Source organism: Microbacterium galbinum, from assembly GCF_023091225.1.
GTDB lineage: Bacteria > Actinomycetota > Actinomycetes > Actinomycetales > Microbacteriaceae > Microbacterium > Microbacterium galbinum.
Genome location: NZ_JAHWXM010000002.1, coordinates 508096 through 554077 on the forward strand (window position 1 = coordinate 508096; position 45982 = coordinate 554077).

The following is a 45982-nucleotide window of genomic DNA, read 5'->3' on the forward strand; positions in this document are numbered from 1 at the left end:
AGCGTGAGCCCGTAGGGGTCCATGAGCGCCATGTAGACGCCGCCGATGAGGTTGTTGAAGGTCGAGAAGATGATGAGCGCGAACAGCCCGGGAGCCTGCCGGATCGCGCGCACGCTGCCGCGGAAGTCGACCGCGCTCTGGGCGTCGGGGTCGGCCTGCGGCTCGCTCTCGGGGATGCGGATGAAGAGCAGATGCGCGAAGGTGACCGCCATCGCGGCGATCGCGATCGCGAGGGTCCAGCCCATGCCGAGGAACCCGATCGAGAGCCCCGAGAAGACGCTCGTGACGAGGAAGGCGATGCCCTGCACCGTGCCGACGAGGCCGTTGGCGTTGGCCCGCTTCTCTTCGGGCACGAGCAGGGTGACGGTGGTCGAGAGCGCGATGTTGCGCAGCTGCTCGATCACCCCGCCGAACAGGATCACACCCGAGAACAGCCAGAACCACGGGCCGCCCAGGTCGAGCAGGGCCGCCTCGGGCTGCGACAGGTAGAGCACTCCGGCGACGAGGAAGGCCACGGCCGAGATCACGCTCGAGAGCACCATGACCGCGTGCTTGCGGTGCCGATCGACGATCGTTCCGAACATCATCGCGAAGAACGCGACGAACAGCATGTACGCGCCGCCGATGACGCCGGTCGCGAGCACCGACTGCGTCTCGATGTAGACCCAGAAAGTGAGCGCGAACCAGAGGAAGCTGGTCGTCACGTTGGCGATCAGCGTATTGACGAGGACGTTGAGGAACGCCCGGTTCGCTGCGGTCCGCTGCATGGGTTCGAGGGTACTCAGGACCACCGACATCCGATACGGGTTCGGGCGAATAGGCTGGGTCGGTGACCATTCAGCACGACCCCGCGATCCGGGGCTTCGCCAGTGACAACTACTCCGGCATCCACCCCGAGGTGCTCGCCGCGATCGCGACCGCCAACGACGGCCACCAGGGCGCCTACGGCAGCGACGCGTACACCGCGCGCCTGCAGGAGGTCGTTCGCTCCCACTTCGGCGAGCGCGCCGAGGCCTTCCCCGTCTTCAACGGCACGGGCGCGAACGTCACGGGCCTGCAGTCGATGCTCCCCCGCTGGGGTGCGGTGATCGCGGCCACGACCGCGCACATCAACGTCGACGAGGGCGGTGCCCCCGAGAAGATCGGCGGATTCAAGCTGCTCACGGTGCCCACCGACGACGGCAAGCTCACCCCCGAGCTCATCGACCGCGAAGCCTGGGGCTGGGGCGACGAGCACCGCGCGCAGCCGCTGGTGGTCTCGATCACCCAGTCGACCGAGCTCGGCACCCTCTACACCGCCGACGAGATCCGTACGATCGCCGATCACGCGCACGAGCGCGGCATGAAGCTGCACCTCGACGGCGCTCGCCTCTCGAACGCCGCCGCCGCCCTCGATCTGCCGCTCGCGGCCTTCACCACGGATGCCGGCGTCGACGTGCTCAGCTTCGGCGGCACCAAGAACGGCGCCATGCTCGGCGAGGCCGTCGTGGTGCTGAACCCCGAGGCATCCGACGGGCTGGTCTACTCGCGCAAGTTCAACATGCAGCTCTCGTCGAAGATGCGCTTCGTGTCGGCGCAGTTGATCGCTCTGCTCGAGGGCGACCTGTGGCTGCGCAACGCGCGTCACGCGAACGCCATGGCCGCCCGCCTCCGCGGCGAGATCGAGCAGGGCATCGCATCGGGTTCGATCACCGGCGTCGCCTTCACGCAGCCGACCCAGTCGAACGGCGTGTTCGCGACTCTGCCCGACGGCGTCGCCGACGCGCTGCGCGAATCGTTCCGCTTCTACGACTGGGATGCCGCGCGCAACGAGGTGCGCTGGATGTGCAGCTTCGACACCCACGAGGACGACGTCGACGCGTTCGTCGCCGAGCTCGCGCGCCTCACGGCCTGAGGCCGCGCGGAGCCTCGGCCGGCGCGCTCATCGCTTCGACTTGCGATACCCGGCCTTCACTGCCGCAGCCTCGGTCCGGAAGCACTCCTCGGGCTTCGTCTTCGAGTAGTAGGCACCGGATGGCACGTGATAGATGTGCGAGCTGGCGTTGCCCTTGATCGGCGCCCACGACGGGCAGTCCCACGACGAGACGGGTGTGGTCCGGTTCGGGTACGTCACCGCAGCGGATGCCGTGGACGTCCGCTGCGCCGTGACGTAGCCGCTCTTCGCTCCGGTCACCCGTACTGTGACGCGCTTGCCGACCATGCCCGCCGTCACGGAGAGCGTGGAGCCCGTCGCGTTCGCGATGGCCTTCCCGTCGAGGTACCACGCGTAGGCGATGCGGGTGCCGGCGGTCCAGGCACCGGCGGCGGCGGTGAGGCGGTTTCCCACGACGGCGGAGCCGCTCAGTGTCGGCGTCGGGGCCGCGAGAACCGCGAGCACGGCGGACGTCGGGACGGAACGCTTCGCCGCTGTAGCGAACCCGGCCTTCGTGCCGGTCACGACGACCGTGATGGTCTTGCCCGCTGCTGTCGCCGGGATCTTGAAGGCCGTCGTCGTCGCCTTCGGCACCGCGACCCCACTGACGTACCACTGGTACGTCAGCTTCGCTCCCGCCGTCCAGGTGCCGGCCGCCGCGGTGAGCGTCTGCCCGACGATCGCCGAACCCGAGACCTTGGGCACGGGAGCCGTCATCGGCTGGACGACGGCGGATGTCGCCACCGATGTCCGCGTCGTCACGAGATACGTGGCCTTGCGTCCCACGACCTGCACCGAGATCTTCTTGCCGACCAGCGACGCGGGGACGACGAAGGTCGCCGCGGTGGCCTTCGAGATCGCGACTCCGTTCGCCAGCCACTGATACGTGAGCGCGGCCCCGGACGTCCACGACCCGGTCGATGCGCTGAGCTTCTGCCCGACCGTCGGGGATCCGGTGATCGTCGGCGTCGCCGCCTCCATCAGACGCAGACTCTCGAGCTTCGCAGTGATCCCCGTACGGACGGTCGCTGCTCCCAGAACGATGCGTTCCGCCTGGGCGATTCCCGGTGCGTCGTTCCACCATTCGGACGACGCCCCCGTCACCGCCGATACGAACGCGACACGGTAATCCCCGGCCGGCAGCCCGCCGACGGCGAACGTGCCGGTGTCGGAGACGTAGTCCGCCGAGGTCGCAACTGTGCCCGTCCCGGAACCGGGGTAGACGGCCACGGCGATGCGCCTCCCCCGCAGATCGACACCGGCGGGGACCGTCACCGATCCCGAGACGAGCGCCGACGCGGTGAGAGCCACGTCGTACGCCAGACCCGCCGAGTCCACGACGACGGTCGCAGCGCCGTCCGGAGTCGTCGAGTCGACACCCCAGCGGTCGAAGACCGCACGTCCCCGCGAGACGACGGCGAGCAGGACCTCGCCCACGGGCACCTGCAGGGAATAGCTCCCCGTGTCACCGACCGGGGCCGCCGCGAGCGGTGAGGCCACGTCGGATCCCGGCGAGTACGCGACGACGTACGTGCTCCCACTCGCCAGGGCGACGGCTGCGGGGAACGTTACCGTCCCGGCGACGACGCCCGTCTCGGGAACACCCTCGACGGGTTCCGTCGGCTGAGCCGCGCGCTCGGCCGCGGCGATGGCCGCCCGCGGGAGACGATCCGCGAAGGAGGCGAACGCCGGCTCGGTCGCGGCCACCGTCGCTCCTGCGATCTGGGCCGAAGCTGCGGGCGTTGCCACCGCGATCAGCATCGACGCCAGCATGACAGCGGCGACCGTGACAGCAACGGATCGACCGAAGCGCGGGCGCAGGGGGATCGCCATGGGCATCCTCTCGGAGGGACGGGACGCGATCGAGTATCACGCCGAACACGGCTCTCTCGGAGCAGATCGCCTATGACATAGATACACCGGCAGAGGCCTCGAAGGCCATATGCAGAATGCGATGTGCCGCCGGCGCGCTCAGCGCAGCAGGCCGAGGCTCGCGAGCGCCTGCCGGATGAGCGTGCCGCGGCCGCCCTCCATCTCCGACCAGACCGCGTCTGAGCCGGCGGCCTCGGGCGAGAACCAGGTGACCTCGAGGGCATCCTGACGGGGTTCGCAGGTACCGGTGACCGGCACCACGAAGGCGAGCGACACGGCGTGCTGCCGGTCGTCGTGATAGGCGCTCACGCCGGGGATCGGGAAGTACTCGGCCACCGTGAACGGCAAGGGCTGGGGTGGGAGCAGCGGGAACGCCATCGGACCGAGGTCGTTCTCGACGTGGCGGAACAGCGCGTCGCGGATGGTCTCGCCGAAGCGCACGCGGCCCGAGACGATCGTGCGCGTCATCTCACCCAGGGGCGTCGAGCGGAGCAGGATGCCGATCTCGCTCACCTGGCCGGATCCGTCGGTGCGCACCGGGATCGCCTCGACGTAGAGCATCGGCAGGTGCCGGCGCGCCTCCTCGAGCTCGACGTCGCTCAGCCACCCGGGGTTCGCGTCGGGCGCAGGGGGCTGGGGTGCACCGTCGCCGAAGCCGCCGAGGCCGTCGTCGTCGGGCTCGGGGTCGGGATCAGGTGTGCGCACCGCCATGTGTCCTTTCTACCAGCAGCATCCGACTTCCCCTATGGCCATGCCGTGCCGGGGGCCGGGCCGGTGTCGGCGACCCCTGGCAGGATGGACGGCATGAGCGAGGAGTTGACGATCGACGACGCCGCGACCCGGTGGGTGCCGGGCGACCGCACGGGCAAGCCGCTGCTGGTGCTGCTGCACGGCTACGGCGCCGACGAGCACGACCTCATCGGCCTGGCCCCGTATCTGCCCGCGGACATCGCCGTGGCATCCGTCGCTGCCCCCCTCGCCCCTCCGTTCCCGATGCCGGGCCGGTCCTGGTACCCCATCGAGGGTCTGAACGGTCGTCGGCCCGAAGACGTCACGGTCGCCGCCCGCGCGTTCCTCCGCTGGCTCGACGCCGTCGCCACCGACGCGTCGTCGGTGGCACTCCTCGGCTTCTCGCAGGGCGCGGCCGTCGCCCTCCAGACGCTGCGCCTCGCCCCTGAGCGGCTCGGCGCGGTCGTCGCCCTGAGCGGGTACGCCACCCCGGGCGACCTGCCCGGCGACGAGGCCCTGCGCGACCTGCGTCCGTCGGTGTTCTGGGGCCGCGGATCGGCCGACGACGTGATCCCCGAGGCGCTCATCACGCACACCTCGCTGTGGCTCCCCGACCACTCCACGCTCTCCGGCAGGGTATACACCGGGCTCACGCACAGCATCTCCGAGGAGGAGCTCGGCGACGTGCACCAGTTCCTCGCGCTCTGGCTCGAGGGCATCGCCGGCGAGTGACCCGCGCGGCCCTCGGTCACGGCGCTCCGGCGCGACACGCCCGGGTTGCACGACGGCATCCGCCGGGGGTATCGTCGTCACGTCCTGTCCGCCGTGTCTGGAAGTCCTTTGATCTGATCCGTCGCCGCCGCGCTCCTCTTTCCGCGCGCTGACCCGACGATCGCCGACTCCACCCGGCCGCTCTCCTCCCGCCTTCGACGGCGCCGCGCAGGAGACCCGCCGTGCAGGCCCGGTGTCAGTGCACCCTCGCACTCGACAGGAGACACACCGTGTCAACCCCCACCCTTCACGCATCGGTCACGCTCGACCGCCTCACCTTCGCCTGGCCCGACGGCTCCACCGCCCTCGATTCCGTGTCGGGCGCCTTCGGCGCGGGTCGCACCGGCCTCGTCGGCCGCAACGGCGCCGGAAAGTCCACCCTGCTCCGCCTCATCGCCGGCGAACTCGACCCGACGGCGGGCACGGTGACCACCACCGGTGACGTCGCGTACCTGCCGCAGCAGCTCACGCTCGCCGTCGAACGACGCGTCGCCGACCTGCTCGGGGTCACGGCGGCGCTCGATGCCGTCCGCGCGATCGCGGCCGGCGACGTCGACCCCGCCCACTTCGACGCGGTCGGCGACGACTGGGACATCGAGGCGCGAGCCGCGGCATCCCTCGCCGAGGCCGGTCTCTCGCCCGAGTTCCTCGACCGTCGCGTCGGGGAGCTCTCGGGCGGTGAGGCGGTGCTCGTGGCGATCGCCGGCATCCGTCTGCGGCGCGCCCCGATCACGCTCCTCGACGAACCCACCAACAACCTCGACCGCGACGCCCGCGCGAAGCTCGCCGCGATGGTGACCTCGTGGAAGGGCACGCTCATCGTCGTCAGCCATGACGTCTCGCTGCTCGACAGGATGGACGACACCGCCGAACTGTTCGGCCGCACGCTGAGCGTGTTCGGTGGACCGTACTCCGAATGGCGCGCGTGGCTGGACGCCGAGCAGGATGCCGCGCGACAGGCCGAGCGCGATGCCGCCCAGGTCGTGCGCAAGGAGAAGCGCCAGCGCATCGAGGCCGAGACCAAGCTCGCGCACCGTGCGCGCACGGCCCGCAAGGCCGAGATCGAGAAACGCGTGCCGAAGATCATCGCGCACGGCCGGAAGATGGCCGCGGAGGTGTCGGCCGGCAAGCTTCGCACCGAGGTCGGGGCGAAGGAGGATGCCGCGCGCGCCGCCCTCGACGAGGCGGGGCGCCGCGTGCGCTCCGAGGCGTCGATGAAGATCGAGCTGCCCGACCCGCAGGTCTCGCGCAGCCGCCGCATCGCCACGATCGCCGATGCGGAGAGGTCGTGGGTCGTGCAGGGCCCCGAGCGGGTCGCGCTGATCGGGCGCAACGGTGCAGGCAAGACGACCCTGCTGGAGCGCCTGGTCGCCGGGGCCGCGTCGGAGGACGGACGGGCGGTTGCCGCCGCGCACGTCGATCACATCGGCTACCTGCCGCAGCGGGTCGACGGCCTCGACGGGACGCTCACCGTGTTCGAGAACATCACCGCGGCCGCTCCGCACGTGCCCGAGAAGGAGTTGCGCAATCGGCTCGCACGCTTCCTCATCCGCGGCGCGACGGCCGACCGGCCGGTGGGGGCCCTGTCGGGAGGCGAGCGCTTCCGCGTCGCGCTGGCGACGCTGCTGCTGGCGGATCCCGCGCCGCAGCTCGTGGTGCTCGACGAGCCGACGAACAACCTCGACCTCGACACGGTCGACCAGCTCGTCGACGCGCTGACGGCGTACCGCGGCGCCGTGCTGGTCGTGAGCCACGACGACGCCTTCCTCTCCCGTCTCGCTCTCGATCTCACTCTCGAGATCGACGGCGAGGGGATGCTGCAGGAGGTGTGAGCGGCCGGAGCGCGCTCACTCGAAGGTCACGACGAGCGCGCTCCCGCTGACCTCGACCGTGCCGCTCGTTGACAGCTCGCCCTCGAAGGTCACCGGCTCCGCGGCATCCGCCGGGGCGTAGACGGCCCGGACGGCTCCTCCCCGTGCGACGAACAGCTCGCCGTCGAGCAGCAACTCGACGGTCGGGTACGTGTCGACGGTCCATTCGACCTCGACGGTGCGGGCGTCCAACGGCGCGCTCAACGGGCATCCGTCGACCCGCCAGGTGGTCTGCGTGGCGCACTCGTCGAGATGCGCGTCGACTTGGCGCTGCACCTCCTCCGAGAAGTTCGCGTTCGGGACGACGGCGACCTTCCGCGTTCCGTCCGGCGCGCCGGTGATGACGAGTTCGTCGATATCCGTCTCGTAGAACGTGTCATCGATCGCCGCGACCGGGTACACCGCCGGGTACAGCGCGAGCGGCAGGACCTCGCCCGAATCGACCGTCGGCGTCTCGACACCGCCGAGGAGGAACGCCGGGTCCTCCTCCGTGACGATGAAGCGGTCGGTCAGCGCAGTCCTGACCTGCCACTGCCCGGACTCCTCGTCGCGGGCGAGCGAGAGGGTCGTGTCGTGCCGCTCTCCCGCCAGGGCGAAGGACACGTCCACGCTCGTGACGCTCGCGGCGTCATCGGCGTCTGCGGGGGCATCGACGACGACGTCCCGAATCCGTTCGGTCGCGGCCCCGAGCACCTCGTCGGTCAGCATCGACGGGTCGTCCAGCTTCTCGATCTCCTGCGGCCGGGGTGCCACGAGAGCCGCGGCCGCGGTGGCGTCGCCGTCGGCGATGTGCTGGAGGTATTGCTCGGCGACCTCACCGGCGCTCGGCCCGCGGTTCGCACCGTTCACCGCCACCAGGACACCGGCGATCACCGCCGCGAGGACCGCGGCTCCGACGAACACCCACAGGAGGATCCACGCACCCGCGCGGGTACGGCGCGGCGGCCCGGGGTGCGCGCCGGGATGAGGCGGCGATGGATGCTGCGGCGTGGAATTCTGCGGCGCCGGAACGCCGTGGGCAGGCTGCGGTGCATGCGGATCGGTCATCGTCTCCCCCTGGTCGATCTGCACCCACCGTATCGGTCATGCCGTCAGGGCCGCCTGCTCCGCATCGCCCGCATGTGGGAGATCTCGGGGTCGGCGGCGTGGAGCGCATAGTCGTCGGATTCGCGCGCGACGAGGGCGACACGGCCCTGAGCGTCGTGGTGGAGGCCCCAGCCGTAGCGCTTGCCGAGCGGCGAGGAACGCAGGCAGGGGCGCCCGACGGAGAAGAACAGGGCACGCTCGACGGCGTCGTCGACGGCGATTCCCGCTCGCAGGGCAAACGTCTCGAACACCACGTCGTCCGACGTGCGGCCGTACGGATGCTCGGCGATCAGCCGGTAGTGCAGGGCGGCGATCGTGGGCTTCTCGCTCGCGGGCGGCTCGACCGCGTGATCGGTCGGGCAGTCCTCGGCGACCTCGATGAACGCGTCGTGGTAGTTCGTGGTGTGCGCCATGGATACAGCATGCGCCCCGCCTCCGACAACCGTCGAGCCCATGTCGGTGGCCCGGGCCAAGATGGACGTATGAGTGACGTGCTCGAGCGCTTCACCCCGCCCACGCAGGATTGGTTCCGGGGTGCGTTCCCCGCGCCCACTCCCGCGCAGGCGGGTGCGTGGGAGGCGATCTCGGCGGGCAAACACGCCCTCGTGGTCGCGCCCACGGGCTCGGGCAAGACGCTGTCGGCGTTCCTCTGGGCGATCGACAGCGTCTTCCGCGAGCGCATGGCCGAACCGGATGCACCCGCGAAGAAGAAGGACGACGCCCCGCGCACGCGCATCCTGTACATCTCGCCGCTCAAGGCGCTGGGCGTCGACGTCGAGCGCAATCTGCGCTCCCCGCTCGTCGGCATCGGGCAGTCGGCCCGGCGGCTCGGGGCTCCGTCGCCGACGGTGACCGTCGGTGTCCGCTCGGGCGACACCACCTCGAGCGACCGGCGCAAGCTGGTCTCCGATCCGCCCGACATCCTCATCACCACGCCCGAATCGCTCTACCTCATGCTCACGAGCCGCGCGGGAGAGACGCTGCGCGGCGTGCACACCGTCATCATCGACGAGGTGCACGCGGTCGCCGCCACCAAGCGCGGCGCCCACCTGGCGGTGAGCCTCGAACGCCTCGACGCGCTGCGGTCGTCGTACGGTGCCGAGGCCCCGGCGCAGCGCATCGGCCTCTCGGCGACCGTGCGCCCGATCGACGAGGTCGCCCGCTTCCTCGGCGGTTCCGCGCCCGTCGAGATCGTGGCGCCCCGGGCATCGAAGACCTTCGAGCTGGGCGTCGTCGTGCCGATGGACGACATGACGAATCCGCCGCCGCCTCCGGGCAGCGGTGCCGACTCCCCGACAGCGGATGCCGAGTACACCGAGGTGACGGGATCGGTCTGGCCGCACGTCGAGGAGGCGATCGTCGATCGCATCCTGCAGAACAACTCGACGATCGTGTTCGCGAACTCGCGCCGCCTCGCCGAGCGCCTGACCGGCCGGTTGAACGAGATCTACTCCGAGCGCACCGGTGTCGAGCTGCCCGACCAGACGGTCCCCGCCCAGATGATGGCGCAGGCGGGTGCCACCGCGGGCGCCGATCCCGTGCTGGCCAAGGCGCACCACGGCTCTGTCTCGAAGGAGCAGCGCGCTCTCGTCGAGGAGGAGCTCAAGTCGGGCGTGCTGCGCTGCGTCGTCGCGACGAGCAGCCTCGAACTCGGCATCGACATGGGGGCCGTCGACCTCGTCATCCAGGTCGAGGCTCCACCGTCGGCGGCATCGGGCCTCCAGCGCGTCGGCCGGGCCGGGCACCAGGTCGGCGAGATCAGCCGCGCGGCGCTGTTCCCGAAGCACCGGGGTGACGTGCTGCACACCGCGATCGTGACCGAGCGGATGCTCGCGGGCAAGATCGAGGCCATCCAGGTGCCCCGCAACCCGCTCGACATCCTCGCCCAGCAGACCGTCGCGGCGAGCGCGCTGGGAGCGATCAGCGTCGAGGAGTGGTTCGACACGGTGCGCCGCTCGGCGCCGTTCCAATCGCTCCCGCGGTCGGCGTACGAGGCGACGCTCGATCTGCTCGCCGGGCGCTTCCCGTCCGACGAGTTCGCCGAGCTGCGCCCGCGCCTGGTCTGGGATCGCGACGCCGGCACGCTCACGGGGCGTCCGGGCGCGCAGCGCATCGCGGTCACGAGCGGCGGCACGATCCCCGACCGCGGGCTGTTCGGGGTGTTCGTGGCGGGCGAGTCGACGGGCGCCCGGGTCGGCGAGCTCGACGAGGAGATGGTCTACGAATCACGCGTGGGCGATGTGTTCACGCTCGGCACGACCAGCTGGCGGATCGCCGAGATCACGCACGACCGCGTGAACGTGATCCCCGCGTACGGCCAGCCCGGCAAGGTGCCGTTCTGGCACGGCGACGGCATCGGGCGACCGTTCGAACTGGGCGAGGCCCTCGGCGCGTTCTCGCGCGAGGTGTCGGCGGCGACCCCCGAGAAGGCGGCGCAGCGCCTCATCGACGCCGGGCTCGACGAGCAGGCCCGCGCGAATCTGCTCGCCCACCTCAGCGAGCAGCGCGAGGCCACGGGCACCCTCCCGACCGACCGCACGCTCACGGTCGAGCGCGGCCGCGACGAGGTCGGCGACTGGCGCGTGATCCTGCACTCCCCCTACGGCATGAAGGTGCACGCACCGTGGGCGCTGGCGATCAACGCCCGGGTGCGCGAACGCCTGGGCGTCGAGGGGTCTGCGGTCGCGAGCGACGACGGCATCATCGTGCGCATCCCGGATGCCGAGGCCGAACCGCCCGGCGCCGAGCTGTTCGTCTTCGACCCCGACGAGATCGAGCACCTGGTGACCGAGGAGGTCGGAGGCTCGGCGCTCTTCGCCTCACGCTTCCGCGAGTGCGCGGCTCGTGCGCTGCTCATGCCGCGCACCAACCCCAACCGCCGCACCCCGCTCTGGCAGCAGCGCCAGCGCTCGGCGCAGCTGCTCGAGGTGGCGCGCCGGCATCCGACGTTCCCGGTGATCCTCGAGACGCTCCGCGAAGTGCTGCAGGACGTCTACGACCTGCCCTCGCTGCGGCGGCTCGCGACCTCGATCGCCGATCGGCGCATCCGCCTCGTCGAGACGCAGCCCGCGCAGCCCTCGCCGTTCGCCCGCGACCTGCTCTTCGGCTACGTGGGCGCGTTCATGTACGAGGGCGACTCCCCGCTCGCCGAGCGCCGGGCCGCCGCGCTCTCGGTCGATCCCGCCCTGCTGGGCGAGCTGCTCGGCACCGTCGAGCTGCGCGAGCTGCTCGATCCCGAGGTCATCGTCCAGTCCGAACGCGAAGCGCAGCGCCTCGACCCCGAGCGCCGCGCGCGCGGACTCGAGGGCACGGCCGATCTGCTGCGCCTGCTCGGACCGCTCGACGCCGCCGAGGTCGCCGCGCGGCTCGCGCCGGAGGGCGATCGCGAAGCGGACGCCGATCGCGGACCGGACGACGATCACGAACCGAACGAGGCCGTCGCCGCGGCCCACCTCGACGCGCTCGTGCAGGCCCGGCGCGCCATCCCCGTGACGATCGCCGGGGTGCAGCGCATCGCGGCGATCGAAGACGCCGGGCGCCTCCGCGATGCGCTCGGCGCGGCGCTCCCCACCGGCATCCCGGTCGCGTTCCTCGAGCCGCTCGCCGATCCGCTCGGCGACCTCGTCGCGCGTCACGCGCGCACCCACGGCCCCTTCACGACGGATGCCGTCGCCACCCGCTTCGGCATCGGCGCGGCGGTCGCGCGGCACACGCTCCAGCGGCTCGAGAATGCGGGCCGTCTCACGAGCGGTTACTTCCTGCCCGAGGCATCGGCCCCGGCCACCGGCTCCTCCGGGGCGGCGGGAGCGGGTGCAGGAACCCGGGACGACATCGAGTGGTGCGACACCGAGGTGCTGCGCCGCCTGCGTATGCGGTCGCTGGCTGCCATCCGCGGCAGCGTCGAACCGGTCTCGCCCGAAGCGTACGCGCGCTTCCTGCCCGACTGGCAGCACCTCACCCGCCCGCTCGAGGGCATCGACGGCGTGCTCGCCGTGATCGAGCAGTTCGCCGGGGTGCCCATCCCCGCGAGCGCCTGGGAGTCGTTGGTGCTGCCCTCCCGTGTGCGGGACTACACCCCGGGCATGCTCGACGAACTCACCTCCTCGGGAGAGGTCATCTGGTCGGGGCACGGCACTCTCCCCGGACGCGACGGATGGGTGTCGCTGCACCCCGCCGATCTCGCGCCGTTCACCCTTCCCGAGCCCGACGCGGAGATCGCGACCGACTCGCTCGAAGCCCGTCTGCTCGGGGCTCTCGGCGGGCCGGGTGCACGCGACGACGCCGCGACCCCCGGGGCCGGCGGGAGCATCGGGGTGGCCGGTGGGATCGGCGGTGCGTACTTCGCGGCGCAGCTCAAGGAGATGACCGGTGCCGAGAACGAGCAGTCGGTGCTCGAGGCGCTGTGGTCGCTCACCTGGTCGGGGCACGTCACCAACGACACGTTCGCTCCGATCCGCTCGCTCCTCGGGGGCGGGTCGCAGGCGCACCGGGTGACCCGCCGCGCCCCGCGCACGCGCACGTACCGTGGCGTCTCCCTGGGACGCACCCCCGCGCGCCCCACCGCGATCGGCGGACGCTGGTCGCTCCTCCCCGCCGCCGAGACCGACCCCGCCCGCCGTGCGACCGTGACCGCCGGGCTCCTGCTCGACCGCTACGGCGTCGTGACGCGCGGTGCCGTGCAGGCCGAGGGCGTACCGGGCGGGTTCGCCCAGGCGTACCGGGTGCTCGCCGGCTTCGAGGAGGCCGGGCACTGCCGCCGCGGCTACGTGATCGAGAAGCTGGGGGCGGCGCAGTTCGCGGCATCCGCCACCGTCGACCGCCTGCGCACGTTCGCGGGTCTCGCCGACCCGCCGCCCCGCAAGGCCGTCACCCTCGCCGCGACCGACCCAGCGAACCCCTACGGGGCGGCCCTCGGCTGGCCGCGCCGCGACGGCGTCTCGCACCGCCCCGGGCGCAAGGCCGGCGGGCTCGTGGTCATCGTCGACGGCGCGCTCGTGCTGTACCTCGAGCGCGGCGGGCGCACGGTTCTGTCCTTCACCGACGACGCCGAGGTGCTGCGCGCCGCCGCCGCCGACCTCGCCGCCACCGCCCGCGCTCGACGGCTCGACACTCTCACCGTCGAGAAGATCGACGGAGAGGGCGTCTACGGCACCCCGCTCGCTCTCGCCCTGCAGGATGCCGGGTTCGTCGCGACACCGCGCGGTTTCACGCTCCGCAAGGCGGTGTGACCCGCACCCGCCTCTGCCCGCCCGCCACCGCCCGCTCATCCGCCCCCCTCTACTGTGAGAGTCATGATCCGAGAGTTCGTCACCGGCGTCCGCCTTCTGCTGCGCGGGTTCTCCGTATGGCGCACCCGCCCCGGACTCATGGCGCTGGGGCTCGTGCCGGCGGTCATCGCCCTCGTGCTGCTCATCGCCGCGATCCTCCCGCTGGTGCTGGGCATGGGGTCGATCACGGCGTGGGCCACGCCCTTCGCCGACGGCTGGGTCGAGCCCTGGCGGTCGTTGTTCCGCACCGCGGTCGGGTTCGTCATCGTCGCCGCCGCCGTCTTCCTCGCGAGCGCCGTGTTCACGGCCCTGACCCTCACCATCGGCGATCCCTTCTATCAGCGCATCTGGCACGCGGTCGAGGTCGACCTCGGCGATCCGCCGCCGACCGACGGCGGCAGTTTCTGGACGACGATCGGCGAGGGCCTGCGCCTCGTGGTGCTGGGCGTGCTCATCGCGATCGTGGTGCTGATCGCCGGCCTCCTGCCCCTCGTGGGCGGTTTCGTCGGCCCCGTGCTCGGCGTGGTCCTCTCGGGACGCCTCCTCGCACGCGAACTCACCGGGCGCGCGTTCGACGCCCGAGACCTCACCCCCGCCGACCGCGCCGCTCTGTTCGCGGGCAGCCGAGCGCGCGTGCTCGGCTTCGGCGTCGCCACCCAGCTCTGCTTCCTCGTGCCCGGCGGTGCCGTCGCGGTCATGCCCGCCGCCGTCGCCGGTTCGACGATGCTCAGCCGCAGCATGCAGGAACGCAGCCGCAGCATGCAGGAACGCAGCCGCAGCATGCAGGAACGCAGCCGCAGCATGCAAGAACGCAGCCGCAGCATGCAGGAACGCAGCCGCAGCATGCATAACCACGACGTTGCCGCGCCGAGCGCTCCCCCGCCCCCGCCCCCGGCCGGACCCCGCTGATGCCCGAGGGAGATACCGTCTTCCGCACGGCGCGGCGGCTCGACGAGGCGTTGGCCGGTGGCACCGTGACGCGATTCGACCTGCGGGTGCCGCGCTTCGCGACCGCCGATCTCACGGGCCAGACGGTGCACGGAGCGGCACCTCGGGGCAAGCATCTGCTCCTGCGCATCGGCGAGAGCACGCTGCATTCCCATCTGCGCATGGACGGTGCGTGGTTCGTCTACCGACCGGGTGAGAAGTGGCGGCATCCGGCGTTCAAGGTCCGCGCGATCGTCGGCACGGCCGAGCGCGAAGCGGTCGGCGTCGACATCGCCGAGATCGAGTTGGTGCCCACCCGCGACGAAGACGATCTCGTGGGCTACCTCGGCCCCGATCCGCTCTCCGCCGACTGGAATCCCGCAGAGGCGGCCCGGCGCATCTCGGCCGATGCGCGCAGCATCCACGTCGCCCTGCTCGACCAGCGCAACGTGGCGGGCTTCGGCAACGAGTACGCCGCGGAACTCCTGTTCCTGCGGGGAATCCTGCCGACCACGCCGGCCGCGGAGGTCGACGCCGCGGCCCTACTCGACCTCGGCACGCGCACAATCCGCGCCAACCGCGACCGCCGCAACCGCACGTTCACCGGGATCGATCGGCCGGGCCAGGCCACCTGGGTCTACGGCCGCGCGGGGCGACCGTGCCGACGGTGCGGAACGCTCATCCGACGGGGCGAACAGGGCGCGGATCCGACGCGTGAGCGCATCACCTTCTGGTGCCCCGTGTGCCAGCGCTGACCGGTTCCATACCGGGGAATGAATCCCGTAGGCGCGTGGTTATTGATAGCACTGGGGAAAACCCCGGAGCACGGGAGGAATCGTGGGCAAGAACTACGTCGACATCGAGAACGACCGAGGCGACACGCTGCGCTACCGCAAGCACGCCAACGGCCGAGGACTCGTCGCGCACGGCGCGAAGGTGCACCCGAAGGCGCACATCGAAGCCGGCGCCTACATCGAACCCGGCGCACGCATCGGCGCCGGAGCCACCATCGCGCGCGGCGCGTGGATCGAACCGGATGCCGTGATCGGCGACGGAGCGCACATCGAGGCGCACGCGCACATCGGAGAGGGCGCGGCCGTCGGCGATGGCGCGCACATCGGCGTCCGCACCGAGATCGGCGCGGGCGCACGCATCGTGCGCGGCGCACGCATCGGTGACGACGAGACGGTCGCGGCCGGTCTCACCGTCGCGACGAACCGCAAGGGCCTCTGGCTCGCCGCCTGACGCACCACTGACCACCGCGGCACCCGACCGCGCGGTCGCCGGATACCCTTGATCGCATGGCGACTCAGGGACGGCGACCGCAGCGGCGCCCGCAGAAGACGACGAAGCCGCCGCAGCAGAAGCGCCGCCCCGGCCAGCCGAAGCAGGCGAAGAAGGTCGTCTTCGATGCCCCGGCCTCCGTTCCGGAGGAGCCGCGCACCTTCCGCCTCGGCGTCGTACCCGGCGCGACGCCGGGCAAGTGGATCGATGCCTGGAAGCAGCGCATGCCGCATGTCCCGCTCGAGGTCGTGCCGGTCGAGGTTGCCGATCAGGATGCCGCGATCGACGGGCTCGACGCCGCCCTCGTGCGCCTGCCGCTCGGGGCGGACACCGTCGACACGCTGCACGTCATCCCGCTGTACGACGAGGTTCCCGTGGTCGTCGCATCGATCGAGTCGCACCTGCTCGCCGCCGACCAACTCCGACTCGAAGATCTCGCCGGCGAAGTGCTCATCGCGCTGACCGACGACACCCTGCCCGCGATCGACGCACCGGGTGCCCTCGCGCCGCGTTTCGCGCCCCTGTCCACCGCCGAGGCCATCGTCACCGCGGCGACCGGTACCGGCGCCGTGGTCGTGCCCATGTCGCTCGCGCGCCTGCACCACCGCAAGGACGCCGACTACCGCCCGCTCGTCGACGGCCCGACCTCGACCGTCGCCCTCGCCTGGGTGCGCGAGCGCACGACGCCCGACGTCGAGACGTTCGTCGGCATCGTCCGCGGCCGCACGGCACAGTCGTCGCGGTGAGCGCAGTCGTCGCGGTGAGCGCCGTCGTCACGGTGAGTCACCGCCGACCGGCCGGCCGCCGCGCCCTCGTTAGAATCTTCTGATGTCCTCGCTTCTCTACGTCTGCGTGCGACCCGAGATCGGGGCCGCGGATGCCGAGCACGCCTCGTTCCGGCGCGCGCTCGGCGTGGACGTCGTCGATCGCCTCGATCTTCTCGACGAGCCCCTCGACGAGAAGCGTCTGCAGGGCTACCGCGGGATCGTCGTCGGCGGTTCGCCGTTCAACGTCTCCGACACCGTGAAGTCCGCCGTGCAGCTGCGGGTCGAGGCCGACCTCGAGCGCATCGCCCGCCGCGCGATCGCGGCCGAGACCGCCGTGTTCTTCACCTGCTTCAGCATCGGCGTCGTCACCCGCCTGCTCGGCGGCGAGGTCGCCACCTCGACTCCGGAATCGGCGAGCGCGACCGTGATCCGCACGACGGATGCCGGAGCCGCCGACCCCGTGTTCGGTCCGAGCGCACCCGCGCTCACCGTCTTCACCGCGCACAAGGAAAGCGCCGCCGCGCTCCCGCCGGGGGCCGAACTGCTCGCGACGAACGACTCCTGCCCGGTGCAGGCGTACCGCGTGGGCACGCACCTGTACGCCGCGCAGTTCCACCCGGAGCCCACGCCGCGCGACTTCGCCGACCGCATGACGTTCTACCGCACGACCGGGTACTTCGATCCGGCGGAGTTCGATCGCGTACAGGGGCAGGTACTGGCGGCATCAGTCACCGAGGGCGCCGAGCTGCTGCGCCGCTTCGCCGAGACGTTCGCCTGAGCCGAGCGTCCGTGGCGTCCGCCCGCGACCACTGGACGCGCGCGACTAGCTCGCCCCGCGCAGCAGTTCGACGCGCTCCCGCAGGTATGCCTCGAGCGGCATGAAGCCCCCGGCGGCGCTCCATCGCACCGAGGGGATGCCGTCGACCAGCGCGAGCGGCCCGGAGGCTCCCCCGGCATCCACCGCGTCGACGTCGATCACGCTCCACCCGACGTGCACGACCTCGCCCTCGTCGAAGCCGCCCTTGAGGGCTTCGGCACGGCGCTCGGCGCGTTCGCGCGCCGACTCGGCCGTGTAGCCGCGGCGACCGGGGTCGGCAGCGCGGAGCACCTCGGCGGTCGCGAGCGCGTGCGTGTCGGTGAGCAGCAGCACGCCCAGGTGCCAGGCCTCGCCGACGCGCACGATCCGCTTGCCCCGCCAACGGGAGTCGCGCTCCTCGCCGAGCCCCTCCTTCGGGGCGCCCGCGAGGTCGGCGACCGCGCGGGTCAGCAGGTCGGAAGCGGTCGGATGCATCCCTCCAGGCTAGCGAGCGGTGGCTCGTGACGGGCGCGATTCGCCGGGAGGGCCGCTCGCACGGCAGAATCGATGCACACCCCGAGGAGACGCCATGTCACAGCCCGATACCGCTCGCCTTCTGATCGCGTGCGACGACCAGCCCGGCATCGTCGCGGCCGTCGCCAACGTGCTGGCCGAGCACGGAGCGAACATCATCTCGCTCGATCAGCACTCGACGGACTCCGAGGGCGGGCGCTTCTTCCAGCGCACCGTCATCCACCTGCCGGGCCTCGCCGCTGCCCGCCCTGCGCTCGAGGCGAGCATCGCGCAGGTCGCCGAGCGCTTCTCGATGGAGTGGTCGCTGCACGACGTCTCCCGCCGCAAGCGCGTCGCGATCTTCGTGTCGAAGTACGACCACTGCCTCATGGAGCTGCTGTGGCGCACGCAGCGTGGTCAGCTCGACATCGACATCACGATGGTCATCTCGAACCACCCCGACCTCGCCGAGTCGGTGCGATCGTTCGGTGTGCCGTTCGTGCACATCCCCTCGGGCGACAAGGGAGCCATGGAGTCCCGTCAGCTCGAACTGCTGCAGGGCAACGTCGATCTGGTGGTGCTCGCACGCTACATGCAGATCCTCACCGACGACTTCATCGAGCGCATCGGCGCCCCGGTCATCAACATCCACCACTCGTTCCTGCCGGCCTTCATCGGCGCGAACCCTTACGCACGGGCGAAGGATCGCGGCGTGAAGCTCATCGGTGCGACGGCGCACTACGCCACGGCCGACCTCGACGAGGGGCCGATCATCGAGCAGGACGTCACGCGCGTGACGCACGGCGAGTCCGCCGCCGACCTGCAGAGCCGCGGCGCCGAGGTCGAGCGTCTCGTGCTCGCCCGCGCGGTGCAGTGGCACGCCGAGGACCGCGTGATCGTGCACGGCCGCTCAACCGTCATCCTCTAGACAGACAGCTCGCCGGCAGGCGTCACCCCCGCGGAACGCCCGCGCGGAGTTCGGCGAACACCTCGCCCGCCGTCTCGAGGTGCACGAGCGGTGCGGCCTGCCCCATCCACAGCGACTGCAGCTCGCCGAACCCCTGCTCCCCCGCAGCCGCGCGGAACTTCCCGGTCAGCCAGTTCTGCATCGGGAACGGCGCGATGGTGCCGCTCGCCTCGATCGCGCGCACGGCTCGATTGCGGGCGCCGCGCGCGAGTCGTCCGCTCATCGCGCGGGTGAGCACGGTCTCGTCGGCGGCCGTCGCGTGGATCGCCGCCCGGTGCGCGGCGGTGACCGCCGACTCGTCGGTCGCGAGGAACGCGGTGCCCACCTGCACCCCGCTCGCCCCCAGCGCGAAGGCCGCGGCCACTCCGCGACGATCGGCGATGCCGCCGGCGGCGATGACGGGCACCGAGACCGCGTCGACGACCTGCGGCACGAGCGCGAACGTGCCGACGAGGGATTCCTCGGCGGGCCGCAGGAACGACACCCGGTGGCCCGCCGCCTCCATGCCGGTCGCGACGATCGCGTCGACACCGCCCGCCTCCAGCGCTACGGCCTCGGCGACCGTCGTGGCGGTTCCGACGACGCGGATGCCGCGGCGGTGCGCTTCGTCGACCACCTCGGCGCCGGGCACACCGAAGACCACGCTGAGCACGGCGGGGGCGACCTCCCAGATCGCGTCGAGCTGCTCGTCGAGCGGGGCGAGGTACCGGTCCGGTCGAGCCGGCGTCTCGATGCCGACCGCGTCGTAGAACGGCTGCAGCGCCTGGGCGAAGATCATGTGCTGGGCGTTCGGCTCGACCTCGTCGCCCGTGGGCAGCCAGACGTTGAGTGCGAAGGGTCGGCTGGTGGCCGCGCGGAGCTCGGCTCCGACGGCGCGGATGCGGTCGCCGTCGTAGCCGTAGAGACCGAACGACCCGAGCCCGCCCGCCTCGCTGACCGCCGCGGCGAGCGCGACCGACGACAGCCCGCCGAACGGCCCCTGCACGATGGGATGCTCGACACCGACAAGCTCACGAAGGCCACGCAGATCACTCATGCTCCGAGCCTATTCCCGCCCTCGCGCCCAGGGCCCGGTGCTACCCTCGCAGCATGGGCGAGTGGATCGAGCGGATGCTGAGCGTGCTGCTCGCGACCCTCGGTCTCGTCGCGATGCCGGATGCCGCCGCCCTCGGTGTGGCCATCGCCGTCATCGCCGTGACCGCCCTCGTGCTGGCCGTCGCGCTGAGCATCCGCACGACCGTCGACGCCCGCGCCCCGCATCCGTGGCGCGCGATCGATGCGTCCGCGCTGCTCGCGCAGAGCGATCCCGATGCGGCCGGTCACCCGCGTCCGCGAGCGCCGGGAGTCGCGATCCCCGCGTAGTCCTCCGCCCGGGAACGGGAGGGACCACGCGGCTTTCGCCGACCCCTCCCGACCTCATGAACGGACACTCCGATGGATCTCTTCGCTTTCCCGCCCCTCGCCGCCCTCCTCGACGCCGCCTACGGCGCCCTCGCCGGGCTCTCCACCCTGCTCGAACCCCTCGCCGGGGCATCCGCCGCCGCTCTGGCGGTCGTGCTCGTCACCCTGCTCGTGCGCTCCCTGCTCATCCCGGTCGGCTTCTCGACCGCCAAGGCCGAGCAGACGCGCACCCGCCTCGCCCCGAAGCTGCGCGACCTGCAGCGCCGCCACAAGAAGAATCCCGAGCGGCTCCAGAAGGAGATGCTCGCGCTCTACCGCGACGAGAAGACCTCACCGTTCGCGGGCATGCTCCCGGTGCTCGCGCAGGCCCCGGTCGTCGGCATCCTGTACACGCTGTTCATCCGCCCGGAGATCGCCGGGCACCCGAACGACCTGCTCACCCACGACCTGTTCGGGGCACCGCTGGGGACGAGCCTCGTCTCCGCGGTGTTCGGGGGCACGGCGACGCCTGCGACGTTCCTCGTGTTCGGGGCGCTGCTGCTCGTGATCATCGCGACCGCGGAGGTCACGCGCCGCGTGTTCCGCCCCGCTCCCGTCGACGACGACTCGTCGATGGGCGCGGCGATGAACTCCCCCGCGATGCAGCGCGTGTTCGGGTCGCTCCACTACCTGACGGCCGTGTTCGCGGTGTTCGTGCCGCTCGCCGCGGCGCTGTACCTGACGGTCACGGTCGTGTGGACGCTCGTCCAGCGGATGCTGCTGCGTCGCCGTTACCCGCTCGCGACCACCGGCACGGCGGACGCGGCAGCGCCGGTCAGTCGGGCAGGGGTATCGGCGCGGTGAACACCCCGGTCTCGGGATCGTTCCGGCGATCGGAGCCGGGAACCGCGCCCGGCTCGGTCGTGGAATCGGATGCGGACGCGGCGTCGTCCGCCCGCCGACGCGCGCGCCGGATGCCGAGGGTGGTCCCGATGCTCGCGGCGACGACGAGGGCGATCGCGAGGAGGCGCAGAGGCGACGCGTCCTGACCGAGGATGAGCCACCCCGCCAGCGTCGCGAAGGCGGGCTCCAGGCTCAACAGCACCCCGAACACCCGTTGCGGCAGACGGCGCAGCGCCGCGAGTTCGAAGCTGTAGGGGATCACCGACGACAGCACGGCGGTGATCCCCGCCAGCAGCAGGAGCTGCGGGTCGGCGGCGACGACGGTCGCGGTGGGGATGCCGACCGGGAGCAGCAGCACGGCGGCGACGACGAGCCCCATCGCGAGCCCGCCGCTGCCCGGGATCACCGCCCCGACCTTCGCGCTGGTGCGGATGTACATGGCCCAGAATCCGGCGGCGATGAGGATGAACACCACGCCGAGCGGATCGAGCGGTTCGGCGCCGACGACACCGTCGACGAAGAGCAGACCCATGCCGATCACCGCGACGCCGACCCAGACGGCATCCGGAAGCCTGCGGGTGAGCACGGCCGCCAGCACGAGGGGGCCGAGGAACTCGATCGCGACGGCGGGTCCCAGGGGGATGCGGTCGATCGCGGCGTAGAAGAAGCCGTTCATCGCGGCCAGCGAGAGCCCGAACAGCAGCGCCGCGGCCCACTGCTGTCGCGTCCAGCGCCGGGGGCGCGGGCGCACGATGACGAGCAGGAGGAGGGCGGCGATCGCCACGCGCAGCGACGTCACACCCCAGGGGCCGAGCACCGGGAAGAGCTGTGCCGCGACGGCCGCCCCGAAGGGCAGCGACAGGCAGGAACCGATGACGAGGGCGACGCCCGTCAGGGTCCGGGACGACGCGGATTTCTGCACTCCTCCAGCGTAGCTCCGCGCCGCCCCGCGCGATCTCAGAGGTGCTTGCCCCCGGTGACCGGCAGCACGATGCCCGAGGTGTACGACGACTCCGCGGACGCGAGGTACACGTACGCCCCCGCGAGCTCCGCCGGCTGCCCGGCGCGACCCAGCGGGGTGTCCTGGCCGAAGGTCGCGAGGCGCTCCTCGTCCCAGCCGGTGGCGGGGATCAGCGGCGTCCAGATCGGCCCCGGCGCGACGGCGTTCACCCGGATGCCGCGGGGACCCGCCTCTTCGGCGAGAGCCTGCACGAACGCGACCTGCGCGGCCTTCGTCATCGCGTAGTCGATGAGTCCGGGCGAGGGGTTGTACGCCTGGACCGAGGCGGTCACGATGATGCTCGCCCCCGGCTCGAGCTCGGGGAAGGCGGCGCGGGCGGTTAGCAGCATCCCCTCCAGGTTCGTCTCGAACACTCGGCGCATGCGATCGGGGTCGATCGACTCGAACCCGTCGATGTCGTGCTGATACCCGGCGTTGAGCACGAGCACGTCGAGACCGCCCAGCGCCTCGCGGGTGTGCGACACGATCGCGGCGGCGAACTCGTCGTTGCGGAGGTCTCCGGCGAGGCTCACGCCGGTGCGCCCCGCGTCGCGGATCAGCCGAACCGTATCGTCGGCATCCGCCTGCTCCTCCGGCAGATGCGCGATCGCGACATCGGCGCCCTCGCGGGCGAACGCGATCGCCGCCGCGCGGCCGATGCCCGAATCGCCGCCGGTGATCAGGGCTCGCCGTCCGTCGAGCCGGCCGTGGCCGACGTAGCTCGCCTCTCCGTGATCGGGGGTCGGCAGGGTCAGCCCGGTGAGGCCCGGCTGGTCCTGTTGCTGCGCCGGGAAGCCCTCTTCGCGGTGCGCGTGTCGGGGGTCGGTCGTGGAGTCGGTCATCTCGTCACCTGGGTTCCGTATCGTCGGTCTCGGTGCGCAGAAGTCTGGTTGCGCGAGATACCGACGATGCCGTCACGGCCCACCCGATTCCAGGGGGTTGACAGGCGGATGCTCCGACGAGGGGCCGCGCTCAGCTCTAGGGCGCCGCCGGGATCTCGGTCGTCGTCGGCGCCTCACCGTTCTCGGCCGGCTCGGGCACGAGGTACAGACCGCTGGGAGCGTTGGCCGTGAAGGCGAGTGCTTCGATCCACGCGCGGTTGATCGACGGCTGGCGGCTGCCGAAGTACTTGAAGACCAGCGAGCTCGCCGGCTGGATCCACACGGTCGTGCGGCCGCCGCCGACGCTCGCGTCTTCGCGCCAGCTGAACGGGAACGGCTCGCCCCGGCGCAGCTTCGCGGTGATGACGAGTTGCAGGTGCGTGAGCGCCCGGTCCTCGATCTCGGTCTTGACTCCGCCTTCGTAGACGAACTTCCCCATCAGGTGCTCCTCGGTGCGATGCTTCGGTTCTCCGACCCGGCCGTCGGGATCACCCCATGAGAATAAGCGTATGCCCTCATCGTTCCCGCGCGGAACCCGGGTCCACGTGACACCCCGGCCAGGCGAAGTCAAGCCCCTGCGACGGCGACGGCCGAGACCCTAGAGTCGAGTCCCATTACCTGCCGAGGAGGCGATGACGGATGACCGATTCAGGCACCGAGGGCTACACCCCCACCACGACCCACGCCGAGTGGGGCGCGGGCGAACCGAAGCTGCGAATCTCGCGAGACGACGAGCGCACCGAGTTCCTCCTCGACGTCGACGTCGTGCGCATCGGCTCGGCGGCGGGCAACGAACTCCGTCTCGCCGACACGGATCCCGTGCACGCCACGATCACCCATGACCAGCGCGACGAGTACGTGCTCGAGCTGCACGGCGAGGGCGAGCGCAACGCGAGCGACAACGCCGACGGCACCCACTCCGCTCCGAGCACGGAGACCCTGCGCACGGGTGCGCGGTTCACCGCCGGACCGTGGACGTTCGTGTACCACCGCGAGGAGTTCGCCGACCACGGCCGCCCGTTCGGCGGGCGGAAGGGCGGCGAGTACGACGACCAGCCGCTGCAGCCGCCGCGACCCGACTACGCGCACGACGAAGCAGCCGAGGGCCCCGACGACGAGGCCGCGCCCGACGGTCCCGCACCGGAGACGCCGGGTCCGGATTCAGCGGCCCGGTAGCAACCCGACGCGTAGCGGCGCTCCCGGGGCGGATGCCTCGGCGAGCGCTTCGTCGATAGCGGCGAGCGGCCGCACGGCTCCGACGGCGTCCGCGAAGGGGTAGGCGCGTCCCCGCCCGGCGAGGAACGCCACCGCCTCGGCCAGGTCGATGCCCGTGTAGTTATGCACACCGGCGACCGTGACGAGGCGACGCACGATACTCTCGGCGTCGAGCGGCACCCGGTCGGCGGGGAACACGCTGCCGACGAGCACGACGATCCCGCCGACGGCGACCCCGTCGAGCGCTTCGGCGACCGCGTGACCGGATGCCTCGATCACGATGTCGGGTTCGGGGCCGCCTGCGGCATCGAGGGGTAGCGCACCGCCCTTCGTCTCGCTCCGCTCGCTCACGGACCGGCTTCCGCGTGGTGCCAGCCATTCCTGCGCGCGGGCGCGACGCGCGTCGTTCGGGTCGAGCACCTCGACGAGCGCCCCCTGCTCGGCGGCGATCGCGGCGGCGGACAGCCCGACGAGGCCGGCTCCGTGGATGCGCACCCGTGCGCCGTCCAGATCGCGATGCCGGGCTGCACGGGCGACGGCTGCCCAGGCGGTCGCGGTCGCGCACGACGCGGGAGCGAGCACGGATGCCGGGAGCGTCTCGGGCACCCGCACGATCGTCGTTCCCTCGCGCAGCTGCATGTGGCTGCCGAAGGCTCCGGTCAGCTCCCCGTGCGCACCGATGCGGTCGTGCCCGTACTTCGCGAGCGTGCGGCACTTCTGAGGCATGCCGCACAGGCACCGGTCGCAGCTCGCGCACGACACCGTGATCGACCAGACCACCCGGTCGCCGATGCGCAGCGGTGCTCCGTCGGTCGCGGTCGCCCCGGCGTCGCCGAGCGCGATGACCCGGCCGACGCTCTCGTGCCCGAGCACCAGCGGCACCGGGGCGGGTCGATGCCCCTGCACGGTGTGCACGTCGGATCCGCAGATGGTCGACAGCTCGACCGCGACCAGCACGTCGCCGTCGGAGAGGGCGACACCCGGCACGGCGATCGTCTCGTGGGGCTGTCCTTCGCCGACGAACACCATCGCGGTGGCCGCCGGTCGCAGCGCCACGTCGCGTCGATGCCCGGGTGGGCGGGTCAGCATCGTTCCCATGACGTCACATCCTCAGGAGCTTGTGACCAGCGGCAGCAGGCTGCGCTCGGCGAGGGTCGCGCGCAGGCCGGTGACATCAGGGAGCACGGCATCCGCTCCGGCTTCGTCGAGCGCTCGACGGTCGTGCGCGCCCGAGAGCACGCCAGCCACGAAGCCCGCACCCGCCCGGATCCCCGACTCGACGTCGCTGACCGTGTCGCCGGCGACCGCCACGGCGGCGACCGACGACGCGCCCGCGCGCAGAAGCGCCGTGAGCACGAGGTCGGGAGCGGGACGCCCGCGACCGGCGTCGACCGGCGAGAGGGCGAGATCGACGAGGTCACCCCAGCCGAGTCCGTCGATCAGGGCGTCCCGGGTGACCGGGGCGAAGCCCGTCGTGAGCACGACCCGCAGGCCGGCGTCCTTCAGCCCGCGGATCGCCTCGGCGGCCCCGGGGATCTCGCTGACCCCCTGCTCGCGCACGATCTCGGCGTAGGCGTCTTCGAATGCGGCGGTCGCCCGCTCGGCGGCGGCGACATCGCCCCCTGCGAGATGCGTGAAGACGTCGATCTTCGACTGCCCCATCGTGACGCGCACGTGATCGAGGGCCTCGGCCCACGGCATCCGATCGGCGACACCGGTGCGTTCGGCGGCGCGCTGGAACGCCTGCTCGACGACGCCGTCGTCGAGCACGGTGGTTCCGGCCATGTCGAGCACGACGAGCTCGATGGGCACGGTCCGGGCGAGCGGCACGGGGGAATCGAGCGGAGTGTTCATGGGGTTCCTTCCATTGCGGGGGTCCACCCGAAGGCGGCGGTGAGGTTCTCTTCGGCGAGGCCCAATCCGGTCGTCATGCCGATGCCGGTCGTGGCGGCGAGCACGAGGACGCCGGCATCGCCGCGCTCGACGAGGAAGTCGCCGGCGGCCTTGGCGTAGACGCCCTGCCAGCGTTCGAGCACGCGCGGCGTCGGCATGTCGAACAGCGCGGCGGCTTCGTCGAGGAACGCCGTGAATGCCGCCTCGGGTTGGAACGGGGCGGGTGTCGTGGCCGTCGCGTGGGAGTCGCCGATGATCAGCGTGCCGTCGGGCAGCTGCGTGTACATCTGGTTGAGGTCGAGGGCGGCGAGGTCGGGGCGCTCGGCGTGCAGGCGCCCGCGCAGGCGCGCGCCCTCCGGCGTGCCCGCGAATCGGCCGTACCGCACGAGCGACCAGCCGGTGAGCAACGGGGCCGAGAGCGGATGCCGCAGCGTCACCGCGGCCCGCATCATGTCGAGTGCGCACCGCTCGATCCCGCTCCGCTCGGCGATCTCGGGGAGGAGCTGGTCGATGTCGTGGTTGACGGCGACGACGACGTGCGCAGCGGTGAGCGTGCCCCGCGTCGTCTCGACGCGCTCCCCCGCGACGGCGGTGACCGCGGTGCGGAAGCGGAAGTCCACCCCGAGCCGCGCGAGGTGGCGGACGATCGCGGCCGCCGCACTGCGCGGATCCGTCTGCAGGTCGGTCTCGATGAGCGCGCCGCCGATGACAGCCTGGGCGCGCAGCGGCGCGAGCCGCAGCAGTTCTTCGGCGTCGAGCATCCGCATCCCGCCGTCACGGGCCGCAGCCTCGAGCACCGCGATCTCGTCGTCATGACGCGCGGCGACGAGCGTGCCGGACTCCCGCAGCCAGAACCCGGCGTCGCGCGCGAGGCGCACCCACAGCGGGCGCGAGGCATCCGCGTACCGACGCGCCTCTCCGGCCTGGGCGCCGATGCAGAGGTGCCCGAAGTTGCGGATCGTGGCGCCGGCGGGAGCATCCGTCCGATCGACGACGACGACGCGCAGCCCGCGACGCGCTGCGGCGTAGGCGGCACCGAGGCCGACGATCCCCGAGCCGACGACGACGAGGTCGGCGGTGTCGGTGCGCCCGCTCACCTGAACACCGCTCACTTGAACACCTTGCGCATCCACATCGCGAGCCCCTCCACGACGAGCACCGTGACGAGGATCATCAGCACGATCGCCGTGACCGTCTCGTAACGCGATCCCTGGCTGGCGTTGAGCAGGTAGTAGCCCACGCCGCCACCGCCGACGATGCCGAGGATCGTCGCCGCGCGGATGTTGGTGTCGAGCATGTAGAAGCTGTGCCCGATGAGCGCCTGCATGCCCTGCGGCACGGTGGCCGAGCTGTAGGTCTGCAGGCGCGTGGCACCGACGGCGCGCAGCGCACGCTCGGGGCCGCGGTCGACCTCTTCGAAGGAGTCGGCGATGAGCTTGCCGAGCAGACCGATGCCGCCGATCGCGAGCGCGATCACACCGGCCTGCGGTCCGAGGCCCGTGATGACGACGAGCACGATCGCGAGGATCAGCTCGGGGACACCGCGGATGCCGACGAGCAGGAACCGGGCGGTGGCGCGCACTCCCCCGTTCGGGGCGACGTTGCTCGCGGCGAGCGAGCCGAGCAGCAGCGACGGGAGCAGGGTGAGCACGGTCGCGGCGAGCGCGATCGCGACCGTGTCTCGCATGGCCTCGATCATGGACGCCGCGTCGTAGTTGCCGAACGACGGCGGCCAGAACTTCGCGGCCGTCTCGGGGAGTTTCGCCCAGAACGTGAGGAAGTCGGTCCAGCTGATGTCGCTGACGACTACGCTGCCGAGCACCACGAGCACGGCCACGATGCCGGCGGCGGTGTTGCGCACGCGCTGGCGGGTCCAGGGGCGGCGCACCGCGGTCTGCGGGCTGGTCGCCCACGCCGGGCGGGCGCCGGCGGCGCTTTCGCCGGCCGTGGCGGAGGGCGAGAGTCGCGGATGCACGATCCGGTCCATCCACGAGCGGGTGTGCTTCTCGTGGCCGAGCATCGCGCCGCGCACCAGGCTCGAGACGATCTCCATCGCGATGCAGAGCACGAAGATCACGAGGGCGATGCCGAGGCCCTTGCCGTAGTTGAGCGCCTTGAACGCGTACGACATCTCGAGGCCGAGACCTGCGACGCCGACGTACCCGAGCACGACACTGCCGCGCAGGTTGATGTCGTTGCGGTGCAGCACCGTCGCGACCCAGCTCGGCAGCACCTGCGGCAGGACGCCCGCGGTGAACTCCTGCAGCTTCGAGCCTCCCGCGGCGCGGATCGCGAGGCGCGGCCCCTCGTCGATCTGCTCGATCGCATCGGCGAACATCTTCGAGATCATGCCGATCGAGTGGATGCCGATGGCGAGGATGCCGGGGAGCGTGCCGAGCGAGAACATCAGCACGAACGCCATCGCGAGCACCACGTCGGGCAGCGCACGGGTGAGCACGCCCACGAAACGGGCGGCGGCGCGCCAGCCGTTGCCGGGGGTCGTGTTCGAGGCGGCGAGGTAGGCGATCGGCACCGAGAGCGCCGCGGCGAGCAGGGTGCCGACCAGCACGAGTCCGACCGTGAGCGCGACGAGCCAGAGCAGGTCGCCGGGCTCGGGGAACGTGAGTCCGCCGACCCGCGCCAGGAAGTTCTCGGCGTTGCCCCAGCTCTCCACCATCGCCGGGATCGAGATGCCGACCTCGCCGACGGCGAGCACGCCGAGCACGACGAGCGCGAGCAGGGTGAGTCCGGCCGCTATCCGTTCGGGCGAGATCGGATGCTTCGGCGCGCGCTCCGCGACCGAGGCGCCCACGGTGCCCGCCGGTCGATCGGCGAAGAGCGTCATGAGGCGGCCACCTGAGTCGCGGCATCCGCCAGCTCCATCGCCACGGCGGTGATCTCGGCGGTCGACGTCGCGACGCGGCCGTAGATCTCCATGACCTCCGCCTTGGTGAGGTCGGTGGTGGGGGTGTCGAGCACGATCTCGCCGTGGCGCAGCCCCACGATGCGGTCGGCCCACGAGATGGCGAGGTCGACCTGGTGCAGGCTGCAGACCACCGTGAGCCCCTCGTCGGCGGCGATCTCGCGGATCAGCGCCATGACCTGGTCGCTCGACTCGGGGTCGAGCGAGGCGACGGGCTCGTCGGCGAGGAGGATGTCGGGCTTCTGCATGAGGGCGCGGGCGATCGCCACGCGCTGCTGCTGTCCGCCGGACAGCGTGTCGCTGCGCTGATAGGCGCGGTCGAGGATGCCGACGCGGTCGAGGTGCTCGAGTGCACGCAGCTTCGCGGCCTTCGAGTAGCCCCACAGCCCCAGACGCGGACCGCGGATGCCGGAGAGCGAACCCGTGAGCACGTTCTCGAGCACCGTGAGCGATGGCACCAGCTCGAACTGCTGGAAGATGAAGCCGACCCGGCTGCGCAGCGTGCGCAGCGCCCGGCCGCGCAGCGCCGGAACCTGCGAGCCGAGCACCTCGACCGAGCCGGCGGTCGGGGTCTCGAGGCCGTCGAGGTGGCGCAGGAGCGTCGACTTGCCCGAGCCGGAGAGGCCCAGCAGCACGACGATCTCGCCGCGGGAGACCTGGAGGGAAGCATCCTTCAGTGCGGTGGTCGACCCGAAGGTCTTCGTCACGCCGTCGAGGCGGATCAGGGCGTCGGTCGTGGTCATGGCGTGGCTCCTGCGGGATCGGGCGGGGTAAGGCGGGGTCGTGCGCGGGGTCGTGCGCGGGGTCGTGCGCGGGGTCGTGCGCGGGCTCGTGGATGTGGGAGTGCTCGTGGATATGGGAGTGCTCGTGGATGTGGGAGTGGAGCCGATCGGGACGGTGGGCGTCCCGATCGGCTCCGGAAGGGTCAGCAGACCTGGGTCAGGCCTTGCACTGCTCCGCTTCCGTCTCTTCGCAGATGTCGCGGATGAGGTCGTAGTACGCGTCGTCGACCGGCTTCGTGGCGTAGAAGACGCTGCGGAACTCGTCGGTGTCGGCGCTGTCGATGCCCGCGGCGATGATGTCGTCGATCGTGATCTCACCGAGACCGTCGATGAGCTCCTGCGCGACGTCGTCCGGGAGGGTCGAGGAGTACACCAGCGGGGCGCCGGGCACCATCGTCTCGTCGACGACCTTCACGGCATCCGACTTCTCGACCTCGGAGTCCTCGGCGAACCCGACCTCGCACTCGACGCCTTCGCCGACCTTCTGGACGCTGACATCGTGCTTGCCCGCGAAGACCGGGGTGATGTCGCTCTTCGGGTCGATGCCCGCCTCGAGCAGGTTGTACGAGGGGAAGAGGTAGCCGGACGTCGACGACGGGTCGACGAAGCAGACCTTCTTACCGGCGAAGTCCTCGATGCTGTCGATGTCGCTGTCGGCGGGGACGATCGCCTGCGAGAAGTAACCGGGCTCCTGACCCTCGGCAGTGACGATCGAGGAGATCGGGGTGAGCTTCGCACCGTTGTTGGTGGCGGTCACGTAGGTGAAGCCGGAGAACGAGGCGACGTCGACCTTGCCGGCGACGGCGGCCTCGATGAGCGCGGCGTAGTCGGTGGACTCGTGGTACTCGACGGTCTTGCCGGTGATCTCGGCGATGTAGTCCATGAGCGGCTGGTAGTTCGTCTCGGTGTCGACCGAGTCGGGAACGACGCCGAAGACGAGGGTGTTCTCGTCGACCGCGAAACCGGAGGCGGAAGACGCCGACGCGTCGGTGTCGGAGCCGGTCGCCTCGGCGGTGCCGGAACAGGCGGCGAGACCGAGGGCGAGGAACGCGACACCCGCGAGAGCGGGGAGAGCACGGAGCTTCATGAGGACCTTTCAGAGGTGGGAGGGGTGATCCACAGACGACTCTCTCAGGCCGAGCAACGAGAAATGTACCTAACTCGGGAGAGTTCAACGGTCGTTTACCCGCGCGTTCCCGGGCGGACTCCTGCGCGATCGCAGGGCTGGACTTCATCACCCGGACAAGTAATATGCCTATGTGGCTGAAGCTGTCTATACCCAGATCGCCGACGATCTGCGCGCGCAGATCACGTCCGGCATCCTGCGCCCCGGCGACGACGTTCCCACCGAGGCCGAACTGGCCGAGCGGTGGCGCACTTCGCGCGGCCCGATCCGCAACGCCCTCGCCGCCCTGCGCGGCGAGGGGCTGATCGAGACGGGACGCGGCCGCCCCGCGCGGGTCGTCGCACGCAAGGCCAGCCAGGCCGTCGACGTGTCGGTGCCGTTCACACGGTGGGCGCGCGACCTGGGCGTCGAGCCCGGCGCCGAGACCCAGGAAGTGAGCCTGCGACGAGCCGGCGACCACGCCGCGGCGCTCGGCGTCGAGCCGGAGGACACCATCGTCAGCGTCGTGCGCCTGCGGCTGCTCGACGGCCGGCCCACGATGCTCGAGCGGCTGTTCTACACCGAGGCTGCCGGTCGTCGGCTGTTCGACGTCGATCTCGACGAAGTCTCGATCACGGAATACCTGGGGTCGCAGGGGCATACGATCGTGGGGCTGCAGCACGTGATCGACGCGGTCGCGGCGGACGAGCAGGATGCCGCGCTGCTGCAGGTACCGCAGGGCACACCGATCCTGCGGCTGAGCCGCACCTCGCGCGATGCGGACGGGCGCATCTTCGAAGCGTCCGAGGATCGGTACCTCAGCGAGGTCGTGCGCTTCACGGTCGCCGCCTCGGGCATCTCGACCGACGGGCACTTCATGCGCGCGGTCGGAGCCTGACGCCCCCCTAGGCTGGGAGCGGTACCGCGACGAACGGGGAGGGTTCGGATGGGCATGAGGGCTGCATACACACTGATCGATGAGGGCACGCTCGATCGGTTGGTGTCGCTGTCGCCCGAGGTTCTGCTGTCGACGCTCGAGGAGCTCGAAGAGGCGGGGGCGCCGACGGTCTACGTCGACAAGATGTGGGATGGCCTGCACTTCCTGCTCACCGGGGTGTCGGCATCCGCTCCGCGCGAGGACGACCCGCTGAGCGAGGCCGTCGTGGGCGTGCACGCGTTCGGCGGCGAGGACTTCGTCGGCTGCACCGAGAACGACGAGCTCGATCCGATCATCGAAGCCCTCGACGCGGTCGACCTCGACGAGGCGCTCGCGCGGGTGGACTTCGCCGCGTTCGCCTCGGCGCGCGTCTACCCGAACATCTGGACCGACGACCCCGCGCAGCTGCGGGCCGAGCTGACGGATGCCTTCACCGAGCTGCGGCGCGTGCACCAGCAGGCCGCCGACGCCGAGAGCCATCTGGTGATCAGCATCTACTGATGCATACCGCCGGGCCCGGCTGGCCACGGCGCTCGTGGCAGTGCTCGTGGCGGTGCGCGTCGCCGATATCGTCGCGGCGCGCGGTGCATGTCGCGGAACATGCCGCGGCGCGCGGTGCATGTCGCGGAACGTGCCGCTCATGGCACCACTCAGGAACCGGTCACGGACGGGCGGGGAACGCCGCCGATAGCGGTGCCCGATCTCGGTGCCCGATCGCGGTCGCCACACTGCGTTCATGCGCGCATCGGTGGTCGTGCTCGCCGTTTCGCGGCAGCGGCAGCGGCAGCGGTGGCGGCGGTGGTGGTGCGGGGTGCGGGTCGGGGTGTTCGCCATTTCTGGTGGGGGTCCCACCAGGCGGGTCCGCGGACGTGGGGTGTGCCGTTGTGCATGCGGATGGTCCAGCCGGAGGTGTCGAGGGTGCGGTGGTGGTGCCAGCAGAGGGTGACGCCGTTGTCGGTGGTGGTGGGTCCGCCGCGGGAGTGTTCAGTGACGTGGTGGATCTCGCACCAGGCGGCGGGGACGTGGCAGCCGGGGATGAGGCACTCGCGGTCACGGAGCGTGATCGCGCGGCGTTGGTGGACGGTGAATACCCGGTCGGTGGTGTCGATGCCGATGATGCGACCGGTGGGGTCGGAGGTGACGCGTTGGATGCTCCCGCCGCACGCTGTGTGCCGGGCGGTGGCGAGGGAGACCGGGGTGTCGGTGCCGTCGACGTGCGCCCACCCGCGGCCGGTCGCGTAGTCCTCCGCGGTCACGGAGACGACGAGGGTCGGGGCGGCACCGCCGAGGGAGGGCATGTCACTGTGGCGGGCGGCGATCCCGAGGACGGCGGCGAGGGCATCGTGTTGCTTCTGCGCCCGGGACCGCCCATCGACCATCCCACCAGGGTCGCCCGAGGGCAGGGCACCGTCGGGCGGGAAAACCGCACCGTCGAGAGGGCAGAGGGTGTCGTCGAGAGGGCCGTGCGTCTCGCCGTTCAGCGCATGCTCATCCGTGTCGAACCTTGCCTCGTCGGCGGAGGGGACGAACCGCACCCCACTGGCCATGCCCACAGCAGGCTGCGGTGCCGCCGGGATGGGTGGTCCGTCGACTTTCGGGTTCAGGTACGCATCCCAGATGCGCTGCAACTGCCCCGCCGTCTCGGGCAGCAGTGACCCGCGGATCGGTATCACCCCGTCCTTCACCCGGCCGAGCACGATCCCGCGGGCGCGCATCGCGCGCTCTTCGGCAGGTTCCGCACCGTCGGGGTCGAGGTACGTCACGATCACGCGTGACAGCAGCTTGAGATCCTCCGGCGTCGCGGGCGGGCCCGCTTCGAGACGACGCTCGGCATCGGCATCGGCGTACCCATCGGCATCCAGCTCACTGTCACCGTCCGCACTCCCGCTACCGCCACCATCCACGGCGATGAGCCCCCGCGCGTACTCCGCCAACTCGACATCCGCCCTCAACCGGTCCGCCGCACCGATCCGCGGCCCCGCCTGCTCCACGGGGCCGGTCGCGGCCAATAGCCCCGCGACCCCGACGGCCCCGTCCAGCAGCGCTTCCCGCAGGGCCGGCCATCGGGCGGGCAGCATCGCCCCGGAGGAGAAGTCCACCTCCCGCCGGACGACCTTCCCGGCTTTTACCACCCGTGCCGCCCCGGCCGCGTCCGTGCGGAGCACGCGTTGGACGAGTTCGTTCATCGTCCGGCATCCGAACAGGCCGCAGAACGCCAATTCTCCCGATCCGGCCGGGCGTTGATCGACCGATCCGACCGTCTCGACGATGACCGCATCCACCCGGCGGGCGAGCTCGCCAGCGGCGCGGAGGACCTGCATCTTCTCGGCATCCGACAGCCCCGCCAGCGCGTCTGCGCGCAGCACCGCGGCCAGGTCGGCGGCGACCCGGTCCAGGAGTTCGGCGGTGCTGTTCATACGTCCCAGTCCACCAGTAGCCACCGACATTCCGAAACGAAAACCCCAGGCCAAAGGAGATATCGACGCGATCGGTGGAGAACTCGGGGCAACACGGCAGCGGTGCAGAACGAGTGCACACGGGCGGGACCCTTCGACAGGCTCAGGGACCCAGCAGCGACAGGGACGAGGCCCTTCGTCTCGCTGCGCTCGCTCAGGAACCGGGTGTGAGAGGGGTGGGGCCCTTCGACAAAATCCAGGGACCCAACTGAGGGGACAAGCACCACCTCACACCGCGAGCAGCACGATCCCCGCGACCACGACCGCCGACGCGCCCACTCGCCACCACGGGCGCGATTCGCGCAGCACCAGCACCCCGAACAGACTCACGATCACCACGCTCACCTCGCGCAGCGGCGCGACGAGTGCGACCGGCGCGATCTGGATCGCCGTCAGCACGAGGATGTACGACAGCGGCGACAGCACCCCGAACGCCACGATGCGCCGCCACTGGGTTCGTCCGAGCATCCGCACCGCCGCCCACTGTCCGCGCACGCCGACGGCCAGAGAGTAGAACGGCACCTGCAGCAGGGTCGTTCCGACCATGAACGCCACCGGCGAGAGACCCCAGGTGCGCACGGCGTGGGCGTCCCAGATCGTGTAGATCGCGATCGCGACACCGGTGAGAACCCCGAACACCAGACCCGGGTCGATCCGACGACCCGCATCGCCACGTCCCCCGCGGTCGACGAGACCGATCGCGACCACGCCCGCGATCACCGCGGCCACTCCGACCAGCGCCAGCACCGATGGGCGCTCTCCGAGCAGCAGAACCGCGATGATCACCGAGAGGAACGGCCCCGTGCCCCGGGCCGTGGCGTAGACGGTCGAGAGGTTTCCCTCCTGGTAGCCGCGCTGCAGCACGAACATGTAACCGACGTGCAGTACCGCCGAAACCCCGACGCCCAGCAGGAACGAGCCGAGATCGGATGCCCCGATCCCGCCCGTGAACGGGATCGCTCCGGCCCAGACCACCGTGCTGCCGACCGCTCCCCACCACAGGAACGGCATGCCGGCGCGGCTGATGCCGTGGGCGATGATGTTCCACGCGGCGTGCGAGAGTGCGGCGCCGATGACGAGCGCGAAGGCGAGAGCGGACATACGGGAACCCTTCCGGCCGCCGCGGGCGCGACGAACAGGGCTCCTCCGGGCTTTTGTCCTGTCAGATGACGGCTCGCCTGCGGAGGCGAGCCGTGGCGCCGCTCGGACCAGTCGGGCGAACCCCGGAACCCTAGGCGCTATCGAGGTGCACCCTACTCCCCCGAGGTGAACGATCGAGCACGACACCATCCGCGGGTACGCTCGAAGGACGCCCGTCTGCAGGAAGGCCCTCCATGCCCGTCACTCCGGTCGCCCTCGCCCACGCCGAGGACCTCGCCGACTTCGTCGCCGCCTCCCCCTCGAGCTATCACGCCGCGACCGAGATCGCCCGCCGCCTCGAGGACTCGGGCTTCACGCGCCTGAACGAGGAGGATGCCTGGCCCGCACAGCCCGGCGGTCGCTTCGTCGTGGTGCGCGACGGCGCGACGATCGCCTGGGTGGTGCCGACGGATGCCTCGCCCACCACACCCGTGCACGTCTTCGGCGCGCATACGGATTCCCCCGGTTTCAAGCTCAAGCCGCAGCCGACAACCGGTACCCGCGGCTGGCTGCAGGCCGCCGTCGAGGTGTACGGCGGACCTCTCCTGAACTCCTGGCTCGACCGTGAGCTGCGGCTCGCCGGGCGCCTGGCGCTGACCGGCGGCCGCGTCGTGCTCGCCGACACCGGCGCGCTGCTGCGCCTGCCGCAGTTGGCCATCCACCTCGACCGCACCGCGAACAGCGGGCTCGCTCTCGACAAGCAGGTGGAGACGCAGCCGGTCTGGGGTCTCGGCGACCCGAGCGAGGCCAACGTGCTCGGCGAGCTCGCGGCATCCGCCGGTGTCGACGCCGCCGATATCCGCGGCTACGACGTCGTGATCGCCGACACCGCTCGCGGCGCCGTGTTCGGCAAGGACGACGCCTTCTTCGCCTCGGGTCGCCTCGACGACCTCGCCTCGGTGCACGCGGGCGTCGTCGCCCTCGCCGCGCACGAGACCGAGGCGGGCGCCCCGATCGCGGTGCTCGCGGCCTTCGATCACGAGGAGCTCGGCTCGAACTCGCGCTCCGGCGCCGCCGGCCCCTTCCTCGAAGACATCCTGGGGCGCATCTCCGACGGGCTGGGGGCGGATGCCTCGGAGCGCCGACGCGCCTTCGCGTCGTCATGGTGCCTGTCGAGCGACGTCGGCCACTCGGTGCACCCGAACTACGTCGGCAAGCACGACCCCGTCGTGCAGCCGGTGCTCGGATCGGGTCCGATCCTCAAGCTCAACGCCAACCAGCGCTACGCGACGGATGCTCTCGGCGCCGCCGCCTGGCACGCCTGGTGCGAGCGGGCCGGCGTGCCGACGCAGGAGTTCGTGTCGAACAACGGGGTGCCGTGCGGCTCGACGATCGGACCGATCACGGCGACCCGCCTCGGCATCCGCACGGTCGACGTCGGCATCCCGATCCTGTCGATGCACTCCGCGCGCGAGCTCGCCGGCGTCTCCGACCTCCACGATCTCGCCCGCACCGCCGAGGCGTTCTTCCGGTCCTGACCGGGTCCTGACCCGGGTCTCGACCCCGTCCTGACCCCTGCCCTGATCCGGCGTCGTTCGTCGCATTCGCCCCGATGTCGGCGCACGGTGCCAGGATGAGGGGATGACGCAGAACCCGCCCGGCCTCATCGAGCGCGCCGGCATCGAGATCATCCCCGAGTCCGAGCGCACCGCGAAGCCGCGCGACCTGTTCTGGCCGTGGTTCGCGGCGAACGTGTCGGTCTTCGGCATGTCGTACGGATCGTTCGTGCTCGGCTTCGGCATCTCGTTCTGGCAGGCGACGATCGTCTCGGTCGTGGGCATCGTGGTGTCGTTCCTGCTGTGCGGGCTCATCGCGATCGCCGGCAAGCGCGGATCGGCGCCGACCATGGTGCTCTCGCGCGCGGCGTTCGGGGTGCACGGGCAGAAGGTACCCGGCATCGTGTCGTGGCTGACGTCGATCGGCTGGGAGACGTTCCTCGCCATCATGGCCGTGCTCGCGACCGCCACCGTCATCACGCAGCTCGGCGGCGACGGCGACAGCATCGCCGTCAAGATCACGGCGACCGTCATCGTCGCGGCGCTCATCGTGGGCGCCTCGGTGCTCGGCTACCACGCCATCATGAAGATGCAGTCGGTGCTCACCTGGCTCACCGGCGCCGTGACGATCCTCTACGTGATCCTCGCCGCGCCCAGCATCGATCTCGAGGCGGTGCTCGCGCGTCCGGACGGCGGCATCGGACAGGTGATCGGCGCCCTCGTCATGGTGATGACCGGTTTCGGACTCGGCTGGATCAACATCGCCGCCGACTGGTCGCGCTACCAGAAGCGCACGGCATCCGACGGGGCGATCGTCGCGTGGAACACGATCGGCGGATCGGTCGCTCCCGTGATCCTGGTGGTGTTCGGTCTGCTGCTCGCGGGGTCCAACGACGATCTCTTCGCCGCCGTGCAGGCCGACCCGATCGGCGCCCTCGCGACCATCCTCCCGCTGTGGGTGCTCGTGCCGTTCCTGCTCACCGCCGTGCTCGCCCTCGTCTCGGGCGCGGTGCTCGGCATCTACTCCTCGGGCCTCACACTGCTCAGCCTCGGCATCCGCATCCCCCGCCCCTCCGCCGCCGCGATCGACGGCGTCATCCTGACGATCGGCACCATCTTCGTCGTGTTCTTCGCGACCGACTTCCTCGGCCCGTTCCAGAGCTTCCTCATCACGCTGGGTGTTCCGCTGGCGTCGTGGGCGGGCATCCTCATCGCCGACATCCTGCGCCGCCGCAAGGACTACGACGAGAAAGCGCTGTTCGACGCGAAGGGTCGCTATGGCTCCTGGGACTGGATCTCGATCGGCACGATGGTCGTCACGAGCGTGATCGGGTGGGGGCTCGTCCTCAACGGCTTCGCCGAAGATGCCCCGTGGAACAACTGGCAGGGCTACCTGCTCTTCCTCGTCGGGGGCACCGAGGGCGACTTCGCGTACGCGAACCTCGGCGTCTTCTTCGCGCTCGTGCTCTCGTTCCTCGTGACGTACATCGCGCGTGCGGGCAAGATCCGGCGGCAGGAGGCGTGAGCGCCTCGGCGGGCGCGACGCCGCCGGCGGAAACCGGAACGGCGGCACCCGAGACCGAGCAGTCGTGGTTGATCGTGGTCGATCCGCAGGCGATCTTCGCGGCACCGGATTCCGCCTGGGGTTCGCCGTTCTTCGCCGAGGCGATGCCCCGTATCCGGGCTCTCGCGGAATCCTTCGGCGAGCGCGTGCTCGTGACGCGATGGATGCCGACGGCCGATCGCGCGACCTCGTGGGGTGACTACTTCGCCGCCTGGCCGTTCGCCGATCAGCCGCCGACCGACCCGTTGTTCGCTCTCGTACCCGAAGCCTCCACCCTGTCGCCGCTGCCGACGCTCGACCTGCCGACGTTCGGCAAGTGGGGCGCCGACATCGAGCGGATCGTCGGACGCGGCGCGCACATCGTGCTGGCCGGCGTCTCCACGGACTGCTGCGTGATCTCGACGGCGCTGGCCGCCGCGGATGCCGGGGCCCACGTCACCGTCGCGGCCGATGCCTGCGCGGGGTCGACCGCCGAGAACCACGCCGCCGCCGTTCAGGTGATGGGCCTCTACCCGCCGCAGATCACCATCAGCGACACGGCGACGGTGCTCGCGGGGCGCTGAACCCGGAACGCCGACACCGGAACGCCGACACTTGAACGCCGATGGCGGAGCTTTGAGCCCGAGATCAGGAGCTCCGTCAGGCGGATGCCCGCACGGCTGCCGCGATGTCGGCCGGTGATCCGCGCCAGGGGGCTCCGTGCCCGGGAAGCACCCACGAAGCCGAGACCCCGGCGAGCCGATCGAGGGAGGCGAGCGCCTCGGCCGGCTCATCCGTGAACGGGGCGGGCTGCGCACCGACCTGCCCGGTGAGCACGTGCCGGGTGGTGAGCGCGTCGCCGACGAAGACGGCCTCGACGAGAGGAACGTGCACGGCGATGCTGCCGGGCGAGTGACCCGGCATCCCGATCACGACGGGCGAGCCGGGCAGGTCGAGCACGTCTCCGTCGCCGACCTCGCGCACCTCCGCGACGTGGTGCGTGCGGAAGGCGTTCTTGCGCAGCCCGTAGCCGACGAAGCCGAGCATCGGCCCGACCCGCGCCGGCCCCATCGCGGTCTTCGGCTTCTCGCCCGTGCGCACGCGGTGCGCATCGGCGGCATGGATGAACACGGGCACCCCGCCCTCGCGCCGCAGTCGTTCGGCGAAGCCGATGTGGTCGCTGTCGCCGTGGGTGAGCACGACGCCGCGGATGTCGCTGAGCGGGCGCCCGATCTCGGCGAGAGTGCGCTGCAGATCGCGCCAGTGTCCGGGGAGTCCGGCATCGACGAGCGTGATGCCCTCGGGCGTCTCGATCAGGTAGGAGGCGACGATGTCGTTGCCGAGGCGGTGGAGGTGCGGGGCGAGCAGCATGGCGGGGTCCTTTCTGGACGGGTGCGATCGACGGACGATTGCGAAGGCTACGATACGTAGCTATCATGGCTACTGTCAATAGCCATGAAGGAGGCGCCCGTGCCGGCACCCGAACGCACCTCGACCGAGGCCATCGTCGCCGCCGGTCGCGCGATCCTCGAGGAATCGGGGCCGGCGAGCCTCACGATGCAGGCCGTCGCCACCCGCGTCGGCGTGCGCGCCCCCTCGCTCTACAAGCGCGTGCGCGATCGCGATGCCCTCCTCACCGCGGTGGCCGAGGCCGCGATCGACGAGCTCGGCTCGCGTCTCGCCGACTCCGGCGCCGCCACCGACACCGACAACTCAGGTACCGACCTCACGAAGCTCGCCGAGGTCTACCGCGCCTTCGCGCACGAGCACCCCGAGAGCTTCCGGCTGATGTTCACGGCATCCGCTCCCGTCGACGCGCTGCACCGCGCGTCGGAGCCCGTGCTGCGCGCTGCCGCCGCGCTCGTCGGCGAGGCGGATGCCCTCGACGCCGCGCGCCTGTTCACCGCCTGGGCGACGGGATTCCTGCAGATGGAGCTGTCGGGGGCGTTCCGGCTCGGCGGCGACGTCGGCCAGGCCTTCGACTACGGGCTGCGCAGGCTCCTCGCAGGGCTGGCCGCCTGACCGCCTGAAAGCCTGACGCCCGGAAAGCCCGCAGGCCCGACCGCCCGCAGCGACGGCTCAGACCGCGACGCCGTCCTTCCACACGCGGGCCACAAGCGGCACGCCGGGGCGATACGCGAGGTGGATGCGGGTCGGCGCGTCGAGCAGCACGAGGTCGGCCCGCGCCCCCGGAGCGATGATCCCGATGTCGTCGCGGCGCAACGCCCGGGCGCCGCCCGCCGTCGCCGCCCACACGGCCTCCGCCGGGGTCATGCCCATGTCGCGCACGGCCACCGCGATGCAGAACGGCATCGACGACGTGAAGCTCGATCCGGGGTTGGTGTCGCACGCGAGCGCGACCGTGACGCCGGCATCGATGAGGCGGCGCGCATCGGGATACGGCTGGCGGGTCGAGAACTCGACGCCCGGCAGCAGAGTGAGCACGGTGTCGGATGCCGCGAGCAGCGCGACGTCCTCGTCGGTCAGGTAGGTGCCGTGGTCGACGGATGCCGCGCCCAGCTCGACCGCGAGCGCGACGCCCTCCCCCGGTCCGAGCTGGCTGGCGTGCACCCGCGGCGCCAAGCCCCGGGCGATCCCGGCCTCGAGCACGCGGCGCGACTGCGCGACGGTGAAGGCCCCGGTCTCGCAGAACACGTCGATCCACCGCGCGTGCGGGGCGCAGGCGTCGAGCATGGGGCCGATCACAAGGTCGACGTACTCGTCGCCGCGGTCGGCGTACTCGGCCGGCACGACGTGCGCGCCGAGGAAGGTCACCTCGGGCGTGACCTCGGCGGCGAGACGCACGAGACGCTCCTCGTCGGCGACGCTCAGCCCGTACCCGCTCTTGATCTCGACGGTCGTCGTGCCCTGCGCGAGCATCTCGTCGAGGAACCCGCGCACTCGCGCACGCAGCTCGTCGTCGGTCGCCGCGCGGGTGGCCGCCACGGTCGATCGGATGCCGCCGGCCGCGTACTTGCGTCCCGCCATCCGCTCCTCGAACTCGACGGCCCGGTCACCCCCGAACACCAGGTGGCTGTGGCTGTCGACGAACCCGGGGATCACCGCCCGCCCCGCGGCATCCACGATCTCATCGGCGGGCGGGGCATCCGCCGCTGCCCCCACCCACGCGATCCGGTCGCCGTCGATGAGGACGGCCGCCTCGTGCAGCGTGCCCACGGAATCGCCGCTGTCCGGGGTCCCTGAGCCCGCCGACGGGCCCGCCCCCGGAGCGTTCGTCGTCAACTCGCCGATGTTCGTGAGGAGCGTCGTCATGGCGTCAGCCTTTCAGATTCGAGAAGCGCAGCTCAGAGCATCGGGATGTTCAGGCCGCGCTCGCGCGCCACCTCACGGGCGTGTTCGTAGCCCGCGTCCACGTGCCGCATCACACCGGTGCCGGGGTCGTTGGTGAGCACGCGCTCGAGCTTCTGCGCGGCGAGATCGGTGCCGTCGGCGACCGTCACCTGACCGGCGTGGAGCGAACGACCGATACCGACGCCTCCGCCGTGGTGGAGCGACACCCACGAGGCACCCGAGGAGGTGTTCAGCAGCGCGTTGAGCAGGGGCCAGTCGGCGATCGCATCGGAGCCGTCCTTCATCGCCTCGGTCTCGCGGTAGGGAGAGGCCACGGAGCCCGAGTCGAGGTGGTCGCGCCCGATCACGATGGGCGCCGAGAGCTCGCCCGAGGCGACCATCTCGTTGAACCGCAGCCCGGCGAGGTGGCGCTCCTTGTATCCGAGCCAGCAGATGCGGGCGGGCAGCCCTTCGAAGTGCACCTTCTCGCCGGCCTTCTCGAGCCAGCGGTGCAGCGCGGTGTCGTCGGGGAACAGCTCGGCGATCGCCCGATCGGTCTTGGCGATGTCCTCGGGGTCGCCCGAGAGCGCCGCCCAGCGGAAGGGTCCGCGCCCCTCCTCGAACTGCGGGCGGATGTAGGCCGGCACGAATCCCGGGAACGCGAACGCGCGGTCGAAACCGCCGAGTTCCGCCTCCCGACGGATCGAGTTGCCGTAGTCGAAGACCGCGGCACCGGCGTCCTGGAACGCGACCATCGCGGCGACGTGCGCCGCCATCGACTCCCGCGAGCGCCGCGTGAACTCCTCGGCATCGCGCTCGGCCTCCGCCTTCCACTCGGCCACGTCGACGCCGACGGGCAGGTATGCGAGCGGGTCGTGCGCGCTGGTCTGATCCGTCACGATGTCGATCGGCACACCACGGCGGTGCAGCTCGGGGAACACCTCGGCGGCGTTGCCCACGACACCCACCGAGAGCGCCTCCCCGGCATCCTTCGCCGCGAGGACGCGGGCCACGGCGGCGTCGAGATCGGTCGTGTACTCGTCGAGGTACCCGTGCTCGACGCGGCGGGCGAGGCGCGACTCGTCGACGTCGACGATCAGCACCACGCCGTCGTTCATCGTCACCGCGAGGGGCTGCGCGCCGCCCATGCCGCCGGCACCGCCGGTGAGGGTGAGGGTGCCGCGCAGCGAGTCGCGGCCGAGCGAGCGGGCCACGGCCGCGAACGTCTCGTAGGTCCCCTGCAGGATGCCCTGCGTGCCGATGTAGATCCACGAGCCGGCCGTCATCTGGCCGTACATGAGCAGACCCAGTTCCTCGAGCCGGCGGAACTCGGGCCACGTCGCCCAGTCGCCCACGAGGTTCGAGTTGGCGATGAGCACGCGCGGCGCCCACTCGTGCGTGCGGAAGACCCCCACCGGCTTGCCCGACTGCACGAGCAGCGTCTCGTCGGGCTCGAGCTCGTCGAGGGTGCGCACGATCGCGTCGTACGCCTCCCAGCTGCGGGCGGCGCGGCCCGTGCCGCCGTAGACGACCAGGCTCTCGGGGTGCTCCGCCACCTCGGGGTCGAGGTTGTTCATCAGCATCCGCTTGGCGGCTTCGGCGCCCCAGCTCTTGGCGGTGCGCTGATTGCCGCGTGCCGCGCGCACGGTGCGCGTCGTGTCGGTGAGGGTGGGCTTCTGGTCAGTCATTCGCGTGCTCCTGTGCGATGCGGGCGACGGCGCCGGACTGCACGAGCGCGGTCACGGCCTCCATGTCGGGAGAGAGGAATCGGTCGGGCCCGGGGCCGGCGGCGACCGTGCGCACGAGGTCGCGCACGGCACCGGTGGCAGGTGCGGCCTGCAGGGGGGCGCGCAGATCAAGGGCGCGGGCACCGGTGAGGATCTCGATCGCGAGCACCCGACCGAGGCCGTCGATGGCGCGGCGCAGCTTGCGTGCGGCCGCCCAGCCCATCGAGACGTGGTCCTCCTGCATCGCCGACGAGGGGATCGAATCGACGGATGCCGGAACCGCGAGCCGCTTCAGCTCCGACACGATGCCGGCCGCGGCATACTGCGCGATCATGAGGCCCGAGTCGACGCCGACCTCATCGGCGAGGAACGGCGGAAGACCGTGGTTGCGCGCCGGATCCAGCGCCCGGTCGGTGCGCCGCTCCGACACCGAGGCGACGTCGGCGACCGAGATCGCGAGGAAGTCGAGCACGGCGGCGACCGGCGCCCCGTGGAAGTTGCCGTTCGACTCGATCCGCCCGTCGACCGTGATGACCGGGTTGTCGATGACGCTGGCGAGCTCACGGCCGGCGATCGTCGCCGCGTAGCCCGCGGTGTCGCGCGCGGCACCGTGCACCTGCGGCGAGCAGCGCAGCGAGTACGCGTCCTGCACCCGGCCGTCCTCCGGACCCTTGTGGCTGTGCACGATGGGCGAGTCACGGAGGAACGCGCGCAGGTGCGACGCCGAGACGCCCTGTCCCGTCTGCGGACGCAGCGCCATGAGATCGGCGGCGAAGACGGCATCCGTGCCCAACTGCGACTCGATCGACATGGCCGCGGCGATGTCGGCGGTGAGGAGCAGACCCTCGAGGTCGTGGAGCGCGAGCACCAGCATCCCGAGCATCCCGTCGGTGCCGTTGATGAGGGCGAGTCCCTCCTTCTCGACGAGGGTCACCGGCTCAATGCCGGCGGCCGCCAGCGCCTCGGATGCCGGGACCAGCGCACCGTCGGGGGTGCGCACGTCGCCCTCGCCCATCGCCGCCAGTGCGATGTGGGCGAGCGGGGCGAGATCGCCCGAGCAGCCGAGCGATCCGTACTCGCGCACGACCGGGACGATCCCCGCGTTGAGCAGCGCGGCGTAGGTCTCGACGACGACGGGGCGCACGCCGGTGCGGCCCGAGGCGAGCGTCTGCAGTCGCAACAGCTGGAGGCCGCGCACGACCTCGGCTTCGACCTCGGCACCCGTTCCCGCCGCGTGCGAGCGGATGAGGCTGGCCTGCAGCTGCAGACGACGGTCGGGAGCGATGAACGTGGTGGCGAGTGCGCCGAACCCGGTCGAGACACCGTAGTGCGGGTGCGGGTCGGCAGCCAGCCCGTCGATCACGGCGCGGGTCTCGGCGACGCGAGCGAGCGCGTCGGGGGAGATCACGACGGGGGCGCCATGGCGGGCGACGGCGACGACATCGGCGGGAGCCAGCGGGGCGGCGCCGACGAGCACGGGGGCGAGTTCACTCATGTCTCGATTCCACACCCGAGGGGTCGCCCGCGACAGCGGATCATGACATCCTGTGTCTGTGATGCCAGACAGTTCGGATGCCGTGGCCGACGCTCCCCTGCAGGTGCCGGCGGCCGAGCACACGCTGCGGATCCTCCGGTATCTGGCTGGGCGGCCCGCGCCGGTCGCCGCATCGGCGATCGCACGCGAACTCGCGCTCCCGCGGTCGACCGTCTACCACCTGCTCCGCACCCTGGCGCTGCACGGCTTCGTGGTGCACCTGCGCGAGGACCGTCGCTGGGGCCTCGGCACCTCCGCGTTCGAGCTCGCCGGCGGCTACGCCCGACAGCAGCCGCTCGCCCGGCTGGGGCGTCCGCTCGTGGCAGCCCTCTCGGACCGCCTGGGCGAGAGCGCGCACCTCGCCGTGATGAGCGGGGGCGACGTGCTCTACATCGTCGAAGAGCGCGCGCCGCGGCGGCCGGCACTCGTCACGGACGTCGGCGTGCGGCTGCCCGCGCATCTCACCGCGAGCGGGCGGGCCATGCTGGCCGCGCTCCCCCGCGAGCAGGTGCGCGCGCTGTATCCGAGCGCCTCGGCTTTCCCCGACCGCACCGGCGTCGGACCGCGGAACCCCCGCGAGCTCCGCGAGGTGCTCCGCGACGTGCGCACGCGCGGATATGCGACCGAAGACAGCGAGGTCGCCGACGGCCTGCGCTCCGTCGGCGCCGTGGTGCGCGATCACAACGGGTGGCCGGTGGCCGCGGTCGCCGTCACCTGGGCAGGAAACGACGTCACGGAGACGCAATTGTCGGATGCGGTACGCAGCACCGCCTCGGTGCTCGAGGCGCGTCTTGCGCACTGATCACGTGAGCATGGTGCACGTGCGCGCGTGATCGCGTGTACGTGCCCGTAAAACGAAAAAGAGCCACCCAGCGTTGGGTGGCTCTTTTTCTTAAAAGAAGTCCGGCGGTGTCCTACTCTCCCACAGGGTCCCCCCTGCAGTACCATCGGCGCTGTGAGGCTTAGCTTCCGGGTTCGGAATGTAACCGGGCGTTTCCCTCACGCTATGGCCGC

42 protein-coding genes and 1 rRNA gene (1 of these 43 cut by a window edge) are annotated in these 45982 nt (G+C 71.4%); 20 read left to right on the top strand and 23 right to left on the bottom strand.

The features are described from left to right. On the bottom strand, positions 1 to 767 hold the 5' portion of the coding sequence (locus KZC52_RS16565; protein ID WP_247625223.1) for an MFS transporter. It extends 625 nt beyond the left edge of the window; only the first 767 of its 1392 coding nucleotides appear in the window; its start codon is at positions 765 to 767; its stop codon lies beyond the left edge, outside the window. 62 nt (positions 768 to 829) lie between these two features. Between KZC52_RS16565 and KZC52_RS16570 the strand changes: the two genes are divergently transcribed. Then, a complete protein-coding gene (locus KZC52_RS16570) occupies positions 830 to 1894 on the top strand; it encodes a threonine aldolase family protein (RefSeq protein ID WP_247625224.1) in 1065 nt (354 codons plus the stop codon). Positions 1895 to 1921: 27 nt separating this feature from the next. Here KZC52_RS16570 and KZC52_RS16575 read toward each other — a convergent pair whose 3' ends face one another. Next, on the bottom strand, positions 1922 to 3745 hold the full coding sequence (locus tag KZC52_RS16575) for a sunset domain-containing protein (protein ID WP_247625225.1): 1824 nt from the start codon (positions 3743 to 3745) through the stop codon (positions 1922 to 1924). A 138-nt stretch (positions 3746 to 3883) separates the two neighbouring features. After that, positions 3884 to 4495, bottom strand: coding sequence for a DUF4916 domain-containing protein (locus KZC52_RS16580; RefSeq protein WP_247625226.1), 612 nt, complete (start codon positions 4493 to 4495; stop codon positions 3884 to 3886). 93 nt (positions 4496 to 4588) lie between these two features. Here KZC52_RS16580 and KZC52_RS16585 point away from each other — a divergent pair, with 93 nt between their 5' ends. Beyond that, positions 4589 to 5245, top strand: a complete 657-nt coding sequence (locus KZC52_RS16585) for an alpha/beta hydrolase (protein WP_247625227.1) — start codon at positions 4589 to 4591, stop codon at positions 5243 to 5245. 269 nt (positions 5246 to 5514) lie between these two features. Next, positions 5515 to 7116 carry an ABC-F family ATP-binding cassette domain-containing protein gene (locus tag KZC52_RS16590; RefSeq protein WP_247625228.1) on the top strand — a complete coding sequence of 534 codons (1602 nt, stop codon included), beginning with the start codon at positions 5515 to 5517 and terminating at the stop codon, positions 7114 to 7116. A gap of 15 nt (positions 7117 to 7131) precedes the next feature. On the opposite strand, the gene KZC52_RS16595 is transcribed toward KZC52_RS16590, so the two are convergent. Together KZC52_RS16595 and KZC52_RS16600 are read right to left on the bottom strand one after the other, a co-directional pair. Next, positions 7132 to 8202 (bottom strand): hypothetical protein, encoded by a 1071-nt coding sequence (locus KZC52_RS16595; protein ID WP_247625229.1) that lies wholly within the window; start codon positions 8200 to 8202, stop codon positions 7132 to 7134. A gap of 44 nt (positions 8203 to 8246) precedes the next feature. Next, positions 8247 to 8654 (bottom strand): DUF6157 family protein, encoded by a 408-nt coding sequence (locus KZC52_RS16600; protein WP_247625230.1) that lies wholly within the window; start codon positions 8652 to 8654, stop codon positions 8247 to 8249. Between the two features lie 69 nt (positions 8655 to 8723). On the opposite strand from KZC52_RS16600, the gene KZC52_RS16605 reads away from it, so the two are divergent. From KZC52_RS16605 to KZC52_RS16630, 6 genes are all read left to right on the top strand, one after another. Next, positions 8724 to 13469, top strand: a complete 4746-nt coding sequence (locus KZC52_RS16605) for an ATP-dependent helicase (protein WP_247625231.1) — start codon at positions 8724 to 8726, stop codon at positions 13467 to 13469. A 63-nt stretch (positions 13470 to 13532) separates the two neighbouring features. Continuing rightward, positions 13533 to 14417 (top strand): EI24 domain-containing protein, encoded by an 885-nt coding sequence (locus KZC52_RS16610; RefSeq protein ID WP_247625232.1) that lies wholly within the window; start codon positions 13533 to 13535, stop codon positions 14415 to 14417. Further along, positions 14417 to 15190, top strand: a complete 774-nt coding sequence (locus KZC52_RS16615) for a DNA-formamidopyrimidine glycosylase family protein (protein ID WP_247625233.1) — start codon at positions 14417 to 14419, stop codon at positions 15188 to 15190. Before KZC52_RS16610 ends, KZC52_RS16615 begins: the two co-directional genes overlap by 1 nt. An 82-nt stretch (positions 15191 to 15272) precedes the next feature. Further along, positions 15273 to 15680, top strand: coding sequence for a DapH/DapD/GlmU-related protein (locus KZC52_RS16620; RefSeq protein ID WP_247625234.1), 408 nt, complete (start codon positions 15273 to 15275; stop codon positions 15678 to 15680). Between the two features lie 56 nt (positions 15681 to 15736). Continuing rightward, positions 15737 to 16465, top strand: a complete 729-nt coding sequence (locus KZC52_RS16625) for a LysR substrate-binding domain-containing protein (RefSeq protein WP_247625235.1) — start codon at positions 15737 to 15739, stop codon at positions 16463 to 16465. Positions 16466 to 16547: 82 nt separating this feature from the next. Then, a complete protein-coding gene (locus tag KZC52_RS16630) occupies positions 16548 to 17264 on the top strand; it encodes a glutamine amidotransferase-related protein (RefSeq protein WP_247625236.1) in 717 nt (238 codons plus the stop codon). A 45-nt stretch (positions 17265 to 17309) separates the two neighbouring features. Here KZC52_RS16630 and KZC52_RS16635 read toward each other — a convergent pair whose 3' ends face one another. Beyond that, positions 17310 to 17777: a glutaminase gene (locus KZC52_RS16635; RefSeq protein WP_247625237.1), complete on the bottom strand. Its 468-nt coding sequence runs from the start codon at positions 17775 to 17777 to the stop codon at positions 17310 to 17312. Between the two features lie 94 nt (positions 17778 to 17871). Between KZC52_RS16635 and purU the strand changes: the two genes are divergently transcribed. Continuing rightward, positions 17872 to 18723 (top strand): formyltetrahydrofolate deformylase, encoded by an 852-nt coding sequence (purU, locus tag KZC52_RS16640; RefSeq protein ID WP_247625238.1) that lies wholly within the window; start codon positions 17872 to 17874, stop codon positions 18721 to 18723. A gap of 22 nt (positions 18724 to 18745) precedes the next feature. Here purU and KZC52_RS16645 read toward each other — a convergent pair whose 3' ends face one another. Next, positions 18746 to 19798, bottom strand: a complete 1053-nt coding sequence (locus KZC52_RS16645; RefSeq protein WP_247625239.1) for an NAD(P)H-dependent flavin oxidoreductase — start codon at positions 19796 to 19798, stop codon at positions 18746 to 18748. 53 nt (positions 19799 to 19851) lie between these two features. On the opposite strand from KZC52_RS16645, the gene KZC52_RS16650 reads away from it, so the two are divergent. Further along, positions 19852 to 20124 carry a DUF6412 domain-containing protein gene (locus KZC52_RS16650; protein WP_247625240.1) on the top strand — a complete coding sequence of 91 codons (273 nt, stop codon included), beginning with the start codon at positions 19852 to 19854 and terminating at the stop codon, positions 20122 to 20124. 72 nt (positions 20125 to 20196) lie between these two features. Beyond that, positions 20197 to 21006 carry a YidC/Oxa1 family membrane protein insertase gene (locus tag KZC52_RS16655; protein ID WP_247625241.1) on the top strand — a complete coding sequence of 270 codons (810 nt, stop codon included), beginning with the start codon at positions 20197 to 20199 and terminating at the stop codon, positions 21004 to 21006. On the opposite strand, the gene KZC52_RS16660 is transcribed toward KZC52_RS16655, so the two are convergent. The 3 genes from KZC52_RS16660 to KZC52_RS16670 all read right to left on the bottom strand — a co-directional run bounded on the left by KZC52_RS16660 (position 20978) and on the right by KZC52_RS16670 (position 23365). Continuing rightward, positions 20978 to 21967, bottom strand: coding sequence for an EamA family transporter (locus tag KZC52_RS16660; RefSeq protein ID WP_247625242.1), 990 nt, complete (start codon positions 21965 to 21967; stop codon positions 20978 to 20980). The genes KZC52_RS16655 and KZC52_RS16660 overlap by 29 nt on opposite strands. Before the next feature lie 35 nt (positions 21968 to 22002). Beyond that, positions 22003 to 22887, bottom strand: a complete 885-nt coding sequence (locus tag KZC52_RS16665; RefSeq protein WP_247625243.1) for an SDR family oxidoreductase — start codon at positions 22885 to 22887, stop codon at positions 22003 to 22005. Positions 22888 to 23023: 136 nt separating this feature from the next. After that, positions 23024 to 23365 (bottom strand): DUF7882 family protein, encoded by a 342-nt coding sequence (locus KZC52_RS16670; RefSeq protein ID WP_247625244.1) that lies wholly within the window; start codon positions 23363 to 23365, stop codon positions 23024 to 23026. Positions 23366 to 23565: 200 nt separating this feature from the next. On the opposite strand from KZC52_RS16670, the gene KZC52_RS16675 reads away from it, so the two are divergent. Next, on the top strand, positions 23566 to 24102 hold the full coding sequence (locus KZC52_RS16675; protein WP_247625245.1) for an FHA domain-containing protein: 537 nt from the start codon (positions 23566 to 23568) through the stop codon (positions 24100 to 24102). Here the strand turns inward: KZC52_RS16675 and KZC52_RS16680 are convergent. The 6 genes from KZC52_RS16680 to KZC52_RS16705 form a co-directional block, all read right to left on the bottom strand. After that, a complete protein-coding gene (locus KZC52_RS16680; RefSeq protein ID WP_247625246.1) occupies positions 24088 to 25239 on the bottom strand; it encodes an alcohol dehydrogenase catalytic domain-containing protein in 1152 nt (383 codons plus the stop codon). The two genes, KZC52_RS16675 and KZC52_RS16680, sit on opposite strands and share 15 nt — an antisense overlap. Positions 25240 to 25251: 12 nt before the next feature. Further along, positions 25252 to 25995 (bottom strand): HAD family hydrolase, encoded by a 744-nt coding sequence (locus tag KZC52_RS16685; RefSeq protein ID WP_247625247.1) that lies wholly within the window; start codon positions 25993 to 25995, stop codon positions 25252 to 25254. Next, positions 25992 to 27146, bottom strand: coding sequence for a TIGR03364 family FAD-dependent oxidoreductase (locus KZC52_RS16690; protein WP_247625248.1), 1155 nt, complete (start codon positions 27144 to 27146; stop codon positions 25992 to 25994). Before KZC52_RS16690 ends, KZC52_RS16685 begins: the two co-directional genes overlap by 4 nt. Then, positions 27143 to 28879: a phosphonate ABC transporter, permease protein PhnE gene (phnE, locus tag KZC52_RS16695; RefSeq protein ID WP_247625249.1), complete on the bottom strand. Its 1737-nt coding sequence runs from the start codon at positions 28877 to 28879 to the stop codon at positions 27143 to 27145. The genes KZC52_RS16690 and phnE overlap by 4 nt, the downstream gene beginning before the upstream one ends. After that, the gene (phnC, locus tag KZC52_RS16700; RefSeq protein WP_247625250.1) at positions 28876 to 29700 is read right to left on the bottom strand and encodes a phosphonate ABC transporter ATP-binding protein; all 825 of its coding nucleotides are present in this window, start codon (positions 29698 to 29700) and stop codon (positions 28876 to 28878) included. Before phnC ends, phnE begins: the two co-directional genes overlap by 4 nt. A gap of 196 nt (positions 29701 to 29896) precedes the next feature. Then, the gene (locus tag KZC52_RS16705; RefSeq protein WP_247625251.1) at positions 29897 to 30826 is read right to left on the bottom strand and encodes a phosphate/phosphite/phosphonate ABC transporter substrate-binding protein; all 930 of its coding nucleotides are present in this window, start codon (positions 30824 to 30826) and stop codon (positions 29897 to 29899) included. 172 nt (positions 30827 to 30998) lie between these two features. On the opposite strand from KZC52_RS16705, the gene KZC52_RS17630 reads away from it, so the two are divergent. Both KZC52_RS17630 and KZC52_RS16715 read left to right on the top strand, forming a co-directional pair. Then, positions 30999 to 31742 (top strand): GntR family transcriptional regulator, encoded by a 744-nt coding sequence (locus tag KZC52_RS17630; protein WP_247625252.1) that lies wholly within the window; start codon positions 30999 to 31001, stop codon positions 31740 to 31742. A 54-nt stretch (positions 31743 to 31796) separates the two neighbouring features. After that, positions 31797 to 32282 (top strand): YfbM family protein, encoded by a 486-nt coding sequence (locus KZC52_RS16715; RefSeq protein ID WP_247625253.1) that lies wholly within the window; start codon positions 31797 to 31799, stop codon positions 32280 to 32282. 233 nt (positions 32283 to 32515) lie between these two features. Here the strand turns inward: KZC52_RS16715 and KZC52_RS16720 are convergent, their stop codons facing one another. Beyond that, on the bottom strand, positions 32516 to 34198 hold the full coding sequence (locus KZC52_RS16720) for an HNH endonuclease signature motif containing protein (RefSeq protein WP_247625254.1): 1683 nt from the start codon (positions 34196 to 34198) through the stop codon (positions 32516 to 32518). A gap of 267 nt (positions 34199 to 34465) precedes the next feature. Then, entirely contained in the window at positions 34466 to 35338 is an 873-nt protein-coding gene (locus KZC52_RS16725; protein WP_247625255.1) for an EamA family transporter, read from the bottom strand. Positions 35339 to 35571: 233 nt separating this feature from the next. On the opposite strand from KZC52_RS16725, the gene KZC52_RS16730 reads away from it, so the two are divergent. The 3 genes from KZC52_RS16730 (at position 35572) to KZC52_RS16740 (ending at position 39000) form a co-directional block, all read left to right on the top strand. Next, on the top strand, positions 35572 to 36855 hold the full coding sequence (locus KZC52_RS16730; RefSeq protein WP_247625256.1) for a M18 family aminopeptidase: 1284 nt from the start codon (positions 35572 to 35574) through the stop codon (positions 36853 to 36855). A gap of 103 nt (positions 36856 to 36958) precedes the next feature. Further along, positions 36959 to 38398 (top strand): purine-cytosine permease family protein, encoded by a 1440-nt coding sequence (locus tag KZC52_RS16735; RefSeq protein ID WP_247625257.1) that lies wholly within the window; start codon positions 36959 to 36961, stop codon positions 38396 to 38398. Next, positions 38395 to 39000, top strand: a complete 606-nt coding sequence (locus KZC52_RS16740) for a cysteine hydrolase family protein (protein ID WP_372491590.1) — start codon at positions 38395 to 38397, stop codon at positions 38998 to 39000. The genes KZC52_RS16735 and KZC52_RS16740 overlap by 4 nt, the downstream gene beginning before the upstream one ends. Positions 39001 to 39076: 76 nt before the next feature. Here KZC52_RS16740 and KZC52_RS16745 read toward each other — a convergent pair whose 3' ends face one another. Next, a complete protein-coding gene (locus KZC52_RS16745; protein WP_247625258.1) occupies positions 39077 to 39787 on the bottom strand; it encodes an MBL fold metallo-hydrolase in 711 nt (236 codons plus the stop codon). Positions 39788 to 39886: 99 nt separating this feature from the next. Here KZC52_RS16745 and KZC52_RS16750 point away from each other — a divergent pair, with 99 nt between their 5' ends. Further along, a complete protein-coding gene (locus KZC52_RS16750) occupies positions 39887 to 40438 on the top strand; it encodes a TetR/AcrR family transcriptional regulator (RefSeq protein ID WP_247625259.1) in 552 nt (183 codons plus the stop codon). 57 nt (positions 40439 to 40495) lie between these two features. Here the strand turns inward: KZC52_RS16750 and hutI are convergent, their stop codons facing one another. From hutI to hutH, 3 genes are read right to left on the bottom strand one after another with little or no spacing between them, the layout of a single operon-like run. Beyond that, entirely contained in the window at positions 40496 to 41689 is a 1194-nt protein-coding gene (hutI, locus tag KZC52_RS16755) for an imidazolonepropionase (RefSeq protein ID WP_247625260.1), read from the bottom strand. A 32-nt stretch (positions 41690 to 41721) separates the two neighbouring features. Then, positions 41722 to 43395 (bottom strand): urocanate hydratase, encoded by a 1674-nt coding sequence (gene hutU, locus KZC52_RS16760; RefSeq protein ID WP_247625261.1) that lies wholly within the window; start codon positions 43393 to 43395, stop codon positions 41722 to 41724. Next, positions 43388 to 44929, bottom strand: a complete 1542-nt coding sequence (gene hutH / locus KZC52_RS16765) for a histidine ammonia-lyase (RefSeq protein WP_247625262.1) — start codon at positions 44927 to 44929, stop codon at positions 43388 to 43390. Before hutH ends, hutU begins: the two co-directional genes overlap by 8 nt. 61 nt (positions 44930 to 44990) lie before the next feature. Here hutH and KZC52_RS16770 point away from each other — a divergent pair, with 61 nt between their 5' ends. Next, complete coding sequence (locus KZC52_RS16770) at positions 44991 to 45770, top strand: IclR family transcriptional regulator (protein ID WP_247625263.1); 780 nt, start codon at positions 44991 to 44993, stop codon at positions 45768 to 45770. A gap of 99 nt (positions 45771 to 45869) precedes the next feature. On the opposite strand, the gene rrf is transcribed toward KZC52_RS16770, so the two are convergent. Beyond that, positions 45870 to 45982 (bottom strand): 5S ribosomal RNA (gene rrf / locus KZC52_RS16775); the annotation flags it as partial.

What these genes read in the sequence shown, in the direction of transcription:
- KZC52_RS16745 (WP_247625258.1), bottom strand. Translation starts at nt 39,787, where the DNA reads ATGCTGCTCGCCCCGCACCTCCACCGCCTCGGCAACGACATCGTCGCC.
- KZC52_RS16585 (WP_247625227.1), top strand. Translation starts at nt 4,589, where the DNA reads ATGAGCGAGGAGTTGACGATCGACGACGCCGCGACCCGGTGGGTGCCG.
- KZC52_RS16600 (WP_247625230.1), bottom strand. Translation starts at nt 8,654, where the DNA reads ATGGCGCACACCACGAACTACCACGACGCGTTCATCGAGGTCGCCGAG.
- KZC52_RS16675 (WP_247625245.1), top strand. Translation starts at nt 23,566, where the DNA reads ATGACCGATTCAGGCACCGAGGGCTACACCCCCACCACGACCCACGCC.
- KZC52_RS16630 (WP_247625236.1), top strand. Translation starts at nt 16,548, where the DNA reads ATGTCCTCGCTTCTCTACGTCTGCGTGCGACCCGAGATCGGGGCCGCG.
- hutH (WP_247625262.1), bottom strand. Translation starts at nt 44,929, where the DNA reads ATGAGTGAACTCGCCCCCGTGCTCGTCGGCGCCGCCCCGCTGGCTCCC.
- KZC52_RS16725 (WP_247625255.1), bottom strand. Translation starts at nt 35,338, where the DNA reads ATGTCCGCTCTCGCCTTCGCGCTCGTCATCGGCGCCGCACTCTCGCAC.
- KZC52_RS16735 (WP_247625257.1), top strand. Translation starts at nt 36,959, where the DNA reads ATGACGCAGAACCCGCCCGGCCTCATCGAGCGCGCCGGCATCGAGATC.
- KZC52_RS16650 (WP_247625240.1), top strand. Translation starts at nt 19,852, where the DNA reads ATGGGCGAGTGGATCGAGCGGATGCTGAGCGTGCTGCTCGCGACCCTC.
- KZC52_RS16605 (WP_247625231.1), top strand. Translation starts at nt 8,724, where the DNA reads ATGAGTGACGTGCTCGAGCGCTTCACCCCGCCCACGCAGGATTGGTTC.
- KZC52_RS16705 (WP_247625251.1), bottom strand. Translation starts at nt 30,826, where the DNA reads ATGAAGCTCCGTGCTCTCCCCGCTCTCGCGGGTGTCGCGTTCCTCGCC.
- KZC52_RS16715 (WP_247625253.1), top strand. Translation starts at nt 31,797, where the DNA reads ATGAGGGCTGCATACACACTGATCGATGAGGGCACGCTCGATCGGTTG.
- KZC52_RS16665 (WP_247625243.1), bottom strand. Translation starts at nt 22,887, where the DNA reads ATGACCGACTCCACGACCGACCCCCGACACGCGCACCGCGAAGAGGGC.
- KZC52_RS16575 (WP_247625225.1), bottom strand. Translation starts at nt 3,745, where the DNA reads ATGGCGATCCCCCTGCGCCCGCGCTTCGGTCGATCCGTTGCTGTCACG.
- KZC52_RS16720 (WP_247625254.1), bottom strand. Translation starts at nt 34,198, where the DNA reads ATGAACAGCACCGCCGAACTCCTGGACCGGGTCGCCGCCGACCTGGCC.
- KZC52_RS16610 (WP_247625232.1), top strand. Translation starts at nt 13,533, where the DNA reads ATGATCCGAGAGTTCGTCACCGGCGTCCGCCTTCTGCTGCGCGGGTTC.
- purU (WP_247625238.1), top strand. Translation starts at nt 17,872, where the DNA reads ATGTCACAGCCCGATACCGCTCGCCTTCTGATCGCGTGCGACGACCAG.
- KZC52_RS16770 (WP_247625263.1), top strand. Translation starts at nt 44,991, where the DNA reads ATGCCAGACAGTTCGGATGCCGTGGCCGACGCTCCCCTGCAGGTGCCG.
- KZC52_RS16580 (WP_247625226.1), bottom strand. Translation starts at nt 4,495, where the DNA reads ATGGCGGTGCGCACACCTGATCCCGACCCCGAGCCCGACGACGACGGC.
- hutU (WP_247625261.1), bottom strand. Translation starts at nt 43,395, where the DNA reads ATGACTGACCAGAAGCCCACCCTCACCGACACGACGCGCACCGTGCGC.
- KZC52_RS16680 (WP_247625246.1), bottom strand. Translation starts at nt 25,239, where the DNA reads ATGGGAACGATGCTGACCCGCCCACCCGGGCATCGACGCGACGTGGCG.
- KZC52_RS16730 (WP_247625256.1), top strand. Translation starts at nt 35,572, where the DNA reads ATGCCCGTCACTCCGGTCGCCCTCGCCCACGCCGAGGACCTCGCCGAC.
- KZC52_RS16670 (WP_247625244.1), bottom strand. Translation starts at nt 23,365, where the DNA reads ATGGGGAAGTTCGTCTACGAAGGCGGAGTCAAGACCGAGATCGAGGAC.
- KZC52_RS16655 (WP_247625241.1), top strand. Translation starts at nt 20,197, where the DNA reads ATGGATCTCTTCGCTTTCCCGCCCCTCGCCGCCCTCCTCGACGCCGCC.
- KZC52_RS16645 (WP_247625239.1), bottom strand. Translation starts at nt 19,798, where the DNA reads ATGAGTGATCTGCGTGGCCTTCGTGAGCTTGTCGGTGTCGAGCATCCC.
- phnC (WP_247625250.1), bottom strand. Translation starts at nt 29,700, where the DNA reads ATGACCACGACCGACGCCCTGATCCGCCTCGACGGCGTGACGAAGACC.
- KZC52_RS16625 (WP_247625235.1), top strand. Translation starts at nt 15,737, where the DNA reads ATGGCGACTCAGGGACGGCGACCGCAGCGGCGCCCGCAGAAGACGACG.
- KZC52_RS16635 (WP_247625237.1), bottom strand. Translation starts at nt 17,777, where the DNA reads ATGCATCCGACCGCTTCCGACCTGCTGACCCGCGCGGTCGCCGACCTC.
- KZC52_RS16615 (WP_247625233.1), top strand. Translation starts at nt 14,417, where the DNA reads ATGCCCGAGGGAGATACCGTCTTCCGCACGGCGCGGCGGCTCGACGAG.
- KZC52_RS16595 (WP_247625229.1), bottom strand. Translation starts at nt 8,202, where the DNA reads ATGACCGATCCGCATGCACCGCAGCCTGCCCACGGCGTTCCGGCGCCG.
- phnE (WP_247625249.1), bottom strand. Translation starts at nt 28,879, where the DNA reads ATGACGCTCTTCGCCGATCGACCGGCGGGCACCGTGGGCGCCTCGGTC.
- hutI (WP_247625260.1), bottom strand. Translation starts at nt 41,689, where the DNA reads ATGACGACGCTCCTCACGAACATCGGCGAGTTGACGACGAACGCTCCG.
- KZC52_RS16685 (WP_247625247.1), bottom strand. Translation starts at nt 25,995, where the DNA reads ATGAACACTCCGCTCGATTCCCCCGTGCCGCTCGCCCGGACCGTGCCC.